The organism is Microcystis wesenbergii NRERC-220 (genome assembly GCF_032027425.1).
GTDB classification, from domain to species: Bacteria; Cyanobacteriota; Cyanobacteriia; order Cyanobacteriales; family Microcystaceae; genus Microcystis; species Microcystis wesenbergii_A.
The window spans coordinates 4,396,881-4,454,551 of record NZ_JAVSJA010000001.1 but is presented as its reverse complement, the minus strand read 5'-3'; the positions used below and the strand labels follow the sequence as shown (position 1 = coordinate 4,454,551).

Below are 57,671 nucleotides of genomic sequence, written 5' to 3'. Positions count from 1 at the left end.
AGGGTTAAGACATTTACAAACAGCTTTTACTAACTTCTTTGCTGGTCTTACTAAGTATCCTAGCTTTAAGAAAAAACATCAAGGAGGAAGTGCCGAATTTACCAAATCAGCCTTTAAATTTAAAGACAAACAAATCTATTTAGCTAAATGCACAGAACCTTTAGCTATTCGATGGTCAAGACAAATACCAGACGGATGTGAACCAAGCACAGTAACAGTCAGATTACATCCTTCTGGACGTTGGCAGCTCTCAATAAGATTTGATGACCCAACGATTAAGCCTTTACCAGTAACAGATAAAGCCATCGGAATTGACTTAGGAATTAGTAGCTTTGTGATTACCAGCGATGGAGACAAGGTATCTAATCCCAAGCATTTTAAAAAGCATTATCGGAGACTGCGAAGAGCATCGGAAAAGCCTTTCTAGGAAGAAACAATACTCAAAGAATCGGGAAAAGGCAAGAATCAAAGTAGCCAAAATTCACGCTCAAATCACCGATAGTAGAAAAGACCATTTACACAAGCTAACCACTCAATTAGTTCGTGAAAACCAAACGATTGTGGTTGAGAATTTAGCCGTCAAGAATATGGTCAAAAACCCGAAATTATCTCAGGCAATATCTGACGTTAGTTGCCCCCCCCTTGCCCCCCCGCCCCCCCCGATGTCGGGGGGGCAGGGGGGGTGGGGGGTTGGGGGGGTGGGGGGTTGGGGGGGCGACAATTAGCCTATAAATGCCGTTAAGTGTCCGAGAATGGGAGTGTCCTGAATGTGGAACTTGCCATGACAGGGATGTTAACGCCAGTAAAAACATTTTGGCCGCAGGGCTTGCGGTATCAGTCTGGGTCGCGAGTGTCAGACCCGAACAGAGTAAGTCTGTGAAGGCAACTGCTAAGAAGCAGAAACCTAGATCGTGAGGTCTAGGAATCACCGTCCCTAAAAGGGCGGTGAGGATGTCAATCCCACCCCCTAAATCCCCCTTAAGGGGGAATTCTATCGTCTCCCCTGAAAGGGGAGATAAGAGAGGGGTGGGGACTGAGGGGGGTGGGGGCTGGTTTGCTCAACCGAACGGTATTGGGTAGGGGAGGTGTGAACGATTATAATTTAATTTTATGTTGTTGTGCTGTTTAGTTATTCAAGGAGTTTTTGTATGGAATCCACAAAAGAGCGAGGGCAATTAGTCATCATTGGTGGAGCAGAAGACAAAGAAGGAGATTGTAAAATCTTGCGAGAGTTTGTTCGCTGTGCTGGCGGGACTAAAGCTAAAATTGCCGTGTTAACGGCGGCAACAAGCGAGCCTCGTTCGGCTGGAGAAAACTATACCCGAGTGTTTGAGCGACTCGGTGTCGAGGATGTGCGTGTCCTCGATACCATTCACAGGGAAGATGCCGACGATCCAGAAAACCTGAAAATCATTGAGGAAGCCACAGGAGCGTTTTTTACCGGGGGAGATCAAGCCCTAATCATTGAACATATCAAGGGAACTCAGCTAGATACCTTACTTCACCAACGCAATCGGGAGGGAATGGTGGTAGGTGGGACAAGTGCCGGTGCTGCCATAATGCCCGATCTTATGATTATTGAAGGAGACTCCGAAACCAACCCACGCATGGACGCGATAGAGATGGGTCCGGGAATGGGATTTCTGCACTCAGTTGTAATCGATCAGCATTTTGCCCAGCGCGGACGGCTAGGTCGCCTGATTTCCGCTCTCTTACAGCAGCCAGCTAACTTAGGCTTTGGCATTGACGAAGATACAGCAGTAATTGTGGACGGTGACGAATTTAAAGTGGTGGGGCGTGGGGCTGTAACAGTTGTCGATGAATCAGAAGCAACTTATGATAATTTAGACGAACTGCTCAAAGATGAAGCGATGGCAGTGTGTGGAGTCAGGTTGCACATCTTACCTCAAGGATTCCGCTTTAACTTGAAAACTCGCAAGCCCGTTTTCTCTCGATCAATAGAGTTAAAGGATAGCAATCCTAAAAAGGAGGCAGAAGTTGAAAGGGAGTAGGTCGGAGGGAACAATCAGTGGTGGCTTGTACCCGCCACTGATTGGAGAATTTATTTAAATCAGAAAAATATTGACTCTGAGGTCTAAGAATGAATCACGATCGGGATGATGAAACCAATCTTGAGCGGCGACAAGAACTGCTACATGATCAAGAGGCTTTTCGACTTGATCAAGAGGAGAAACGCCTGCGAACTGCCAGACGAAGTAATACCTTAAATTGGATAATTAATAGCATTTTCGGGCTGGCAGGAATAGTGCAAATACTACTGGTAATGAGGTTCTTGCTGCGTTTGTTTGGTGCGAACCCACAAAATCAATTTGCTCAGTTGATTAATCATCTATCTGCACCTTTCATTGCGCCATTTTCCACCTTATTCATTAGTCCTGCTTCATCTGGTGGAGCAAACATATTTGATGTTAATATTGTGATTGCGATCGTAGCCTATGCTCTCTTGAGCTATACTTTGCACGGTTATAACTGGCATTTTTTACTCAAAGACAATAATATAGTTTAAGAGTCATAAGTAGTCGTGCAAAATTAATTTCCTAGTGAAGATAGGCACTCTTGCAAGAGGCACTCTTGCCTCGTCTCAACAAGCAATTTAAATGCGCGGGCAGCTTACAAAGAAAAAAAGCTAGAACCCAGACTAAATGAGGCGAAAGAAGCTCGTTTTTGTTTGGTGTTTTGAGAGACTTTTCGTTAAGTCCCCGACCAGGTGTAAACGCTTTAATGTTTGAGGAGCCTTAAATGGGATAACTCATGAAGTTATTCTGGTAACATATGACACTTATATTACGGCAACTCAAGTCTGTGAACTTCTTAAAAAATACCTAGTTTAGGAATAACTATTTCCATCATCTAGTATTAGATAATGCTTGTTATCAAAAAGGGGATTTTGTTGATAAATTTGCTCTTTCTTGGTCAATATATTTACTCTATTTGCTGCTTTATTTGCCTAATATAAATCTAATTAAAAGGTTGTGAAAATTTGTCAAAAATAAATGTTTGTATGGTAAATATTATGAAAAATTTTCTGACTTTTCTTCAACTATTTATGGATGTCTGAATGATGCCCATCTGAAACATAAAAAAGAACTGTATTCCTTGCTTACTCTACGATTTCAGAAGTTTAATAAATCTCAGATTATGAACGTCTAAAGTATAAGTAGTCGTGCAAAATTAATTTCCTAGTCGAGACAGGAGACGGTCGTCAGGAGACGGTCGTCAGGAGACGGGGACTCCGGGACAGCTATCAGGGATCAGATTTGAATTTTTAGTTCACTGTTTACTGGTCACAGCAAAAAGCTTTTGGCTGACGGGTGACGGCTTGGATGTGTAATTAATTTTGCTTAGGTACTTATGTCAATTCTACCGATCCGATCGCTCCCCGCACCCCAGAAAAGCGCACCCCTTCGCGCATCTCTGGGAGATCGCCCTCAATCCCCAATCGAGTAATCAATAGGTAGATAAAGCATAATAAATATAAATAGAAACAACCTTGACAAAATGGGCGGGGGGGGGTAGAGTTCGGGGGAATTTAGCTAAACAATGTCTTCTATGCCACTCAAAAGTTCCTTTTGCTATTCCGTCGCCCTCGCCACGGTAGCCACCGCCACCCTCGCACCAGTTGCCAGCGCCGCAACTTTTAACTTTTCCTACACCTCCAGCTTAGGAACCATCACTGCGACGGTGGACGGAACCCTGCAACCGGATAACAACACGGTATTCGTCAGTTCTATCAGTAATACCACCTTTAACGGCTCTCCCGCCCCCGCTCTTCCGTTCGTAGGTTCTTTTGCCGGTGTCATCTCTAGTGGTTCTGTAACGGGTCAGGCGGTGCTATCCTTAGACGGATCGGGACTAGATTTTGCCGCTTGTGACAACACGGCTTGTAGTAGTAGTGGATTCGGCTTTTCACCCCCTAACGTTGTTGGTAATCCGTTCGACCTGTTCGCTTCCATCGGTGGCTACGGTTCTGTTCCTCTTCCAGGCGGCGAACCCTTCGTTCTCGCCAATTATTCCCTGACCCCGGCTGGCACTCCCACTGTTCCCGAACCGGCGACGGTTCTCGGTTTACTCTCCGTTGCCGGGGTCGGTTTATTGTGCAAAGGACGGAAACTAGAAAAGTAATTTTGACCGACTGATCCCCCCTGCCCTCCTTATCAAGGTGGGGTTGACTCATAGTAGGGGACTTGCGCTTTGATAATGTACCTTTTGGGCGAACGCAGTTCGCCCCTACATTGTCGACAAAATCCGTTACTGTAGGGGCGCAAAGCTTGCGCCCTCCGATCGATTGGGATATTATTCTCACGCAAGTCCCTAGGGTTGATTCATAGTAGGGTTGATTCATGAATCAACCCTACTTATCAAGGGGGGTGTCTGACAACTTTTAACACCTACCTACTTAACCAAAGGGATTAACGATCATCAATTGATTCTCGATTCGCTGACCATGTTGTAAATCTTCACTGTAGAGAATTTGACAGCCCGCTTCCAGAGCGCTGGCCAGTATTAAACTATCAAAAAAAACTTTATCGGGCATTAGCCTCGTCCCGATCGAATCTAAATCCCCGTGTATTTAAAGAAATCGCCTCGAACATCGTTTTTTCAGTTTTCTGGCTCGGATCGGGGACTATTTCCGAGTCATCCACAACAATCACGCGTATCATCTTACCTTCCCATCGAGAAGAATATCGGGGGGGAACGCTCACCTGACCCTTATGAATAACCGTCCTAAATTCGATCGCTTCCATACATGGCTCCAATTAAACCCTATCTCTACTTTAGCTCTAGAGTCAAGCTATCATAGCTCGGACGTATTTTAGAAACTAGAATAAGGTTAAAAATCGCTTGCAGGGTTTACGGTGATGGACGAAAAAGAAACAGGACTAAATGAACGGGAACTAGAGGAAATTCTGGAAATGGCGCGGGATGCGGCGGAAAAAGCCCGATCGATGGGCGAGGTAATTACAGAAAATTCAAAAAAATGGCGAGAAAGAGCGAAACAATCGCCGCAAGTGAGATCGGGTGGCTGAAGTAACCGAACCGATATTTATGGGGAATAGTCGGGGGTTCGATCGATACGATAAACTAAACGATATCCACTCCAGAAAACCGCGATGGTTCAAGCGACCGAATATCTCTATATCGTTCGAGACGACGAGATTTTACACGGGGAACCAATTATCAAAGGAACCCGTACACCCGTCCGCGCTATCGTCGAAACTTGGCGTCTGGGGGTCGCTCCCGAAGAAATACCCCTAGGAATGCCCCATCTGACGTTAAGTCAGATTTTCAGTGCGTTGACCTATTACAGCGACCATCTAGAGGAAATTAACGCTTATATCGAGCGTAACCACATTCCCGACGACTTAATCGATCCGCTGCTAAAAAATTCGTGAATAATCTCTTTATCCGTCTCTATCTAGATGAAGATGTTAACGTTTTAATCGCCGAGTTGTTGAGAGCGAGGGGGTTTGACGCGATTACTGCGAGGGATGCGGGACAACTTAACGCCACAGATAAAGCACAACTCGCTCACGCGGTGAGTCAGGGGAGAACCTTAGTCACTCACAACCGAACCGATTTTGAAGAACTGGTTCGCGATTACTTCGATGCCAATCGAACCCATTACGGGGTGATTTTCGCTGTCCGTCGCCCTCCGCGAGAGATGGCGAACCGTTTACTGGTTATTCTTGATCGAGTGACTGCGGACGAAATGCGAAACCAAGTTCGATATATTTAATCGCCAAGAAAAATCGCCGTGACCCATTTTTAGGTTCTAGAATGGTCGGAAGTTGGATTCGGTGTAAAGGAACCCTTGTCACATCGAAACATTTCCTTAAGATATAAGACCGAAGGTCCAGTCTGGATACAAAATTGATATACCTAGAATCGCTACTCTGGCTCACCCTCTAGGCCATTCCCTTCCAGACTGCTAGGCTATTAGACAAGATGAATAACAATCAAACTCCACGGAAACAAGGACTATACGATCCCCGATTTGAACATGATGCTTGTGGTGTCGGTTTTATCGTTCATAAAACGGGTAAAAAGTCCCACGATATTGTTGAACAAGCCTTAACAATTTTACTAAACCTCGATCACCGTGGCGCGTGCGGTGCGGAAAAAAATACCGGAGATGGGGCGGGTATTTTGTGCCAAATCCCCGACCTATTTTTCCGGAAAGTGACCAGTAATCTAGGTTTTACCTTACCAGCAGCGGGACAATACGGGGTAGGAATGCTCTACACGGCCCCTGATGCCGAAATTCGCGGGAAAAGTCGCCAGGAATTCGAGAAAATCGCCGCCGAAGAGGGGTTAAAAGTTCTCGGTTGGCGTGATGTTCCCACGGATAACTCTAGTTTAGGCAATTCGGCCAGATCTACCGAACCTTTTATCGAACAGGTTTTCATCGAACGCGATGCCAATTTAAGCGATGATATGGCCTTTGAACGCAAATTATACGTTATTCGCAAACGTTCCCACCTCAGTCGTCAATCCTTTAATCGTTACTGGTATCCTTGCAGTATTTCTAGTCGTACCATTGTCTATAAAGGGCAATTAATGCCGGTACAGGTGGGTGACTATTTCCCCGATTTACACGACCCCGACTTTCAAAGTGCTTTAGGATTAGTCCATTCCCGTTTTAGTACCAATACCTTCCCCAGTTGGGAACGCGCCCACCCTTACCGTTATATTGCCCACAATGGCGAAATTAATACCCTGCGAGGTAATATTAACTGGATGCACGCCCGTCAGTCGATGTTTGCCTCACCCTTATTCGGGGAAGACATCAAAAGAATCCAGCCGGTTATTAATATCGAGGGTAGTGACTCCTTAATTTTTGATAATGCCCTAGAATTAATGGTTTTATCGGGGCGTTCTCTTCCTCACGCTGTCATGATGATGATTCCTGAACCCTGGGCAGCCCACGAATCGATGAGTGATGAGAAAAAAGCTTTTTATGAATACCATTCCTGTTTGATGGAACCCTGGGATGGTCCGGCCTCGATCGCTTTTACCGATGGTACGATGATGGGAGCAGTGTTAGACCGCAATGGTTTACGTCCTTCCCGTTACTACGTCACCAAAGATGACCTAGTAATTATGGCATCGGAAGCGGGAGTTTTACCCATTGAACCGGAACGCGTCGCTTTTAAAGGTCGTCTGCAACCCGGCCGGATGTTTCTTGTGGATATGAAAGAAGGTCGTATCGTGGCCGATGAGGAGATAAAAGAAGGTATTGCCAAAGCCAAACCCTATCGTCAGTGGTTAAACGAAAATTTAGTCAATTTAGACGATTTACCGGCCGTTGAAACTGCCCCACCTGAAACTGCTGTTTCCCTAATTCAACAGCAAACCGCTTTCGGTTACACTTTTGAGGAATTACGTCTTTTATTAGCCCCCATGGGCCGGGATGGAGTGGAAGCAGTGGGTTCCATGGGTTCCGATACACCCCTAGCCGTCTTGTCCGATCGCCCAAAACTGCTTTATGATTACTTTCAGCAGTTATTCGCCCAAGTCACTAACCCCCCGATTGACTCAATTCGCGAAGAAATTATCACCTCTCCCATCACCACTATCGGTGCTGAGAGAAATCTCTTGGATCCGCAGCCCGAAAGCTGTCACCTGATTAAACTTAACTCTCCCATCCTCACTAATGCCCAATTAGCGCGTTTACAAGGCAATAGCGAATTTAAAACCGTGACTATTCCCATTCTCTTCGATCCCACTTCGGGAGTCGAGGGGATGCGTAGCACAATTGAGGCAATTTGTCAAGAGGTGGACGAGGCAATTTTAGCGGGCGCGAGCATTATTATTTTAAGCGATCGAGGTATCGATAAAAATCACGCCCCGATTCCCTCACTGCTGGCGGTTGCCGGGTTACACCACCACCTCATCCGGCAGGGAACCCGCACCAGAGTCGGCCTTGTCCTGGAATCCGGCGAACCCCGGGAAGTGCATCACTACGCCCTTTTACTCGGTTATGGTTGCGGTGCGATTAATCCCTATCTAGCCTTTGCCACCCTCGGCAGTATGATCGAGGAAGGTTTATTGGTAGGAGTTGACCACCAGACCGCCTGTAAAAACTACATAAAAGCCGCCACCAAGGGCGTAATTAAAGTGGCCTCTAAAATTGGCATTTCTACCCTGCAAAGCTACCGTGGGGCGCAAATATTCGAGGCTATTGGCTTAAATCGATCGGTAGTCGATCGCTATTTTACTTGGACAGCTTCCCGCATTGAAGGGGCCGATTTAGAAATTATTGCCAAAGAATCCTTACTCAGACACGGCCACGCTTTCCCCGACCGGGATGTTAATGTGCATACCCTCGATATTGGCGGTGAATATCAATGGCGTAAAGACGGGGAAGCCCATCTTTTTAGCCCAGAAACCATTCATACCCTGCAACAAGCGGTAAAATTGGGCAAATACGACCTCTTTAAGAAGTATTCCCAACTGGTCAACCAACAAAATCAAAAATTCTTCACTCTGCGGGGACTATTAACCTTTAAAAACCGGGAAAGTATCCCCATCGAAGAAGTGGAACCGATTGAAGCGATTATGAAACGCTTTAAAACCGGGGCCATGAGTTACGGTTCCATTTCCAAAGAGGCCCACGAATCCCTCGCTATTGCCATGAATCGTATCGGTGGCAAGTCGAACACCGGAGAAGGGGGCGAAGATTCCGAGCGCTACACTTGGACAAATGAACGGGGAGACTCGAAAAATAGTGCCATTAAACAGGTAGCTTCCGGCCGTTTTGGTGTCACCAGTCTTTACCTTTCCCAAGCGCGAGAATTGCAGATAAAAATGGCCCAGGGGGCAAAACCTGGCGAAGGCGGTCAATTACCTGGTAAAAAAGTCTATCCTTGGATTGCCAAAGTCCGTCACTCCACCCCCGGAGTTGGTTTAATCTCTCCCCCACCCCATCACGATATCTACTCGATTGAAGACCTAGCGGAGTTGATTCATGACCTAAAAAATGCCAATCGTGCGGCCAGAGTGAGCGTAAAACTGGTTTCTGAGGTGGGAGTTGGCACAATCGCCGCCGGAGTCGCTAAAGCTCACGCTGACGTGGTTTTAATCTCTGGTTTCGATGGTGGGACCGGTGCTTCACCCCAAACCTCGATTAAACACGCGGGTTTACCCTGGGAGTTGGGACTAGCAGAAACCCATCAAACATTGGTGTTAAATAATCTTCGCAGTCGCATCGCGGTGGAAACCGATGGCCAGATGAAAACCGGCCGCGATGTGGTGGTGGCAACCCTATTGGGGGCTGAAGAATTCGGTTTTTCGACCGCGCCACTGGTGACGTTAGGATGTATTATGATGCGGGTTTGTCATCTTAATACCTGTCCGGCGGGGGTAGCGACCCAGGATCCGTTATTACGGAAGAATTTCATCGGGGATCCCGAATATACGGTGAATTTCATGAAATTTATCGCCCAGGAAGTGCGGGAAATTATGGCCGAATTGGGATTCCGCACCTTAAATGAAATGGTGGGGCGAACTGATGTATTAGAGCCAAAACAGGCTGTAGAACATTGGAAAGCGAAAGGAATTGACCTAACTCCGATTCTCTATCAACCGGAGGTAGATGCAGAGGTAGGGCGTTATTGTCAGATTCCCCAGGACCACGGTTTAGATAAGTGCTTGGATATAACCGTTTTACTGGATTTATGCAAAGATGCCATTGAAAAAGGCGAAAAAGTCAAGGCGACACTACCGATTAAAAATATTAACCGCGTGGTGGGGACGATTTTAGGCAACGAAATCACTAAACGTCACTGGGAGGGTTTACCCGAAGATACCGTACATCTCCATTTTCAGGGCAGCGCGGGGCAGAGTTTCGGTGCTTTTGTTCCCAAAGGGGTGACACTGGAGTTAGAAGGGGATGCCAATGATTATGTGGGTAAGGGTTTAAGCGGTGGCAAAATCATCGTTTATCCGCCCAAAGGTTCCACTTTTGTGGCCGAGGATAATATTATCATCGGTAATGTGGCTTTATACGGTGCAACCAGTGGTGAGGTGTATATTTCTGGGGTTGCTGGGGAACGTTTTGGGGTGCGTAACTCTGGGGTGACTACGGTGGTTGAGTCCGTTGGCGACCACGCTTGCGAGTATATGACGGGGGGTAAAGTCGTTGTTTTAGGGCCCACTGGTCGCAATTTCGCCGCCGGAATGAGTGGTGGTGTCGCCTACGTCCTCGATGAGTCGGGGGATTTCGCCACTCGTTGCAATACCCAAATGGTGGCTTTAGAGGCGCTAGAAGGGGAAGAAATCGACGATTTACGCGAGTTAATTCAACGCCATGCTGATTACACCCAAAGTCAAAAAGCGTCCCTAGTTTTAGCAAATTGGTCGGAAATGTTGCCCAAGTTTGTTAAAGTAATGCCCAAGGATTATAAGCGGATGTTGCAGTGTATTAAAGAGGCGTTAGATTCTGGTTTAACCGGCGATTCTGCCCTCGATGCCGCTTTTGAAGCCAACGCCCGCGATGTGGCAAGGATTGGCGGTAGTTAGGGTTTTATGGGGGGCTGAATAAGCCCCCTACTTTACTGAAATACAGGGAAATACTTTAAAAATAATAGTTAAATAAAACCTTTTTAATCTACTACTGCTAACTTAAGATACCTTAAAATTTTTCTTGTTATTTGAATGAACAATTGGGAAAATATTATGATAAAATTTTAACTTAACCATGTCCCATTAAATCGAAATTTTTATCATGAAAAATAAACAAAGAAATAAAAGCATTTTATTTTATCTCTTTCCCTTTTTGCTGGTAAATGAATTGAATTCAATGTCACTAGCTGCTGGTTCTTATGACATTAGAGTAATTAGTTCTAATACTCTATACGAATGTAAAGGATTACTTCTAGAGATTAAACTAGATGTAGGTAATGTGTTCTCTGCACGAAGCGAAGTGACTATAATAAGTAGTCGTGCAAAATTAATTTCCTAGTGAAGATAGGCAAGAGGCAAGAGGCAAGAGGCTTCGGCCGTGAGCTCAGGCTTCGACGGTGAGCTCAGGCTTCGACGGTGAGCTCAGGCTTCGACGGTGAGCTCAGCCGAACCGCCGAACCGCCGAACCGCCGAACGGCAAGAGGTGTTTAGATATGTGTAATTAATTTTGCTTAGGTACTTATGTATGGAGTCATTGAATAAAGCAGAATGGGTTTTAAAGGCGGCTGCTCAATGTAGTTTAGATCCGCCTCCCACCTGTATTGATGGAAAATTAGAGCTATCTTTAAAAGAGTCTGTGGAATATAAATATATTGATGATATTAATATTCGCTCGACAAAACCTCATTTATATGAAGCCCAAAAATCTGTTTTAGCAATAATTATACTGATTTACAAAATCTTTTATTTTCAACAATTGGAGATAAGAAGCCAATTTAATTGGGAGAGTTTTATGATAATTTGTATGATTTTATTAGTCCATATTTCTCCGATATACCTTTTGATTTTATAGATGTATTCAAAGGACTATACACTGCCTACCAATTCACCTTAAAACTCTCAGACAAAAGTAACAACGAGAAAACGGATTTCTCTTCAATAAAACGGGTTTCTTCAAGAAACCCGTTTTCTGATGCCTTGGTTAAGGTTTGACTGCACCGAATTTAATTTGATTTTCTCTGATTCATGAATAAACCTGATGAAAAAAAAAAAAAAAAATAAGCATATTTTATATTCTATTGACGGTAGAAAAAAACGCTCTCAAGATGGTAGAAACGATTAATTGATGGTTTGACAGTCTTCAAGCCTAACCTCGACTGGCTGCGGTTGCGGAAAACAGGCTGACTCGACTGAATAAATAATATTAAAGCAGCTTGTGGGCAATGCCCACCCTACACCACTCACCAGGAACCCTTGTATTATGTCTCGCCAAACCAATCTCAACCAGTCCGTAGTTTTCCTCGATGCTGGTGTCACCGATTATCAAAGTCTCCAAGCTGGAGTAATCCCCGGAATCGCCACCGTTATTCTCTCTGCCAAGGAAGACGGAATCGAGCAAATCACCGCTTTTTTACAACAAAATCCCCAGATTACCACCATTCACCTCGTTTCCCATGGTGCGCCTGGATGCTTATATTTAGGGAATTGTCAACTTAATTTAACAAATATTTACGATTACCGCCAACAGTTACAGAATTGGGCAAAGATTAATCGTATTCTACTGTACGGTTGTCAGGTAGCAGCGGGAGATGCAGGGGAAGAGTTTATTGAGAAGTTACATCAGTTGACGGGTGCGACGGTGATGGCTTCAGCGACACCTACGGGAAGTAGTCGAGGGGGAGGAGATTGGGAGTTAGAGGTAATAGTTTCTCCCGCTGAAAGTGAGCAAGATTTGAATATTTCCTTGGCGTTTAATGGAGAGACTTTAGCTACTTATCAGGGAGTATTTACTCTTTCTTTAGTGGGTAATTATGATACTCCTGGCAATGCTTATGGGGTTTATGTAGTGGGAAACTATGCTTATGTAGCTGATTTTAGTTTAGGGCTGCAAATCATCGACATCAGCACCCCTACTAACCCCACTCTCATTGGCAATTATGATACTTCTGGCTTCGCTATGGATGTGCAAATAGTCGGCAATTACGCTTATGTAGCTGATTATGCGTCAGGACTGCAAATCATCGACATCAGTAACCCCACTAACCCCACTCTGACAGGCAATTATTCTGATTGGCCTCTTGGTTCGGCTTATGGGCTGGAGGTAGTGGGAAACTACGCTTATGTAGCTAGTGATTATCAAGGACTGACAATCATCGACATCAGCAATCCAAGCAACCCCACTCTCATCGGCAATTATGATACTTCTAGTCGAGCTTTGGAAGTCCAAGTAATCGGTAATTACGCTTATGTAGCTGATTATGAGTCAGGACTGCAAATTATCGATGTCAGTAACCCGGAAAACCCCACTCTGAAAGGTAATTATGATACTCCTGGCATTGCTAGTGATGTGGAAGTAGTAGGCAACTACGCTTATGTAGCTGATGGTTGGGATGGAGGACTGCAAATCATCGACATCAGCAACCCCACTAACCCAACTCTCAAAGGCAATTATGATACTAACGGCGTTGCTGGTGATGTGGAAGTAGTGGGGAACTACGCTTATTTAACTGATGATATGGCAGGACTGAAAATCATTGACATTAGCAACCCGACTAACCCCACTCTCATCGACTATTACAATGATTTTTCTACCGTTGCTTATGGTGTGGAAGTAGTGGGGAATTACGCATATCTAGCTGATTATTTTGACGGTTTAAAGATTATTGATGTCAGTAACTTCAATAACCCATCGCCTTTACCAAGTGTCACCTTAGCAGTTTCCACCACCAGTGTTACTGAAGATGGAACAACTAATTTAGTTTACACTTTCACCCGCACAGGAGACACAACCAATCCCTTAACCGTCAACTATACAGTCGGGGGGACAGCTACCTTTAACACAGATTACAGTCAAACTGGTGCAGCCAGTTTCCCAAGTTTCCCAAGTGAAACACGGACAGTGACTTTTGCTGCTAATTCTGCGACTGCTACTGTAACAGTTGACCCCACGGCTGATACAACTGTTGAAGATGACGAAACCGTCAGCTTAACCCTCACTTCTGGGACTGACTATACAGTTGGAACAACTACTCCAGTGACGGGGACGATTCTCAATGATGATACCCGTGTTACTCTTCAGGTTTCTCCTAGTCTTGTTACCGAAGATGGGACAACCAACTTAGCTTACTTCTTCTACCGCGAGGGTGTAACAACCAATGCTTTGACAGTTAACTATACAGTTGGGGGGACAGCTACCCTTAATACAGACTACAGCCAAACCGGTGCAGCGAGTTTTAATGGGACAACAGGGACAGTGACTTTCGCCGCTAATGCTAATAATGCTACCGTAACAATTGACCCGACAGTAGATAATATAGCTGACCCGGATGAAACTGTAACTTTAACCCTCGCTTCGGGGACTGGTTATACAGTGGGGACAACCACCACAGTGACGGGAACAATTAATGACGATATCAACCCCCCTATCCCCACTTTCATCAGCAAATATGATACTCCTGGATGGGCTTTTGGTGTGGAAGTAGTGGGAAATTACGCATATTTGGCTGATTATGATTCAGGACTGCAAATCATCGACATCAGTAACCCCACTAACCCCATTTTCAAAGGCAATTATGATACTGACGGCGCTTGGGATGTGGAAGTAGTGGGGAATTACGCATATCTAGCTGATGGGAGTTCAGGACTACAAATTATCAACATCAGTAACCCCACCAACCCCACTTTCATCGGTAATTATGACAATTTTAGTGCAGTCGGTGATGTGCAAGTAGTGGGGAATTACGCATATTTGGCTAATGGGAATTCATTACTGCAAATCATCGATATCAGCAATCCCACCAACCCCATATTAAAAGGCAGTTATGATGATAGTTCTGGTTTTGCTGATGGTGTACAGGTAGTGGGGAATTATGCTTATATAGCTGATTATTTTTCAGGACTGCAAATCATCGACATTAGCAATCCCACCAACCCCATATTAAAAGGCAATTATTATAGTTCCGGTAATGCTAGGGATGTGGAAGTAGTGGGAAATTACGCATATTTGGCTGATTATGATTCAGGATTGCAAATCATCGACATCAGCAATCCCACCAACCCCATATTAAAAGGCAATTATTATAGTTCCGGCGAGGCTACTGATGTGCAAGTAGTAGGGAATTACGCATATCTAGCTGCTGGAGGAGGTGGACTGCAAATCATCGACATCAGCAACCCTACTAATCCCACTATCAAAGGTAATTATCAAAACAACTATGACTATGCTTTTGATGTGAAAGTAGTCGGTAGTTATGCTTATGTAGCTGCGCGTGAAGGCGGATTGCAGATTATTGATGTGAGTGAGTTTACCAATCCACAAACTGTTACTCTTGCTGTCTCTCCCAGTAGTGTGACAGAAGATGGGACAACTAACTTAGTCTATACCTTCACTCGTACTGGTTCTACTACCAGCGCCTTAACCGCTAACTATACAGTTGGGGGAACAGCTACTAATGGAACCGATTACACTTCTATTCCCACCAGTGTCACCTTTGCTGCTGGTTCAGCGACTGCTACTGTAACAGTTGACCCCACTGCTGATACTACAGTAGAAAGTGATGAAACTGTTGCTTTAACTCTTGCTTCTGGGACTGGTTATACAGTTGGGACAACTACCGCAGTGACGGGGACGATTACCAATGATGATTTCCCTAGTATTACTCTTGCTGTCTCTCCCAGTAGTGTGACAGAAGATGGGACAACTAACTTAGTCTATACCTTTACTCGTACCGGTTCTACTACCAGCGCCTTAACCGCTAACTATACAGTTGGGGGAACAGCTACTAATGGAACCGATTACACTTCTATTCCCACCAGTGTCACCTTTGCTGCTGGTTCAGCGACTGCTACTGTAATAGTTGACCCCACTGCTGATACTACAGTAGAAAGTGATGAAACTGTTGCTTTAACTCTTGCTTCTGGGACTGGTTATACAGTTGGGACAACTACCGCAGTGACGGGGACGATTACCAATGATGATTTCCCTAGTATTACTCTTGCGGTTTCTCCCAGTAGTGTCAATGAAGACGGGACAACTAACTTAGTCTATACCTTCACTCGTACTGGTTCTACTACCAGCGCCTTAACCGCTAACTATACAGTTGGGGGAACAGCTACTTTTAGCACAGATTACACTCAAACCGGTGCAGCTAGTTATACCAGTACAACTGGGACAGTGAATTTTCTGGCTGGTTCAGCGACTGCTACTGTAATAGTTGACCCCACTGCTGATACTACAGTAGAAAGTGATGAAACTGTTGCTTTAACTCTTGCTTCTGGGACTGGTTATACAGTTGGGACAACTACCGCAGTGACGGGGACGATTACCAATGATGATTTCCCTAGTATTACTCTTGCTGTCTCTCCCAGTAGTGTGACAGAAGATGGGACAACTAACTTAGTCTATACCTTCACTCGTACTGGTTCTACTACCAGCGCCTTAACCGCTAACTATACAGTTGGGGGAACAGCTACTTTTAGCACAGATTACACTCAAACCGGTGCAGCTAGTTATACCAGTACAACTGGGACAGTGAATTTTCTGGCTGGTTCAGCGACTGCTACTGTAATAGTTGACCCCACTGCTGATACTACAGTAGAAAGTGATGAAACTGTTGCTTTAACTCTTGCTTCTGGGACTGGTTATACAGTTGGGACAACTACCGCAGTGACGGGGACGATTACCAATGATGATTTCCCTAGTATTACTCTTGCTGTCTCTCCCAGTAGTGTGACAGAAGATGGGACAACTAACTTAGTCTATACCTTTACTCGTACCGGTTCTACTACCAGCGCCTTAACCGCTAACTATACAGTTGGGGGAACAGCTACTAATGGAACCGATTACACTTCTATTCCCACCAGTGTCACCTTTGCTGCTGGTTCAGCGACTGCTACTGTAATAGTTGACCCCACTGCTGATACTACAGTAGAAAGTGATGAAACTGTTGCTTTAACTCTTGCTTCTGGGACTGGTTATACAGTTGGGACAACTACCGCAGTGACGGGGACGATTACCAATGATGATTTCCCTAGTATTACTCTTGCGGTTTCTCCCAGTAGTGTCAATGAAGACGGGACAACTAACTTAGTCTATACCTTCACTCGTACTGGTTCTACTACCAGCGCCTTAACCGCTAACTATACAGTTGGGGGAACAGCTACTTTTAGCACAGATTACACTCAAACCGGTGCAGCTAGTTATACCAGTACAACTGGGACAGTGAATTTTCTGGCTGGTTCAGCGACTGCTACTGTAATAGTTGACCCCACTGCTGATACTACAGTAGAAAGTGATGAAACTGTTGCTTTAACTCTTGCTTCTGGGACTGGTTATACAGTTGGGACAACTACCGCAGTGACGGGGACGATTACCAATGATGATTTCCCTAGTATTACTCTTGCTGTCTCTCCCAGTAGTGTGACAGAAGATGGGACAACTAACTTAGTCTATACCTTCACTCGTACTGGTTCTACTACCAGCGCCTTAACCGCTAACTATACAGTTGGGGGAACAGCTACTAATGGAACCGATTACACTTCTATTCCCACCAGTGTCACCTTTGCTGCTGGTTCAGCGACTGCTACTGTAACAGTTGACCCCACTGCTGATACTACAGTAGAAAGTGATGAAACTGTTGCTTTAACTCTTACTTCTGGGACTGGTTATACAGTTGGGACAACTACCGCAGTGACGGGGACGATTACCAATGATGATTTCCCCAGTATTACTCTTGCTGTCTCTCCCGCAAGCGTAACTGAAGATGGGACAACTAACTTAGTCTATACCTTTACTCGTACCGGTTCTACTACCAGCGCCTTAACCGCTAACTATACAGTTGGGGGAACAGCTACTAATGGAACCGATTACACTTCTATTCCCACCAGTGTCACCTTTGCTGCTGGTTCATCCACTGCTACTGTAACAGTTGACCCCACTGCTGATACTACAGTAGAAAGTGATGAAACTGTTATTTTAACTCTTGCTTCTGGGACTGGTTATACAGTTGGGACAACTACCGCAGTGACGGGGACAATTACCAATGATGATTTCCCCCAACTCTCCATCAATGACATCACCGTGGTGGAAGGTAAAGATAGTAATGCAATCCTCACCGTTACGGTTGATAACCCCAATCCACAACAAATTACTGTCAACTATACCACTACAGCCATTGATGCTACCGCCAATGTAGATTACACTAGCCAGACAGGAACCCTCACCATTGCACCTAATACTGCCACCGCTACTATTAGCATTCCCATCCTCAATGATAACCTCAACGAAGCCGATGAAGCCTTTACAGTAACCCTATCAAATCCCGTTAATGCTACCATCAATCCCGAGGAAGCAATTGGACAAGTAATTATTACTGACACCCTACAAAGCGCAATTACTCGCACCTTACCCAACAATGTCGAAAACCTCAGACTAATTGGCAGTAATAATATTAACGGTACAGGTAACGCTGGTGACAATAAAATCACCGGAAATAGCGGTAACAATATCCTCGCTGGTGCTAATGGTAACGATATTTACTGTTTCAATGCTTCAACCCCATTAGGAAGCGATATCATCCAAGAAACTACCACCGGCGGTATCGATACCCTCGACTTTACTGGGACAAATACCGCAGTAAGAGTTAACTTAGGGATTACTACAAACCAAACCGTCGTCACCAATAATCTAAGATTGACTTTTTCGGCAAATAACACCATCGAAAATATTATTGGCGATAGCGGTAATGACCGACTAACCGGGAATAGCCTTAATAATACTCTAACTGGTGGTGGCGGCAACGATCAATTAACCGGTCAAGACGGAAACGATAGTTTAATTGGTGGTTCCGGCGATGATTTACTCACTGGTGGTAATGGTAGCGATAACTTTATCTTCAACAGTAGTAATTTAGGAATCGATGCCATCAGCGATTTCACCCCAGGCAGTGATAAAATAGTATTAAGTAAAGCCATCTTTTCCGCTTTGCAAAGTAGCATTGGCAATGGCTTCAGTCAAGCGGCTGAATTTGCCAGCGTCGCTGACGATGATTTAGTCGCCACTAGCAGTGCTTTTATCGTTTACAGTAACAGCAGTGGCAGTATCTACTACAATCAAAATGGTAGTGCTGCTGGCTTAGGAAGTGGCTCTGAATTTGCCAATTTGTTGACTGTTCCTACCCTGATAGCGGCTGATTTCACACTGATAAATTAACCTAGCCACACAGAGAAAACGGGTTTCTCGGACCGTTTTCTGGAAACTGCCACAACGGGAACAGTGGAAATGGAAGTTAATCAGGGGATTGTATGAAAAGGAGTTCGAGAGGGAATAGATAATTAAACTGTTTGAAATCATCGACAAGATGATGACTTTATCCCCTGAATTGCAGTCAAGTTTAGAGAGTAAAATCAAACAATTTGAGGAGGAAAGAACCATGCCTTTAATAAGTAATATAGAGTTACGAGGAAGGAAAATTGGAGCGAGAAAATGCTCGTAACTATGTTAAGATGGTGTTAAAAATGCGATGGGGTGACATTCCAATAGAAATTGAGCAAGCGGTCGATACAATTTCCGTATTATCGATTTTAGACAAGTTACTGAAATCGGCACTAACCGTTAATTCTTTTGAGGAGTTGCGGCAATTTTTGGAACAATAGTCTCAATAGTTTTCTGGATTAAGTGAACTAAACAGAGGAAAAATGCACGAATCATTGATGATATTCAATTCCCCCGGCTACGATCGAATTATCTTAATCTACAAGGCAAGTTGCCAAAAAGGAGACAATTGTGCGACGGGGAAGACATAAAATTTTTATCGGGATGGCCCCGGGGGTCGGGAAAACCTATAAGATGCTGGAGGAGGGCCATAGCCTCAGAAAGCAGGGAACCGACGTGGTGATTGGACTGCTCGAAACCCACGGACGGAAAGAGACCGCCGAAAAAGCCGAGGGATTGGAAATCGTACCGAGAAAAATCCTAGAGAAAGAGGGATTTACTCTCTCGGAAATGGATACAGAAGCGATTATCGCCCGCTCACCCCGGCTGTGTCTCATCGATGAATTAGCCCACACGAACGCACCCGGTTCGGAGCGAGAGAAACGCTTTCAGGACGTGGAGATAATTTTATCCCGGGGAATCGATGTTTACTCGACCGTGAATATCCAGCATATCGAGAGTTTAAACGATCTGGTTGCCCGAATCACCGGGGTGGTGGTGCGAGAGCGAATACCCGATCGAATTTTGGAGGAAGCTGATGAAGTGGTCGTGGTAGATGTTACCGCCGAAACCCTAGAGGAAAGATTATTAGCAGGAAAAATCTACGCTCCCGAAAAGATCGAACAATCTTTAAATAATTTCTTTCAACGGCGCAATTTAATCGCCCTACGGGAACTCGCCCTGCGCGAAGTGGCCGATACGGTGGAAGAAGAAGCGAGTAATTCCACCAAATTTATCGGTCAATCCTGTCCCGTTCACGAACGGGTATTAGTCTGTATTTCCACCTATCCAAACTCTTTACGATTATTACGTCGGGGAGCGCGGATAGCGGGGTATATGAACGCGGAATTTTTTGTGATTTTCGTCGATAACCCCGATCGCTTTCTCACCAAAGAGGAGGCTTTACATATCGAAACCTGCGAACGTTTATGTCGGGAATTCGAGGGGAAATTCTTACGAGTTAAAAGCTATCAGGTGGCGGCAGCGATCGCCGAAGTGGCCGAGCGCGAACGAATCACCCAGATCGTGATCGGGGAGAGCCTTCAATCGCGCTGGAAGCATTTAATCAAAGGTTCTTTCACCCAAAAACTTATGCGCCTGATCTGGCAGAAAAATATCGATCTTCACATCATCGCCACCGAGCCAAAAGTACCGATTAAAAACGCGCGAGCCAAGGGGGTGAAAAGGTAACTACCTGACTTGAAAGAGGGTGTGGGGTGTGGGGTGTGGGGTGTAGGGTGTAGGGTGTGGGGTGTGGGGTGTGGGGTGTGGGGTGTAGGGTGTGGGGTGTAGGGTGTGGGGTGTAGGGTGTGGGGTGTAGGGTGTGGGGAAGGAAACCTCGGGACTTTCTGCCACTTCCCCAGTTCCCCTCTCAAATCAGCAACGCCCTCTGGGATGATATTCTAGGAGTTAATCTTTAATGTAAATCCGTTGTCACTTAAGGGAGTTAACTCATGCAAGTAAATAATCTCGGCTTTATCGCTAGTATCCTATTCGTCCTAGTCCCCACCGTTTTCCTCTTGATTCTGTTTATCCAAACCAGAGAGGAAACCGAGGGTTAAATTAGGCCTGGAGAGACCAGTTATTTGGTCTCTCCTTAATTTTTGGGCGGCTTTAGGTGGTGTTTGCTGAATAAATCTAAAAACCTTGTTGGATAGGGTTTTTAGACTTGTTTTCCCTCAAAAAGTGCCGACCTTTGGAGTGATTGGGGGGAAAATTCAGGTACTTTTTCCCTGAAAATTAGGTAATTGACCACGGCGGTTCGACGGATTCGACAAGCTCACCGTCCACAAGCTCACCGTCCTACGACTGAGCTTCGCCGAACGTCCTGAAAATGGGTAAAACCCCACACCCCACACCCCACACCCCACACCCTGCCCCCAGGAAAAGCTTTTTCAGCAAACCCTAGGTGGTGTACTCGGCGTTAATTTTGACGTAATCGTAACTAAGATCGCAACCCCAGGCCGTACCTGTTCCCGAACCGTTACCGATACAGATAGACATTAAAACGGTATCTTCTCGTAAATAAGCCCCGCTTGCTGCCGCTTTCAGGTAATTACTGGCACTAGCTCGATCGAACGCCAGAGGTTGACCATTTTCCATCATCACGAAGTCGCCTAACTTGATTTGCAGGTCTTCTTGATGGAAGACTATCCCGGCCCGGCCCGCGGCCGCCGCAATTCGTCCCCAGTTGGGATCTCGACCGAAAACCGCCGATTTTACCAAGGAAGAACCGGCAATGGTGCGAGCAATCTGACGAGCGGACTGATCATCAGCCGCCCCCGAAACCCGCACTTCTATTAAACAGGTGGCTCCTTCCCCATCCCGGGCGATCGCTTTAGCCAAGTATTGACAAACTTCCGTTAACATGGCCTCTAACTTTTGGGCATCCCGGCCCATTTCTGTGATGGCTGTGGTGCGCGATTGACCGTTAGCCAAGGCGATCAGACTGTCATTGGTACTGGTGTCCCCATCCACCGTGATCTGATTAAAACTTTTATTGGCCGCCCGACTTAACATATTTTGCCAGAGAACCGTCGATACTGCGGCATCACAGGTGATAAAGGAGAGCATCGTCGCCATATTCGGGTGAATCATCCCCGATCCCTTGGCAATTCCCCCAATTGTGACCGGACGACCATCGATGGTGGTTTGCAAGGCGATCGATTTGGGGACTAGATCCGTGGTCATAATCGCCCGGGCCGTGCTTTCGCCACCATTTTCCGACAATAAACCCGCTAAGGTCGGTAAAGCGGCGGTTAACGCATCCATGCGAATCCGTTGCCCGATCACTCCCGTAGAAGCCAGCAAAATTGCATCGGCGGGAATCCCTAAAACTTGGCTCAAGGCGGCGGCACTATCGAGAGCGTCTTGCCATCCAGCTTCCCCCGTGGCGGCGTTTGCTTGGCCAGCATTACACAAAATCGCCCTGGCGCTGGCTTTAGTTTGTAGGCGTTGACGGCAATAATCGACGCAAGCGGCCCGCACTTGACTGGTGGTAAAGACTCCGGCGGCGATCGCTTCTGTTTCCGAGACAATGAGGGCTAAATCGGGCAAACCGGACGGTTTTAGGCCCGCGGCCATCCCTGCGGATTTAAATCCTTTTGGGGCCGTGATCCCCCCCTCTATTTCCTGCCAATCGGCCATTTTCTCCCGTCTCCTACTCAAATTCGACACTCGATTATAGCAAGTAAAAAGCCAAAAATTAGCAAAGGGTTTGACCGTTGCGGGTTGGGAAGTGGGGAAAAAAGGCCGACGGCTGATAATTCCTGGCTGCAAATTAGCCTAAAATACGATTAATTGGCCAGAATTTTGGAGAGATAGTTTATGGAACGCGGTTTATTGTGGACACCTTTATTAATTCTGTTTATTTGGTTGGCCTGGAGTGGTTGGAATGAATACCAAAAAGTGGAAATCTATCGACAATGGGCGGAAAACTTCGAGCGAGCTAAGTATGATATATATTCTGTCTTAGGTCAAAAAGATAAAATTATCACTTGGGGAAAACCAACTCGTAAGGGAGTGATTAATTTACAAACTTTTTCCCTAGAGGAGGTAAAAGAAATCCGTTTGTTAGTTAATAATCAAGTGGTGGATTTAGATGCTCTTCCCCCGCAGGGTTCCCCTTTCCTAGAATTTATCTTTAAGGAGCGATCTCCTGAAAAAATTCCCTTTACTGAAGTTGAATTGGCTAGTCGGTGGGCGAAATTTTTACAACAACAAATCTTAATTTAATGGCGATAATTTCTAGCGCAATCTCCCCGATCGCAGGATACCGACAACTAACCATAAACCGATAAAACTAGCTGTAGCAAATAATACGGTACTAATAATAGTTAATTGCCGAGATTGGGTGCTGGCTGTGACAATGGCGGCCCCGATAATTAAGGAACCAATAATCACACTAAAAGCTAGTCGATTGGCGGAATTATCTAAACTGCGACGGAGATTATCTAAGTCGCGAATTTTCAGATTAATATTTAAAGTTTCCGAGGTTAAACCATCTAGTAAAACTTCGATTTGACGGGGAGATTTCAGGGAAAAAGATTTCAAGTCTAAAACTGTTCTTAGGGCAGTTTGTAGGGGAGTGCTACCGATTAACTGTTGTTCAAGAATATTAGTTAATAGCGGTTTGACTTCTTCCAGGATATTGATATCAGGATTAAATTTTCGGGCAGTTCCTTCTAAATTAGCGAGACTTTTGGCGAATAAACCTAAATTACCCGGAAGTTTAATTCTGTTACGACGGGCAACTTGCAAAAGTTCATAAACTACCTCACTAAAGTTAATTTGATTTAAATTGAGGTTATAATATTTTCGCAGCATCCGCTCATAATCCACCTCTAATTGTACTAAAGTAATCGGGACTACTGACTCGGATAGTTTAATAGTTAGTTGACTGCATCTTTTCGCATCTAAGTCAACAATTGCTAATAACAATTCTGTTAAAATTTGTTGAGTTTGCGGGTCTAATCTGCCCACCATACCACAGTCAATTAAAGCTACTCTACCATCGTCAAGATAGAAAATATTACCCGGGTGAGGATCGGCATGAAAGAAGCCATCAATATAAATTTGTTGAAAAAATGACCGAAACAAAATCCTAGTTATTTCGCTTTTTCTTTGGGAAATTGCTTGCTCAGTTGGCGGTCTAGAAACATCGGCTTCTAAAATTTGTTTTCCTTCTAACCATTCTAACACTAATAGCTTGGAATTAGTTAAGTCCCAATAAATTTTAGGAATAACTAACTGTTTTGGTTCTGACCAACGACTCTGGGTTAAATTATAGCGTAATTTGTCAGTATAATGACCTTCTTGGGTAAAATCTAATTCCGCATTGACTGCTTTAATAAACTCCTCTGCTAAGTTAACAACGTCGTAACTTTGACCAAATTCTGTTAGGGCAACTAAATCAGCAATTCCCTTAATTAAGGCACTATCTTGGGCGACAATTTTTTCGATCCCCGGACGCAAGACTTTAATCGCTACTTCCTCCCCAGATAATAAAGTTGCCCGATGAATTTGCCCGATCGAGCCTGCGGCGATCGGTTGGGGATTAATATATTTAAATACCTGTTTGATCGGTTTTGCTAACTGTTCGGTGATGACTATTTCTATATCCGTCCAAGCAACGGGAGGAACTTGCGCTTGTAGGGCAGTTAAAGCCTCGATATAATTAGCAGGTAGCAGATCGGGACGGGTACTAAGTAACTGTCCCAATTTGACATAAAAAGGACCCAATTCCACAAGGATTTTTTTGAGAACTTCTGGGGTAGGAATCTGGGGATTTTCTGTTTTTCCTAGGGTTAAAACCCCGCGCATATAGTCCCAACCGTTGCCGAGAACTATCTCAAGGATTTCTTTTTGTCTTTGACTGGTTTGGGGGAGTGAGAACACGGTATTATCAGTTATCAGTTATCAGTTATCAGTTATCAGTTATCAGTTATCAGTTATCAGTTATCAGTTATCAGTTATCAGTTATTAGTTATTAGTTATCAGTTATCAGTGGGGAAGTTAGGTACTTATCGATGGCTGCATCCCACATTTGCAGAAATACCGATAATCAGCAATTATCAGTGACTCTTAAATTATTACAGATATATCAGCAGCTGCGTGTAAGCATCCCACAAAAAAACTAATGCGCTCCGGGGTTCGGGGGAGGCGCTTCGTCCCCCGACGGGGGGTTTGGGGGGTAGAACCCCCCAAAAGCTTGGATTGAGCGATAAAACCGAAAGTAACGCCCGATTTTAGTAGAGAGTTTCCCTTAAAAAATCCCAACTTAGTAGATTTACAAAAATGAGATGTACCCCTTTCAGTTATCAGTTATCAGTTATCAGTTATCAGTGGGGAAGTTATCAGTGATCAGATTTGAGTTTTAAGTTAGCAGTATTAAATAGAAGTTTCCTACTGTCTTTTCACTGATTACTGATTACTGTTTACTGATCACTGATTACTGAAAAAGCTGGTAACTAATATCGATCCTATAACAATTTCTCTAATTTGGGATCGGTTTGTAAGTGCTTGAGAACTTGTTTAATATCTTGGGTACGATCTTTGTGGACAACGAGAGTTGCTTTACCGTCGCGAACAATTACCAGATCTTTTAAACCAATAGTAACGATCGCTTCTTCCTCATCACTAGCATAGATAATAGAGCCTTCCGTATCCAAACCGACATGATTGGCCAGTTCAATATTTTTGCCCTTTGCTTCTAGTAATCTTTCCAGAGAATTCCAATCTCCCAGATCATCCCAACCAAAATTAGCGGGTAAAACGTAAGCGAGTTGGGTTTTTTCCATCAAAGCATAATCGATACTTTTTTTCTCTAAATCCTCATAGGCAGCGATGCCCCGATCGATCAGAGGTTGTAAAATATTATTAGCGTGGGTTTTTAGCTCCTCTAAAACCACTTGTCCCTGAAAGATAAACATTCCGCTATTCCAGCTAAAAAGTCCCGTTTCTAGGAATTTTTCGGCCGTGGTGCGATCTGGTTTTTCCGTAAAACGACTCACTTTATAGACGGGTAAACCATTAAATTCGCCCTGATTTTCTCCCTGTTCGATATAACCGTAACCGGTGGAGGGATAATCGGGTTTAATCCCTAAAGTAACGATCGCTTTTTGGCTGACGGCCACTTCTACGGCCGCTTTTAAAGTGTTAATATAAGCCTCTTGATTACCAATATAATGATCGGCAGGAAAAAAACCGATCGCCACTTCCTTACCATAACGTTTTATCACTTCTAAGGTGGCCCAAGTCACAGCCGGGGCCGTATCCTTGCCCACCGGTTCCACTAATAGGTTACTCTCCGGTAAATCGGGCAGTTGTTCGCGGACACCATCAGCGATCGCACTAGCGGTAATTACCCAGAGATTTTCCCAACCTGCCCCTAAAGATAATAGACGATCGGCCGTTGCTTGTAAAAGACTGCGACCACTACCATCAAGACAGAGAAACTGTTTCGGACGCGCTAGACGACTGAGAGGCCAAAAACGTTCCCCTTTACCACCGGCGAGAATGACTGGAACAAGCGACTGATTCATAAAAAATTGACACTTATCGGTTAAGTTGAACCGATTGTATCAGACGGCAGCGAGGGGTGAGCATTTTCCTGACTCAAAGCTAAAAAGCGGGCAAATAACCCGCTTTCTAGCAAAAATAACCGAAATATTGCGATTAGAAATTCATTTCGGCCGCTTGTACTTGTTCCACTTGTTTTTTCTTAATAACTAAGAGGATTTGGCATAACATAATGCCACCGAGGAATAAAACTAATCCTTTGATCCGGCCGGGATTTTGTAGGACAACTTCCGTCTCTTTTTGACCAAAACCGCCGACATTGGGGTTACTGGTTAAAAATTGTCCCACTTCGATCGCTTGACCTTCCGAGACGATTAACTCAGGACCTGCGGGAATATTTTCCACCACGGGGCCAGCTTCGGAAGTGATGGTGACTTCATAACCACCGGCTTCGGTTTTGCTGATCTGGCTAATTGTACCTGCGGTAGAAGCTTTGAAAGCGTTATTATTGCTGGGTTCACCGGTGGGGTACACTTGACCGCGACCACGATTGGCCCCTAAATGCACAGCATATTTACCGAAGTGAATACCTTTATTTTGGCTAGGATCGGGGGCCAGGACGGGGAAAACGATTTCTTTGTATTGATCACCGGGTAAGGGGCCGACGATAACCACGTTATCTTGACCTTCTTTGTAGGATTGGAAATAGACTCCACCGAGTTTTTCCTGCATTTCTTCGGGAATGCGATCGGGGGGCGCGATTTTAAAACCATCCGGTAGCATTAAGACTGCACCGACGTTTAAACCCCCCTTCGATCCGTCTCCTAACACCTGTTGACTGGCGGGATCGTAGGGGATTTTTACTACTGCTTCAAAGACGGTATCGGGTAATACCGAGTGAGGGATTTCAATTTCGGCGGGTTTTTGGGCTAAATGGCAGTTCGCGCAGACAATCCGACCGGTTGCTTCTCTGGGGGTTTCCGGGGCGGTTTGTTGCGCCCAAAAAGGATATGCTTGGGCAGATTGGGGGTTAATGACATCGCTGGTTAGGAGTAGGGAAACGGTAGCGATCGCCACGAGGACGGCTTTCACTAGGGCCTGTCTGTGGACTTGCGGGAAGCTTAAAAAGTTGAATGTTCTCATCTCTATCGGTTGAATAATTCCAAATCTCGTCACATTGAATAATCTAGGACCACCAGGGTTCTTCACCGGTGCGGAAGTCGGTTTCCGTCCAAGTGGAGAAGACGACTTTATCATTATCGGTGACGTTGGCATGGGCGAGGGCTAAGGATAGAGGCGCTGGACCGCGAACTACTTTTCCTTCGGCATTGTACTGGGAACCGTGGCAAGGACACATGAATTTTTCTTCGCTGGCATTCCAAGGCACCACACAACCTAAGTGGGTACAGACGGCGTTAATTCCGTAGTTGGCCAGGGTTTTGTCCTCTTGGACGACTAAATAGGTGGGGTCGCCTTTTAAACCTTGGGCTAAGGTGCGATCGCCAGCGTTATGGCTGGTCAGAAATTGACTGACAATCACATCATTGCCTAGGGCATCTTTAGCGGTGACACCGCCACCCGTACCACCGGCCGAGGGGGGAATAAAATACTTAACAATCGGATACAAAGCCCCCGCTGCTACTCCGGTAATTGTACCAAAGGTCAACAGGTTCATAAATTGACGACGCCCCAAATCGGGAACATCTGTACCGGAAACTTGACTCATTGCTCCTTATCTCCAAATGTAAATTTTTGTAAACTAATTCTCATCTAAGGGCGATTTTGTGCATCTCGATCAAGACGAAAACCCAGAGCTTAAAGAAGGTTTACAAGGGCTGTATTAGATTATTACAGATATTGAGTCACGGACAATTGCCACAGCAAAGCTGCGCCAAATGCGATCGCTGTTTGCTCGCTTTTGCCGAGATGAGAAACCGCGAACATCGAAAGAATCTTAAAAAATTTGATCCAATGGAAAGTTAAGTCCCCATATACCTTTAACTTAAGTTAATAGCCAAGAATACAATGATTTCAAGTCATGCCTACTGGCTGGTACAGGGAAAAGTCTTGCATAAATAGATTACTTAACTCAATTTGTCAAGGCTGGGATTACTTTCAATGCTTGGTATAAAAACTTTTATCCTACTCTCAGAACTGAGATGAGATAAAAGCTACTCAGATTAATATCTCCAAATTTGTTAATTATCTCTATCATCTTTAACCTATGAAATTAGCTGATATTCTCAAAGACTCAAGTTATAAGTTGTCCCAGTTTACGCCGACGGAAATTGAGCAATTAGAGCAGACAATTACGCTGAAAAAGACGAAAAATGGGGAAGCTCCCTATACAATTTGCTTAGTACGGAAAAAAGAGATTAAACTTACCCCAGAAGAAGCGATTAGACAATTATATTTAAGGGTTTTAAGCGATCGCTTAAATTATCCTCTCAGTCGCATTCAGGTGGAGTATGGGGTGAATTTTGGCAGGGAGGTAAAACGAGCAGATATTGCGGTGATGGACAAAGATCGCCTGAACACAGTTTATATTTTGGTAGAGGTAAAGAGTCCGAAGTGGAAGGATGGAAAAGCACAACTACGTTCCTATTGTAACGGCACAGGTTCGCCGATGGCTGTCTGGACGAATGGCGATCAGATTTCCTATTATCAACGCAAAGATCCCAATTATTTTGAAGATATTTCAGATATCCCTAACTCTAATCAAACCCTAGCAGATATTCTCCAGATTAAGTTCACTTTAGATGATTTAATCGCCAATGATAAGTTGGTGAAGAGGAATAAATCTCTGAAAACGCTAATCGAAGAAATGGAAGATGAGGTATTAGCAAATGCGGGGGTAGATGTCTTTGAGGAATTATTTAAGCTGATTTTTGCCAAGCTCTACGATGAATGGTATTCTGGGCAAGGAAACCGCCGCAGGACGCGCCTTCTAGAGTTTCGCAATACGGGACAGACGGAAGCCGCCCTCAAGAATAAGATTCAGGATTTGTTTGATAGGGCTAAGAAAAAGTGGCCAGGTATATTTAGTGAGGATGTCAAGATTGGCCTTGCTCCCTCTCATCTATCGGTGTGTGTGTCATCGTTGGAGGATGCGAAGCTATTTAACTCTAATTTAGATGTAATTGATGAAGCATTTGAGTATTTAATCAATCAAAGCAGTAAAGGGGAAAAAGGACAGTTTTTCACCCCTCGTTATGTGATTGATCTGTGTGTGAAGATGCTTAACCCCCAAGAAGATGAATATATGATTGATACCGCAGCTGGTTCATCGGGTTTTCCAGTACATACGATCTTTCATGTTTGGCGGCAGATTCTAGAGGATGAGGGATTAGAAGCAAGTCATTTATTTTCATTGGAAGAAAAGCCACCCCGTTGTAAGGAATATGTCGAAGAAAAGGTGTTTGCTATTGATTTTGATGAAAAAGCGGTAAGGGTAGCACGAACCCTCAATCTGATTGCTGGAGATGGACAAACAAACGTACTACATTTAAACACCCTAGATTATGAATTATGGGATGAGGTTACTAAAGAAGATGATTGGCAAAATGTTTATTTTGCCGGATTTAATCGTCTCAAAAAACTTAGACCCAAAGGCAGTAAGGATTATCGAGAGTTTCAATTCGATATTTTGATGGCAAATCCACCTTTTGCGGGTGATATCAGAGAACGGCGCATAATTGCTCGTTATGAGCTAACCAAAGATAAAGCTGAAAAAACAAAGGGAGTCGGACGCGATATTTTATTTATTGAGCGCAATCTAGACTTTTTGAAACCGGGGGGAAGAATGGCGATAGTTTTACCCCAAGGACGCTTTAATAATTCTTCTGATAAGAATATTCGGGATTTTATTGCCGAAAGATGTCGAATTTTGGCAGTGGTGGGATTACATGGTAATACTTTTAAACCCCATACGGGAACAAAAACCTCGGTGTTATTGGTGCAAAAATGGAATGATGATCCCAAAATAGGCGCACTTTGTCCTCGTCAGGATGATTATAATATCTTTTTTGCGACGATGCAGAAGTCAGGCAAGGATAATTCTGGAGAAAAAGTTTATGTTAAAGTGTCTGATGATTCGGGGGATTTTCTCTTAGATAAACATAATCATTGGATTGTGGATCATGATCTTTTTAATCATGATGGATTAACGGAAGATGGTATCGCTGAGGCTTTTATTGAGTTTGCTAAAAAGGAGAATTTAAGTTTTTTTGAGATCCCCCCGGCTAACGCCACCCCCCTTAATAAGGGGGACAGGGGGGGAGCTTTTGATGCGGTTAAATATCAGCAGTTAATGGATAGGTTGGAAGCAACAGAAATTTCATTTATTCAGGTACTTGAGCATAATATTAATTTTCGATTTGATAGTGAGTTTTTTAAAAGAAAATACTTTCAGATTGAGGACAAAATTAATGAATTACCCCAATCTATGAGACTGAGTGAAACACAACCTATAATTATTCATCCAACAGAAATTAAGCGAGAGTATGTAGAAGATGATTTATCAGGAGTCTTGTTTTTTAGAACTCAAAACTTACGTCCGTTAAGAGTCGATTTATCGAATCAGGTATATATATCTCTAGAAGATGCGGAAAAATTATCTAAGAATGAAATAAAAAAAAATGATATTCTGATCACAAGAACTGGTGCAAATTTTGGAGATACTTTAATTTTTAATGAGGAAATACAAGCGATTGCATCATCTCACGTTTTGATCTTAAGAAACAAAATAATTAACCAGTCATTTCTAGCAGTTTTTCTAAATACTATTTATGGAAAAGAGCAAATTAACAAGGGGATGTATGGAGGCGTACAGCCTGAAGTAGCACCTTACTACTTAAAAAATATTCTTTTTCCCGTTCTGTCTGATTACTTTCAGAAAATAATAGAACGGTTAGTCAATCAATCATCTATAGAAGTGAAAAAAAGTAAAATAATCTACCAACAAGCTGAAGATTTACTATTAACAGAACTTGGTTTAAAAGATTGGAAACCCACCGAAGAAAGCATCGCCGTTAAGAGTTTTTCTGAGTCTTTTTTGTCTTCTGGACGCTTGGATGCTGAGTATTATCAACCGAAATATGATCAAGCTTTAGCACAAATCAATAGTCTTAATCCTTCAAATATTATTCAACTTGAGGATATATTAGTTACCATTACAAATGGTCATACTCCTTTAAGACATGATTTGAGTCTTGGAGATGTAAAGTTTTTAACTGCCGAACATATTGATGATTTTCAAATAAATTATGAAACGCAGAAACGCATTTTACTCTTCCATCATCACAACGAACTAAAACGAACACAGATAAAAAATGGAGATATTCTGATAACAATTAAAGGTAAAGTTGGAAATGCCGCAGTTGTTGAGAACTTAAATAAATTGGTTAATATCAATCAAGATGTAGCATTGCTACGCCTCAAATCTGGATTCAATCCTTACTATTTAATAGGCTTTCTCAATTCTCAGTTAGGAAAGCTACTCATTGAAAAAGCATCTACTGGACAAATTAATCCATTTTTAAGTCTTGGAGCTTTAAAAAAGCTAAGTATTCCAGTTTTTTCTGAAAATATAATGGAAAATATTGGAAATTTAATTCAATTAAAAGTTGAGAGTTTTAATCAAACTAATTGGCAATCGAAACAACTCTTAGAAATTGCTAAAATAGGAGTAGAAAAAGCGATAGAAACCGATGAAGAAACGGCAACCGCTTGGATAAACCAACAACTAGAATCCTTAGACATTTCCCCCCTTTTTAAGGGGGGTAGGGGGGATCAATGACCCTAAACAACAGCGACTTTCATCTACCTTATAATACTGCCCTAGTAGCCAGAGCGAAAGAACTGCGAAAGAACATGACCTTAGCAGAGAAAAGGCTGTGGTATTCCTATCTAAAAAATTTCAAATTCAAAGTCCTAAGACAACGCCCCATTGATCATTTCATTGTTGATTTTTATTGCCCTAGCCTCAAACTTGTGATTGAAATTGATGGAGATACTCACTTTACGGATGAGGGAAAAGCCTATGATAAAGAGAGAACTGCGCGATTAGAAAGCTATGGATTAAAGGTTATTAGATTCACGAATTCGCAGGTATTAAGAAATTTTGAGGCGGTTTGTGAGCAGCTAAATCTTTCGATCCCCCCTTAATCCCCCCTTAAAAAGGGGGGAAAATTTAACGCCTAGAAATTGCTAAAATAGGAGTAGAAAAAGCAATAGAAACCGATGAAGAAACGGCAACCGCTTGGATAAACCAACAACTAGAAAGCTTGGGAGTCAAACTAATCTGATCAACACAAAAATATGAAAATTCCTCAAGAAAAACTCTCACAACTTTGCCAACATTGGCATATTCATAAACTTTCCTTATTTGGTTCAGTTTTACGAGATGATTTCACCGCAGATAGTGATATTGATATGCTCGTTGAGTTTGAACTTGGTTTTACCCCTAGTTTTCTCAAACTTCATCAAATTCAAGAAGAACTATCTCAATTATTTGATGGACGTACTATTGATCTCGTTACCATCAAATCTCTTAATCATCATATTCGTGAGCGTGTTTTAGCAACAGCAGAGGTGTGTTATGTCGCAGAAAGATAATCAAGTGTATGTTGAACACATGATTGACACAGCAAATAAAGCACTTAGCTTTGTAGAAGGTGTCAGTCGAGAAGATTTTGATAATAACGAACTTTTACGGTTATCCCTCACCCATTTATTGCAAATTATCGGAGAAGCAGCGCGTCGTGTATCACCAGACTTTCGGGAGAATTATCCAACAATTCCTTGGCAAGCAGTCGTCGGAATGCGGAGTAAAGTAGTACACGATTACTTAAATGTTGATGAAGATATTGTTTGGAATACCGTTAAAAATGATTTACCATTTTTAGTTAAAGAACTAGAAAAGATTCTGATCAGGTAAAACTTTGGGAAAATTAGCAGCATTTAGATATTGAACTAACCCACTGAAGGAGAGAAACATGAAAGCACTCAAGGTTATGGCAACCATTGATGAACAAGGACAACTAACCCTAGATCATCCTTTAATCATAGACAAAAACAGCCGTGTAGAAGTTATTATTCTCATCCCAGAGGAGGAAACCCAAGATACATCTCAAGCAGAAATTTTAGCAGACTTTCGGCAATCTTGGCATGAAGCCATGACAGGACAAACCATTCCCGTTTCTCAACTTTGGGAAGGGTTAGAAGATGACTAATCAACCGATAATTCAAGTTTTAGCCTCGGCAACATTCAAGCGAAATCTCCGCACACTTGCTAAGAAATATCGCAGTATTCGAGATGATATTCAACCTATGATTGAACAACTTGAGCAAGGAGAATTACCTGGCGATAAAATACCTAGTATTGGTTATACTGTCTTCAAGTTGAGAGTCCGAAATAGTGATATTCAAAAAGGCAAAAGTGGGGGATACCGTTTAATTTATTACGTCAAAACTGCAACGGCAATCATTCTGTTAACTATTTACACGAAATCTGAACAAGTTGATATGGCGGTAAAGGATATTCAAAGCATTATTACAGACTATGAACAACAGTAAACAGATTATAATTGTAACAGCTATTAATTGGACTAACCACCCATGAATATTAAACAAAAACTATCTTTAGTAACACAAAATCTCTCCGATGAACAATTAAGACCATTGTTAGAGTTAGCAGTAAAATTACAAAATAACAACCCAAATACACTTAACTTTACTGAACAAATTACCTCTCAAGCTTATCAAGAATGGGTTAGTTCTGATCATGACATCTACGACGAGATTTTTGCCGATGAAATTACAAAAGGGTGATGTAGTATTGTGTCAAGTACCCATACCATCCAGTCAATTTCAACAGTTTAAGCTTCCTGCTGCTGTTATCGTATCAGCTAATGATATTAATCAAATTTTAGATGATGTAATGGTTGTTCCTTTTACCTCTAATCGTAATCGATCCTTTTCGATAAACCAACAACTAGAAAGCTTGGGAGTAAACCTAATCTGATGAACACAAAAATAAATCTACCAATGGAACAAATTAAAGGATTTTGTCAAAAGTGGCAAGTCACCGAATTGGCATTATTTGGTTCAGTTTTACGCGAAGATTTCCGTTCAGATAGCGATATTGATATTTTAATTACCTTTTCCCCAACTGCTAAACGAGGTTTAACTGAAACCCTACAAATGCGCGATGAACTGCAAGCAATTTTTGATCGAAAAGTAGATTTAATTGTGAAAGCAGCACTCAAACGGAGTGATAACTGGCTAAGATGTAAAAACATTTTAGAATCAGCACAGATTATATATGCTTCGTGATCAAGAATCTCTAATCGACATTGTAAATTCTATTAGACGTATTTTGCGCTATACCGATGGTATCGGTAAATCAGAATTGGAAACCAATGATGAAAAATTGTCTGCCATCCTCTACCAAATTACCATTATTGGTGAAGCGACTAAACGTCTTTCTGTAATCTTCCGTCAACAACATCCAGAAATTCCTTGGCGAGAAATGGCTGGAATGCGAGATGTCATTGTTCATAAATACGATCAGCTTGATTTGGATGTGGTATGGGACATAGTTGAAAATAAATTAACAGAACTTTTAAAAGCGATCGCACCCTTACTCTAAGAGTGCTTTAAAAGCAAAAATCCAAACAACTGCTAGAAATTGCTAAAATAGGAGTAGAAAAAGCGATAGAAACCGAGGAAGAAACGGCAACCGCTTGGATAAACCAACAACTAGAAAGCTTGGGAGTCAAACTAATCTGAGCAACACAAAAATAGAACTACCCTGGATTTTTACCAGAGGTTTATTTTTAACGGGGGAGGATGTCAACCCTCACTGCTAGACTCAACAGTATGGCCGACTTCGCTGATCCATTGGGTAATTTCTGCGGGGGATGCGGTGGTTTCTACCGTGACGATTTTATTGGCTACATCCACCGATATTTGGGCTGCCGGTTGCTGATTGTTAATCGCTTTAGTAATGGTATTAGCGCAACCTTCACAGGCAATACTAGGCACTTTTAGGGTAATTGTCATTGTTGTAACTCCAGTAACTTCATAGCTAAAAACTAGCATAAATTGTCAGGGGTAGCTGATTTTTTAAGAGTTTATTTACCATTTCAGCACTGCCGCTTCGATCCCCTGTTCCCGACGCAGTTTACTATCTTTTTCTAGCCATTGAATGACCTGTTTATGGGTTAGTTCTTCTAGGGTTACTCCCGTATCTTCGGCGATTATTTTTAGTAAGCGTAGGGAAGAAATCGTTAAACGAGTCAGGAATTTTTCGGGAGAAGTTAAGAGGGCAGCGTCCACATCTGCGGATTCTTCTGGGGTTAAAAATTGTCTGTTTTCGATCATAGTTTTATTTGGTTTCCATCCAATTGTCACCGGCTTTAATTTCTACCAAGAGAGGGATCGTCAAGGAGACAGCTTCTTCCATAGTCGTCTTGATTTTTGACTCTAGGGATGGCCATTCCTCCCTCGGTACTTCCAAGACTAATTCATCATGGACTTGCAGCAGTAATCTCGCTCGATAATTTTGCAGTACCTCGGCTAATTTTACCATCGCTACTTTAATAATATCAGCACTGGAACCCTGAATGGGCGCATTAGCGGCCGATCTTAATAATTGTGCTTCCTCGTTGTTGAGTTTGAGGCTATCTAAATCGATGTCATGTAAGGACAGTCCCCGCAGTCTTTTTAAGAGGGGATTATCGAAGTTAAAATAACGTCTTCTGCCCAAAATTGTTTCCACATATCCCTGAGCGATCGCTTGTTTTTTACTATTCTCTAAATACTCAAATACTTGGGCATAACGTTGATGATATTTTTCAATAAATTTTCTGCCCTGTTCTACGGTTAATTTCGATTCACGGGCGAATTTTTGCGCTCCCATGCCATAAATAACTCCGAAGTTAATTGTTTTTCCTAAACTGCGTTCTTCGGGGGTAATTTCCCCTTTATCAAAGAGCAATTGAGCGGTGACTTTATGAACATCTTGATTACTACGATAGGCTTCTAATAAAACTGGTTCTTGGCTGAGATGAGCGAGAATTCTTAACTCGATTTGTGAGTAGTCCGCTGACACTAATAAGTAACCATCTTCGGGAATAAAAGCTTGACGAATTCGTCTGGAAAATTCACTGCGAATGGGTATATTTTGCAGGTTAGGATTGGAGGATGATAAGCGTCCGGTGCTGGTGATGGTTTGATTAAAATCTGTATGTACTCTTGCGGTTTTTGGTTCGGCTAATTTCGGTAAAGCATCCACATAGGTGGATTTTAATTTGGATAAGGTGCGATGTTCAAGGATATAATCAACTAAGGGATGATCTCCTTGTAGTTTCTCTAAAACACTTTGATCGGTAGAGTAACCTGTTTTAGTTTTTCTGGATTTTTTGCGATTGAGTGCCAATCGATCAAAAAGGATTTCACTTAACTGTTTAGGAGAGCTAAGATTAAAAGTTTCTCCGATAGATTCGTAGGCATTTTTTTCTATGTCTGCTAGGTCTCTTTCTAGTTGCTGGGAAAAGTTTTTTAGATAATTGATATTAATTTTTATACCATAATTTTCCATCTGCCACAGCACCATCACTAAGGGAGATTCTACCTCTGAGAATAATTGATACAAAGGGGGAATTTTAGTTAATTCTGCCTGTAATTTTTCTCGAAGTAAATAGGTAGCGTAGGCATCTAATCCGCAGTAGTTGGCAGTGGTGGTAATATCTAAATCAGCGATAGTTTTTCCCGTAGGAATACCGAGACTTTTATAACTAAGGGAAGTGATACCGTCTAAATAGCGATCGCATAAATCTTCGAGATTATGAGTTAGTTCGGGATGGAGGACATAACTAGCCACCATAGTATCAAAAACTAGACCTTTAACGGTAATTCCTTGATGATAAAAAACATCAATATCAAATTTCGCATTCTGGAAGACTTTCGGATAATTATCACTGGCTAAAATTGGGCGTAATTTTTCGAGGACTATCTCTAGATTTAAATTATCACCGCTCTGGTGGCCGATGGGAATATAGGCCATAGAATTTAATTCTTTTCCCCAACAGCAACCGATCCCGACTAATTTGGCTACACGAGGATTTAAATCCGTGGTTTCGGTGTCCCAAGCGACAGGAAAATGTGGATTAGTGAAAGTTGTTAATTTGGCCAGTAAAGCATCTAACTTAGGAAGAGTATCAATAATTTCCGGAGCAATTAGAACTGGTAGAGAAATAGGGGGTAAATCAAACAGAGACAATTGATTAGAATCAGCATCGCTAGTTAATTCTAGGGTAGGAGTGCCACCTAGATGCTGTTGAATTTGATCGAGTTTCTGGAGAATTTTCTTTAACTCTAATCTTTCCAATAAAGGTTTAACTAAACGCCGATCAAAACCTCGGAGACGAAATTTATCCTCTTCGAGACTAACGGGGGCATCAAGGGCAATTTTGGCTAAATAGCGAGAACTTTCGGCGGCGGGTTTTCCCTCTAATAATTTAGTTTTTACCATTCCCTTAATCGATTCCAGATTGGTATATATATCCTCTAAGTTATCGTATTTTTTTAATAAATCTATCGCTGTTTTTTCGCCAATTCCGCGCACCCCGGGTATATTATCAGACTTGTCACCGCAAAGAGCTTTAAAATCTACTACCTGTTTTGGTGTCACCCCTAACTTTTCCGTGACAGCTTGGGAATTAAATTCTGTATAACCCTGGCCAGAGGTACTTTTGACCGCATTAATATCCAGATAGAGAACCGTGGTTTTTTTCTCCTCATCTACCAATTGGAATAAATCTCGATCGCCTGTTAAAATCTTAACAGTATAACCATGATCACCGGCTTGTTTTGCCAAAGTTCCTAAAACATCATCTGCTTCGTAACCGGGGGAAGTCACAATAGGAATATTCATCACTGTCAAGAGACTTTGCAGATTAGTTAAATCGGGGCGAAATTCTTCGGGAGTTTCTTGCCGATTAGCCTTATAATTGACATCAGCTTCATGGCGAAAAGAAGGAGCTGCTAAATCAAAAGCCACTGCTAAATAAGTGGGTTTTTGAGTTTCTAGTAACTGCAGCAGAGAATTTAAAAACCCAAAACAAACACTGGTGGGAATGCCGGTAGAAGTACGCAGAGGACCAGAACGAGACTTAGCAAAGGCATAATAGGCACGAAAAGCCAAAGAATGCCCATCAATCAGGATAAATAACTTATTTTGCTCGCCACTGTTCATAATCTAGTCTCAAATTTGCGTGTTATTTCCATTTTAAGGATTACCGAGCCATTATTCAGCCATTAGCCTGGCATCGGCGATCGCTGATCACTGATCGCTGATAACACCCCGTCAAAAAAAATATTTGCCAAAAAACCAGCGTAAGGGTATTTTGAGAATAATTTTATATGTTTACTTTGCGATTGCATGAGAATCCTAGTTACAGGCGGTGCGGGTTTTATTGGTTCCCATCTAATCGATCGCTTGATGGAACAGGGTCAAGAAGTGATCTGTCTGGATAACTTCTACACGGGGACGCGCAGAAATATCGTTAAATGGCTAGGAAATCCTTATTTTGAGCTAATTCGTCACGATATCACCGAGCCGATCCGTTTAGAAGTCGATCAGATCTATCACCTGGCCTGTCCTGCTTCCCCGATCCACTATCAATATAATCCCGTCAAAACGATTAAAACGAATGTTTTAGGGACTATGTATATGTTGGGGTTAGCTAAAAGGGTAAAAGCGCGATTTTTGCTCGCTTCTACCTCGGAAGTCTACGGCGATCCCGATGTGCATCCGCAAACGGAAGAATATCGAGGTAATGTTAACTGCATTGGACCGCGTTCCTGTTATGACGAAGGTAAACGGGTGGCGGAAACCCTGGCTTTTGAGTATTATCGGGAGCATAAAGTCGATATCCGGGTGGCCCGGATTTTCAACACCTACGGCCCGCGAATGTTGGAAAACGATGGTCGAGTGGTGAGTAATTTCGTCGTGCAAGCTTTGCGCGGTGAACCCTTAACGGTTTATGGTCAAGGTTCCCAAACCCGCAGTTTTTGCTATGTTTCTGACCTGGTGGAAGGGTTAATGCGTTTGATGAATGGGGACTTTATCGGGCCGGTTAATTTAGGCAATCCCGACGAATACACAATTTTGGAATTAGCGCAAGTGATCCAAGGCATGATTAATCCCGAGGCCGAATTGGTCTATAAACCACTGCCGGAAGATGATCCCAAGCAACGACAACCGGATATCACTCGTGCTAAAACCTATCTAGATTGGAGTCCAACTATTCCTCTAAGCCAGGGTTTGAAAATGACGATCGAGGATTTCCGTTCTCGTCTCAGCTAATCCCTAATCAATGAACTTAACTTAATTGTCACTCACTGGAGTAATTATCATGCGTGTTTGTGTTATCGGAACGGGTTATGTGGGTTTAGTCACTGGGGTTTGTCTAGCACATATCGGCCATCATGTCATCTGTATTGACAACAATGAAGAAAAAGTCAAATTGATGAAATCGGGACAATCTCCCATCTATGAACCAGGGTTATCGGAATTAATGCAGTCTTCCGCAGCCTCCGGCAATCTGGAATTCTCCACGGACCTAGAAGCGGGAGTTAAACACGGTGAAATCCTCTTTATCGCTGTTGGTACACCAGCACTACCCACGGGAGAAAGTGACACTCGTTATGTGGAAGCGGTGGCCCGGGGTATTGGGGCCCATCTCAACGGTGGTTATAAAGTAATCGTCAATAAATCGACCGTTCCCATCGGTTCTGGGGATTGGGTACGGATGATCGTCCTCGATGGCGTGGCCGAGAGACAAAAAAATCTCGTGGCCGCTGGGGGCGGTATTAGTACATTAGAACGTATCGAAGCGGAATTCGATGTGGTCAGCAATCCCGAATTTTTACGGGAAGGTTCGGCGGTTTATGATACTTTTAACCCCGATCGCATTGTTTTAGGCAGTAATAACCCGAAAGCCATTGAAATGATGAAGGAATTGTACGCGCCTTTGGTTGAACGCCAATTCTCTGAAGATCCCTCCTTACCTCCCGTTCCCGTGGTGGTTACGGATCTCAGTTCGGCGGAAATGATTAAATACGCCGCTAATGCCTTCCTAGCCACCAAAATTAGCTTTATTAACGAAGTAGCTAATATCTGCGATCGCGTCGGTGCGGATGTCACCCAAGTGGCTAAAGGTATCGGTTTAGATTCCCGTATCGGCAGCAAATTCCTCTCGGCCGGGATCGGTTGGGGGGGGTCCTGTTTCCCCAAAGATGTGTCGGCTTTGGTACATACCGCAGAAGACTACGGTTACGAAACGGAATTACTCAACGCCGCTATCAATGTTAACAAACGTCAACGGACAATCGCGATCGAAAAACTGCAACAGGAATTAAAAATCCTCAAGGGTAAAACCGTCGGTTTGTTGGGATTAACTTTTAAACCCGATACCGATGATATGCGCGATGCTCCGGCTTTAACTATGATCGAACAGTTAAATCGTTTAGGTGCTAAGGTAAAAGCCTATGATCCGATCGTTTCCCAAAGTGGTTTAAGTCACGGTTTAAGCGGTGTGATTATCGAATCGGATCCAGAAAGATTGGCCGATGGTTGTGACGCTTTGGTGGTGGTGACGGAATGGCAAGAATTCCTCCGTCTCGACTACGGCAAAATGGTTAAAACCATGCGCGAACCGGTGTTAATTGATGGTCGCAATTTCCTCGATCCTGCGGTGGTGACAGCAGCCGGTTTCCGTTACCTCGGGATTGGCCGTTAATCCCAGCAATCCGCCTTTTCACCAGGACTGACGCGGGTGGGGAAGGAGCAAGAAGCAGCAACCCTTACCCCTGCTCCTGGAGGCGAAAATTGCCCGATTATGCCAGCTGAAAAACGAAAGGCGTTGTCAAATTGAAAGATGCTCCCAATCAGCACCGGAACTGAAATTACTTTGATAGGAAAGATTACATGGCCTCTTGACAATTAGTGTTTAATGAACGAATATTGCCGATAGTTGGGCTTAAGTGGGGAACAAGACTTGCCCTGAGCCAACTTGCCCTGAGCCAACTTGCCCTGAGCCAACTTGCCCTGAGCCAACTTGCCCTGAGCCAACTTGCCCTGAGCCAGGCCGAAGGGGTCGAAGGGCTTGCCCTGAGCCAGGCCGAAGGGGTCGAAGGGCTTGCCCTGAGCCAGGCCGAAGGGGTCGCTCGATTTAGCAGTGGAATTAGCCCTACAATCGGCGTAGGGCTAATTCATGAATTAGCCCTACAATCGGCGTTGTCAAATTGAAAGATGCTCCCAATCAGCACCGGAGCATTGCATCTTTCCTATTCTGATCTGACAACGCCAAACGAAAACTTCCTAGTTGACCATGGGGTTATTGGCTATAGTTAAATGATATGAACGGGGCTACTAGAATCCGGGGGCGATGGGTAGAATTGAATTGAGAAACTAGAAATCAGTTTTAGCAATACCTATGGTTAGCTCTGTTCAATACCGCTACACTAACGAACAAGTTAGGGACTGGTTACGGGGATTACTGACAATTGCCTGGTGTGATGGGGATTATAGCACCAGCGAACAGGAATCGATCGCCCGTTTCGCTCACGAATTAGAATTAGATGACGACCACGTTCTCTATCAATCGATTAGTCCCGAAGAATTGGCCGCAAGTTTCGGTCATGACCCCAAAATATCAGAAAACTTCCTCCGCACGGCGGTGATGGTAGCGATCGCTGATGGCATTTATTCCCCCGCAGAAGCGCAATTACTGCGTAGTTATCGGGATGCTTTCGGGTTAGAAATCGAGGCCCTGTCAGCTTTAGAACATACTGTCTGTGAAATTCCCGAAATTACCACGGAAGCGAATAAATCCGAGTTTATCAGTGCCGAACATCCCCACCCAGATCTGCTGCATCCCCTCAAAGATTGGTTAGATGGGGTAGAAATGCACGATCCGCGCCTGGCCCGGTTTATCTGCAAAATGGTGCCGCCTCAATGTCCTTTTGAACGCGATATCGTGCTTTTTGGTCATAAATTAGTTCATATTCCGCCCCTGTGCAAGTTAAATCCTCTCTACGAACAATTAGTCGGTTTACGTTTCCGCGCCTTATCATACTTGGCTGATGATTGTCAAGAGGATATTTCCGAGTATATTTAGCCAATTTAACTAAAATTGCGGTTAACATGGTATAAATATCCTGCTGACAGAAAATATCTCAACCTAATGGCTTTTCCTAGCCAGGGCTGGCTGAATAAATCTAAAAACCTTGTTGGATAAGGCTTTTAGACTTTTTTCCCCTCAAAAAGTGCTGACCATTGGAGTGATCGGGGGTAAAATTCTGGGACTTTTTCCCTGAAAATTAGGTAACTGACTACCTCAAAATCGGTAAAACCCTACACCCCACACCCGTTCGGCTGAGCTCACGGCCGAAGCCCACACCCCACACCCTGCCCCCACCAACAAACTTTTTCAGCAGACCCTAGCTAATTCTTCCGTTAAAATTAGGTTAAGTCGCCGTTGACAGAGAAAATATGAGTAAAAACTCCCGACGAGTCGATTTTCCTGATTTACCCGGGCTAAAAAACCTGCGCTCCTATCAATGGCAGTGGCTGGGCAAAGATATCCTCGCCGGTGTCACCGTGGCAGCCTACGCTATTCCCCAGTGTATGGCCTACGGCGACCTGGCCGGGGTCGATCCCGTGGTGGGATTGTGGACTCTCGTGCCGGCGGCCCTAGTTTATGCCCTTTTCGGCTCCTCATCGCAACTATCCCTCGGACCGGAATCGACCACGGCAGTGATGACAGCGGCAGCGATCGCACCGATGGTAAGCCGTCAAGGGGAAAATTACGGCAGTTTAGCGGCTTTTTTAGCCCTAATGGTCGGTTTAATCTGTTTTATAGCTTATATCGCCCGCTTGGGATTTCTAGCTAATTTACTCTCCAAACCGATCCTGATCGGTTATATGGCGGGAGTGGCGGTGATCATGATTGCGGGACAACTGGGTAAAATTAGTGGTTTGTCAATCCGTGAAAATACGGTTTTTAAAGAAATTTTCGCTTTTTTGCGGGGAATAAACCAATGGCACTGGCCAACCCTTAGCCTCGCTCTATTGCTGCTACTATTTCTATTTGTCATCCAAAAATATTTTCCCAAAGCACCGGGTCCCTTGCTGGCGGTTTTACTGGGAACCCTCGCCGTCGCCACCCTCCATCTTGATGGAGAGGGGGTGGCAGTAGTGGGGAAAATTAGCAAGACTTTGCCTAATTTTGGCTTACCAACCCTAGATTTTTCCCAATTACTACCCCTAGTAACCGCGGCCGTCGGCATTGCCCTGGTCGGCTATTCCGATAACGTCTTAACCGCTAGAGCCTTCGCCGCACGTCATAACCAAGAAATCGATGCCAATCAAGAAATTTTAGCCCTGGGACTGGGGAATCTGGCGGCGGGTTTTTGTCAGGGATTTCCCATCAGCAGCAGCGCCAGTCGCACCGCGGTGGGCGATTCGGTGGGTAGTAAAAGTCAGCTTTACTCCCTGGTGGTGGCAGTGGTGGTGGTGGCGGTCATTTTCCTGCTCGGTCCGCTACTGGTACTCTTTCCCAAGGCCGCCCTGGGTGCGCTGGTGATTTATGCGGCCTGTAAACTGGTGGATATTGCCGGCGCTAAACGACTCAAACGCTTTCGCAATAGTGAGTTTAATCTCGCTGTCCTGACCATGGTGGGGGTGCTAACCACGGGGATTTTAAGCGGGGTTGCCATCGCCATCGGTCTCTCGGTTATCGATTTATTGGCCCGCATTACCCGACCCGATGATGCCGTCTTGGGTACGGTTCCGGGGGTGATGGGTTTACACGCGCTCCAGGATTGGCCGGAAGCGCAAACAATACCAGGGTTAGTTATCTATCGTTACGATGCCCCCTTATTTTTTGCTAATGCGGCCGACTTTAAACGTCGCGCCCTCAGCGCCATTGCCCGGGAGACAAAACCGGTAGAATGGTTTGTCTTGAATACAGAGGCACTCGGGGAGTTGGATAGTACAGCCGTGGAGATTCTCGAGGAATTAGCGGCAGAATTATCAAGACAGGGTATAGTTTTCGCTCTCGCTAGGGTTAAACACGATCTGTACTTACAATTGCAACGTTCTCGCTTGTTAGATAAAATTGGCCAGGAGAGAATTTACTATACTTTACCGGCAGCGATCAAAGCTTTTAAAAATCGTTAACTGACAGCCAAGCTGAACAACCCCCATTTCTCACCAGTTGAATTGAGAACCTCCTAGCAATTCTCGCCCATAAAAACTAGCTCTCTTGCATCAATCAAAAAATTTTCGGCCAATGTGGGGAAAAGAGTGCCAAAATCCCTGTTTTCTGACGACGAGATGAAACCCTACCAAAAAATTCCTATTCGTGAATGTGGGCAACCCCTAGTACCTATACCCGCAGATAAGTTTGTTATCCCTTCTCCCCATGCTTACGAGAAATTAGGGGCTAATTATCGGGGTAAATCTCCCTATTTTTTGCGACAAGGGGTGTTAAATGCTCTGATTGACGCTCAAAACCTTCTGCAAGTCTATCAACCCGGTTGGCAAATTTTGATTTTTGATGCCTATCGACCGATCGAAGTGCAACAATTTATGGTCGATTATACTTTTCAGACCCTCCTAGACACAAGAGGATTAGCCAAAGAGAAACTATCGGAGGCAGAAAGTAAAGCGATTTTAACAGAAGTTTACACTATTTGGGCAATTCCCAGCGATAATGCCGCCACCCCGCCTCCCCATAGTACCGGAGCGGCGATCGATATTACCCTAGTGGATGAGAAGGGACAAACCATCGACATGGGGGGAGAAATCGATGAGATCAGTGAGCGATCGCATCCCGATCATTATATCGCCGCAAAAAGCCCGCAAGAACAGGGTTATCATCAAAAACGAGTTTTATTAGCTAAAGTGATGGAGGAGGCGGGATTTAGCCGACATAAGGGGGAATGGTGGCATTTTTCCCTAGGGGATCAGATGTGGGCCTGGTCCATCGAGCGAGCCTACGCTATCTATGGCAGAGTGGAGGATTAAGTAGGGTTTGCGGCAAAAAGTTTCTCGTGGGGGCAGGGTGTAGGGTGTAGGGTGTAGGGTTTTACAGATTTTGAGGGGGTCAATTACCTAATTTTTAGGGAAAAAGTCCCTGAATTTTCCCCCCAATCACTCCCGTCGCTGGTACTTTTTGATTGACAAAAGGTCTAAAAGTCTTACCCAACAAGGTTTTTAGATTTATTCAGCCAGCCCTAGATAAATACTGATATACTAACAAAAGAAGACTCAAAGTTTAGACCGGCTTCCGCTTGACGATCGCTAAAATTTGATTAACAAAAGCTTGGTGATCAATCACCGGTTTAGAAATATAACCATCGGCCCGACTCTGCTTGAGAAAATTCTCTCGATCGCCTTCCATAGCGTGAGCAGTGATGAGAATAACGGGTAAATCGGCGGTTTCGGGGTTAGATTTGAGTATTTGGCTGATTTTAATGCCATCCACCGCTTTCCCTTCATAGACACTATGGGAGAGGGAGACATCCATTAAGATCACGTCCGCTTCCTTATCCCGAGCAATACGAAGCACTTCTTCCACATCTTCGGTCCCTTTGACCTCTAGACCACCTCGTTTGGTCAAAATTTTGGCAAAAACGCGAAAATTAATCGGGTCGTCTTCTACAATCAAAACAGTCGTCATAGGGAAGCTCAGGGATAAACAAGGTTAAAAAGGGCAAAATGCCTTATGATTCACAGCTAGACAGATTGAAAACGAGAGACTCATGGCCAAACAACTGGATTTCTTAGCTAGTGGTCAAATTATACCCACGGCCTTACACCAAGAGATGGAACGCTCCTATCTAGAATATGCCATGAGTGTGATCGTGGGGCGAGCCTTGCCGGATGTACGGGATGGCTTAAAACCAGTCCATCGTCGCATATTATACGCTATGCACGAACTGGGTTTAACTCCCGATCGCCCTTTTCGCAAATGTGCGCGGGTGGTGGGGGATGTCTTGGGTAAATATCATCCCCACGGCGATCAGTCAGTGTACGAAGCACTGGTTCGTATGGTACAGGATTTTTCCAGTCGTTACCCACTTTTATCGGGCCATGGTAACTTTGGTTCGATCGATAACGACCCCCCGGCGGCCATGCGTTACACAGAAACCCGTTTGGCCGGTATCGGTGATCAGGCGGTTTTAGGGGGAATTAGCGAAGCGATCGTTAATTTTAGCAGTAATTTTGATAATTCTCAACAGGAACCCGTTGTTTTACCCGCTCAGTTACCGATACTGATTCTTAATGGTTGTTCAGGTATTGCGGTGGGGATGGCGACTAATATTCCTCCCCATAATTTAGGGGAAGTGGTGGAAGGTTTAATCGCTTTGATTGATAATCCCGATTTAAGCGAGGAAAAGTTAGTAGAAATTATCCCCGGTCCCGATTTTCCCACGGGAGGCGAGATTTTAGATGATACCGGCATTCGCGAGGCTTATCGCACTGGTAGGGGGATTATTCCCGTGCGCGGAGTGGCGAAAACTGAAACAATTATCATTGAGGGCAAGCGCCGAAGGGAAAGGACGGCAATTGTGGTTACTGAGTTGCCTTTTCAGGTGAATAAGGCGGCATGGATTGAAAAAATCGCCGAATTAGTTAATTTAGGGAAATTGGAGGGAATTGCCGATATCCGCGATGAAAGCAATCGCGAAGGCATTCGGGTGGTGATTGAATTAAAGCGGGAAAGTCAACCGCAGCAGGTTTTGGCGGCTTTATACCAACAAACGGCCCTACAGACTAATTTCGGGGCGATTATCCTCGCTTTGGTCGATAATCAACCCCGGCAGTTATCTTTAAAACAAGTTTTACAGGAATTCTTGCGCTTTCGAGAAACAACTCTCACCCGTCAGTATGGCGATGAGTTGCAACAGGCCAGCGATCGCTTACACCTAGTGGAGGGTTTATTATTAGCTTTGCAGAATATCGATCGAGTGGTGGATATTCTCAAAAATGCCCCCGATGGGACGACGGCTAAGTATCGTTTTCAGGCAGAATTGGGCATTAGTGACCCTCAAGCTGATTCTATCTTGGCTATGCCCCTACGTCGTTTAACCGGTTTGGAAAGACAAAAATTAGAGACGGAAGCGACGGAATTACAAACAAAAATTCAACAGCTGGAAACTCTCCTCCATAACCGTCAGGAGTTTCTCAAGTCTCTGAAAAAAGAATTGCGCTCTTTAAAGAAAAAATTCGCCGATAGCAGACGGACAAAAATTCGCCCTGGCAAGTCGGGGGACAGGAGACAGGAGACAGCAGGGAAGAAATTGGATTCTGCTGTTAAAAAACAGGAGACAGTCCCGATGAAAAAATTTTCACCCCCACAGATGAAAGAGGTTTCCTTCCCCACACCCCACACCCCACACCCCACACCCCACACCCCACACCCTACACCCCACACCCCACACCCCACACCCTCTTTGAAGGCAGAAGTTAAAAAACAGGAGAATAAAGTTAAGAAAAAGTCTGAGAGTGAGAATGCACCGAGTTTAAGCCTATTTACGCCCCAAGAACCCCCAGAAAATGCGATTTTATTGCTTGATGCCGAAGATAAAATTAGTTGGACGACAGCGGAAGAGCGAGTGCCGGAGCGGGGTTTAATTATCTATCAACAGGCGATCGAAAAACGGGAAAATTTCCTAGTTATCCTCGATAATGCCAAAGCTTACCCGATTGCTATCCGGGAAGTTCCCCCAAAAGACAATCAACCGGTATTAATCTCCAGTCTGCTGACCAAAACCGCTCAAAAAGAGTCAGAAGCCGTGTTAAATCAATTTTTCTTGACAGAACCTCAAAAAAATCAAGAATTGCTTTTACTGAGTCAACAGGGGCGAATAAAGCGACTTCCCATCAATGAATTAGAGGGGGTTGGTAGTCGGGGTTTGTCCCTGATGAAATTGAAAGAAGACGATCGCCTATATGCTGCTATTTTTACTCAGGAGGGCTTGGACTTAGCGATCGCCACCAGTAGCGGTCGGATGTTGCGTTATCCCGTGCGCGAGGAATTATTGCCAATGATGGGTAAATCCGCTCAGGGTGTAGGAATTTTGCGATTGCGCTACGGAGAACATCTAGCCGGCTGTGTTTCTCTCCCCCATCGGGAAAATCTGCTGCTGATTTCGGGATTAGGTTACGCGAAAAGACTGGCGATCGAGAATTTACGTCTATCACAATTAGGCGATCTTGGTTCACCTGCTTTACAATTTGTTAACAAACAGGATAGTTTAGCGGCCATGGTAGCGGCGCGGGCGGGGAGTATAGTGTTATTAAGTACCGATCAGAAGCGAAAACTACCCTTAGAGGTAGAAACTGTGACGGTTACGGGTAAAGACGGCACAGGTTCACAATTGGTGAAACTCAACCCCGCAGAAAAAATTATCAAAGCACAATTGTTACATCGTCTCTAAACAATGGCGAAAAAACTGAAAAATGTTGCCCGTAAACACTGGCATGGGCAAAGATGGTTAAAACTAACTCTGATTCTGGTTTTTGGGTTTATTATCCTTAATTTAGTGATTAATTTAGCCGTCCGCTGGCCAATTAATCAACAAAAACCCGTTGATGCCATCTTACTGTTGGGGGGCAGCATTCGTCGAGAAATTTATGTAGCCAATCTAGCCCAGCAATACCCCAATATACCGATTTTGATTTCCCAGGGCTCGCAAGACCCCTGTATTTTCTTACTATTTGAACGGGCAAAAGCACCAAAAACTAATGTCTGGTTAGAAAACTGTGCCGATTCTACCTTCGACAATTTTTTCTTTGCTGTGCCAATTTTAAAACAATGGCGAGTACATAAAGTCAAAGTTGTCACCTCTACTACTCATTTACCCCGGGCTAAATGGTTAGCAGAAATTCACTTGCAATCCCACGGTATAGCAGTAGAACTCGATGCAGTCCGAGAAATTGGTGTCCCCGGTAATCACGAATCAAAGCTAAAAACTGGGTTAGATGTGACTAGAAGTATAATTTGGGCTTTTGTGGGACAATTAATCTCTCCCCCCTGTGGGCAAGTTATTCCCTTAAATTCCGTTGATTTAGAAACTTGGCAGCATGAAGGTTTTCAATGTGAATATCAAGGCAAGATCTGGTAAACAATCTTGGCAGTGATTTTCTTTCTTGCTATCCCCCTACCACTCCCTCGATCCTTCCTTGTCCTCTTTGGGTTTTTTATCACAATATTAAGAAGGGTTCTACTCATAATGGAAAGTCGAAAAACCACTGTCAGGATTGTGGTGGTCAGTTGGTCATTAATCCCAGTCAGATTCTTTCACAGACCAGTACCGGGATTTTATTGATTGTTGCCAGAGGGAAAATCAGGGACGTTTACGGGTAAAATAAACCCGTTATTCCTCCTCCTCAACGGTTGTAGGGAATTTCATACTGGCCCAAGTTAACTGTTTTTGCTGGTCTTTTTCCGGTTCACTAAAACTCTCTTTGAGTTGTTCTTTCACCTGAGCAATATTGCCACTTTGAGCGGCATTCTTTAGATCATAGATATAACGGGCATTTTCGATCGCTTCCTCTTTACTACGAGAACTAGACTCAAAGCATTTTTCTAGGTCTTTGTAAATACCCTTGCGAGAGATTTTGAGAAAATATTGACGTTCTGTATCTATAAGTTTAGCCAATAATTCTAGGTGCATGGAATCCTCGGCACAGATATCCGCGAGGATATCCCATTCTTCACTCCCCAAAAGATTATTATCCGCCCCCGGTCGCGGGTCTTGAAAATTTTCTCCAGTCACTTGTTTATAAATCTTCGGTAATTGGTCATCAAATTCGTGCTTTTCTTCCCTCCAAATCCGGCGAATTTCGCTGAGTTCCTCCGTGGTAATTAGGGTAATATCTTTCATATCCTCTGGCGCATTAGTACGCACGCTCTGCTGTGCCTCTAATACCCTTCTCAGCCAATATTCCCGCCATTGTTTAGTATAAGGGCCGGGTATCGGTTCGATCGATATTTCTCCATTTAAGTTTCTTTCAAATAATTGTACTTTCCCAAAGATACGACGAAAATCCCGTTTTGGTCGGTCATCTTCTATATCCAATTCGTTGCGAAGGTCTAAAAGTGGTTGTAACCATTCTTTTTCCTCGTCATTCTGTATCATTGCCTCCATCGATTTATCTTTATTCACCATCGTACACACCCAACAACCAAAGCGCGAATCTCCACAGCTAGGAGTGGAAGTATCTACCACTAGGGGACATTCATTATCCGCAGTTGCTCCTCGATACATTGCTAATAATTCTTTGTTGTCTCCTCCCCAGGGATTTTCCCACTGCATTAAGTACATCCATACTTCATCAGTACGCCAATCTTCTATGGGGCTATAAATAATTGCATTGGGAAGGCTACCACTATAGCGTAATGGTTTACTAATATTCTCCTTAAGATTAAGTTGTTCTTGAAAACTATTAATTTCATATTTATTCATTGTTGAAGCACGTTTATTACTCTCAGCCTTTCTTGTACCAAGCATAAGAATAACTTCACCATTTTCTCGAATTTGCTGACGAATAAAATGATTTGTTGGTGTTATCTTCAGTCTTTCAGTACACCAACGAAATCCATGACGAGGTGCAGGATAGCCTTTACCAATTAAACAAGTCCAAAAAGTATCTTTTATTTCTGGGCGTAATAAATAAGGTTCTACAGGCATCTGCTGGATTTTAGCTTCATTTTTCATTCTGGCTAAAGATTGCTTAACCCAAGTAGATACAAGAGGATTTTCAACTTGAGTATCTGTAGTCATTACATAAATTTTTTTATTACGCTGCTCGATGGAAAGCTTGCTGATTGCATTCCAAATTAATTGAACAACAGCACTACTATCTTTTCCGCCTGAGTAACCTATAACAAATGGAATACTGTTAGAAAGATACAAATTTTGAATTTCTTTCGTAATTATTTCAATGTCTATAACAAAGTCGTCAACAGTTCTAGAAGGAAAAATACTTATCTGTGTTTGCTCACCAAAAATAACATTATTTCTCATAAATTTAACCTTTAAATATATTATCTCTATGCCATTTTACGGATTCAAGATTAGGCAGATATTCGTTATTATCAGGCAGTAAAAGATTCTCACCATGAAAATCTTTTATAGACTTTGCGTTCGGTGAAACTTCTTCAAAATCTTTTGTGATAATAATTTTGTATTGATCATCAATTGTGAATAATCCTTGATCAAATGCCCAATGATGATTTTTACAAAGAGATAAACCGTTGTTTATCTGGTTATTATAGAATTTAGCAAAAGGTTTGATATGTGCGCCATCGACAATACTTTGTGTCAAGGAGTGGTTTACTTTAAGACCGCAAAAAGAGCATTGATAATTATATATATAAACGACTGCTTTACGAAAAAAAGCACTTCTTATTAAAGATTTTCGTAGATAGAATTTTTTCTCCTGTTCTACATTATCGAATATCGATAATTCTTCCGTACTTACATCCTGCAAGTTAGTGTTAATAGTCAATATTTCACTAATTTCTTTTTGAGATGATGAAAACCATACTGATATTAAAGTGTCTATTAATTCCTGACGATAATTTTGATCTTGCAGCAAATCATATAATTCCTCATCTAATAAGGCATATTCTACAGCTAATTTGAGTTTTTTCGTTGACTTTGGCTGTAGCCCATTAAAATCTGGCTTTAATCTTAGATACCAGAATCCTTCGCTTTGTAAGTGAAAAAATGGATAATACAAACCACCCTCATATTGAGATGATAAAACATTCCAGTATTTATTAAATGTATTAATTAATTCATCAGAAACAAAAATTTTATTTTCCGTGATTAATCCCTGTGAAATTAGATCGATAACTGATAAAAGTAAAATTGGTTTATATTGAGCATTACCTCTTTTTTTACTAACATTAACATTCAAAGAGGCGAATCTTTCACAATAATATTTTAAATTGCGTAGGGGAAGACTATCGACCATAGGGGGGGGGATATGCGGCTAAAAAAAGGAAACCATTACCAGCATACAGAAAAACATCCCACCGAGAGAGAAAAATATATAAAGCCTACAGAGATAGTGATAATAACATCGATCGAGCGCGGCTGACGAGCGATCGCAAGAAAAACACAGAACTTATGTACTAAGCAAAATGAGAGAGTAGTTAACCTAATGATCAAGTAATAGCAAATTGGGAATATTGCCTTAATTCTTGGCTAAGAAACCCTAAAACAATGGGTTCTGGAGGGATACCAGCTTTGAGAAGGTCTGAAGCGACTCCTTCCTCAGTACCATCTCGTTGAATCCAAAATTTCCCATCAATGATATCAACATGAATTAAACAACCATGAACCCGACGGGTAGCGCGATAAGGCCGAACATATACTGGTTCTCTACCTAAAACCATCACTAAATAGCGATCTTGTTGCCGATCGAATACCGTTTCTAAGATCACGTCACTATCTGAATAAGGAATCTGGGTATAATCATTAAAAATTTGTTCAATTAACTGCCGATCACTTACCAGTGTATCCATTCCAGAATCACCTCCTGTTCGGGATCAAAAACGATTAGAGATAGTTGATATTTTTGCAATAATAGCTGACCAAGAGGTTCCTCAAAGACATCAAAAAACACAATACTATGAATCCTAAATATTAAAAAATAGGTAGCATAATTTAACCTCAAACAAACTACCCTATTTTTTATTCTAACAACAAAAAAGCACCCCCTCGCGGGAGTGCCTTTTCCTTCAGACTAGGAATTAACCATTGATAGCAGGAGCAGTCAGAGCTACAGGAGCCTGTTCACCACTAGCCAAGTCTAAGGGGAAGTTGTGAGCGTTGCGCTCGTGCATTACTTCCATACCGATACCAGCGCGGTTTAACACATCGGCCCAAGTACCAATTACACGACCTTGAGAATCGAGAATCGACTGGTTGAAGTTGAAACCATTGAGGTTGAACGCCATGGTGCTAACACCCATTGCGGTAAACCAGATACCGATTACCGGCCAAGCACCTAAGAAGAAGTGCAAGGAACGGCTATTATTGAAAGAAGCGTATTGGAAGATTAAACGTCCGAAGTAACCGTGAGCGGCAACGATATTGTAGGTTTCTTCTTCTTGACCGAATTTGTAACCGTAGTTTTGAGATTCGATTTCAGTGGTTTCACGCACTAAGGAAGAAGTTACTAGGGAACCGTGCATCGCGGAGAACAGAGAACCGCCGAACACACCAGCAACACCTAACATATGGAAGGGGTGCATGAGAATGTTATGTTCTGCTTGGAACACGAACATAAAGTTAAAGGTTCCAGAGATTCCTAAAGGCATACCATCAGAGAAAGAACCTTGTCCGATGGGGTAGATTAAGAATACAGCAGTAGCGGCGGATACAGGTGCAGAGTAAGCTACACAAATCCAAGGACGCATTCCTAAACGGAAAGACAGTTCCCACTGACGACCGAGGTAGCAGAAGACACCTAGTAAGAAGTGGAAAATGACTAACTGGTAGGGACCACCGTTGTATAACCACTCATCTAAGGAAGCAGCTTCCCAGATGGGGTAGAAGTGGAGTCCAATCGCGTTGGAAGAGGGAACAACAGCACCAGAGATGATGTTGTTTCCGTAGAGTAGAGAACCAGCTACAGGCTCGCGAATACCGTCGATATCTACGGGAGGAGCGGCGATAAAGGCGATGATGAAGCAGGTGGTGGCGGTGAGCAGGGTGGGGATCATGATCACACCGAACCAGCCGACATAAAGACGGTTGTTGGTGCTGGTGATCCACTGGCAGAACTGCTCCCACAGGGAAGCGCTCTCGCGCTGTTGTAGAGTGGTGGTCATTGGTTTATGATTCCTATTAAGTTATCGAGGTACGATTGATTGATGATGTCTCTATCTTAGAGAGTTTGTAACGGTTTGTAAAGGGGGTTGACGATATTGTTACTTATACCATTGATAAGCTGAGATTATGAAATGGGTCGGGTGCGGTCGGGTCTTTTCTGGTCTAAGATTGAAGATATGACTCGACCACCTCACGATCAATTTGCCAAACAATACCTAGAGGGATTGCTGTCTCCCCTGGGAAAGGTGGAAGTTCGCAAAGAAGTGGCGGATGAAACCCGTCAGGTGGATATTTTCTTCTCTCCTCACCCTAATACACGGGGAAATGCTCAATCTTTGGGTCTTTTAGGGCAAATGGTGACAACAAGCACTTTGCTTGAGCCTTTTCGCAATGCTCCCAGTCGAACGGAAATTCGCAACTGTATCTTAAAACTGTTTTCGATTTTCATGGATTTCAGCTACTTTTAGGGGTAGGCACTCTCATCGAATTTTATTTTAAGTTAATTATTTGCATAACAATTCCCGAAGAGCCATAAAAAATCTAGGTAGTTGGGATTTTGATTAAATCTTTCTCGCAATTGATAATAATAGTTTGCTCCTTTTTCTTTGAGTAAGTTGCCATTTTCTTCGAGAAATTATTTAACAAGGTTGGGATTGATCTGCTGAGTTTTTAGGTCATTGTAGAAGTTAATTATATGAATATTGGCATCAGCAAGTAAGGCCTTTTTTGGTTGTAAATTAAAAGCTACCACCCCCGAACCACAAAAGGGTTCTATCCAGCGATCAAAGTTTTGCTGATCCGCTAAACTTTTGATTGATGATACCAGTTTAGTTTTGATACCTTGACATTTAATCGGGGGAACAATGACGGTTGTTTTCATTAACAACTAATAAAGAATTAAATGAATACACTGGGGGAAACATTGAAAGTCTCTCCTAAAATTTTCCCTTGAGCTTTACTAATCGATCGCTTGCCATTAACAATTTCTGAAACCACACCCTTAGAACCAATTTTACCAACTAAATCAGCTTGTTTCATGTTGTTAGCTGACCTTAAGTGTAATAATACTTCCTGCGGTGAAGCTGGTTCGGGTTGAGGTTGTTTGGCATCAAAATCCTTAATAATTGTCGCCATTAATTTAACCATCGCGGTTTCTTCTGGTAGTCGATCCTGTTTACTAATTAGATTAAGCAGAAGATGACGAGCTTGCTCATATTCTTCCTCATTTTCAATAATCTTGGGTTGAAATTTAGTCAACAGTTGATTATAAATATTTTGGTCAAGTGCTAGGGTCATTGTTTTTAGGGGTTAGACTGAACTTTTTTGGTGTGTTACTACTTAACTTAAACCAGCGATTTTAACCAACTGTACCAAGCATCTAAACCTTCTCCAGTGGTAGCGGAAACTTGAAAAACTTTCAGATTGGGATTAACTTGATAGGCGTAATCTAAACAGCGATCGAGGTTAAAATTAACGTAGGGCAGTAGGTCTATTTTTGTCAAGATCATGACTTGAGAAGCGTGGAACATATAGGGATATTTAATCGGTTTATCTTCCCCTTCGGTGACGGAAAGAATGACAACCTTGGCATTTTCTCCCAAATCAAATAAAGCAGGACAAACTAGATTACCGACATTTTCGATCATCACTAAAGAATTCATCGGTGGATCGAGTTCGATTAATCCTCTCTCTACCATTGATGCTTCTAAATGACAACCTGTTCCGGTATTAATTTGGATAACCTGACAACCGGTTTCACTAATTTTTTGGGCATCATTAGCTGTTGCTTGATCTCCCTCAATCACACTGATAGGAATAGCGGTTTTTAAATCGGCAATTGTGCGAGTTAACAGGGTAGTTTTTCCCGAACCGGGGGAAGAAACCAGATTAAGGGCAACAGTTTTTCTACCCTTCAACCAACCGCGATTTTGTGCCGCTAACAGATTATTTTTTGCCAGCAGATTTTGCTCAACTTGGAGAGTGGTATGATGAATTTGAGCGTGAATTTCTGCGGGATGATGGGGATGCTCATGATCGTGATCGTGATGGCTATGACTAATAACAGTACCATCGGCTAAAATATGTTCATGGGTTCCCGTTTGCGGATTAGTTACCGTCACTTCCGAGTTATCAGAACAACCACAGGTTACACACATAAGGATTCTGTCTCCAAGGATTTGAGATTTAATTCTTGACCCTGTAAAATGATTATATTACGACTACCACATCGATCGCAGATGCCATAGGGATATTCTAGTTCTAGCTCATTTCCGCAATCTTGGCACTGTCCTAAACCAGAAATTTCCAGAATCTCTAACATTGCCCCCTCTATATTAGTACCTTGACAACAGGTATCAAAACAAAAAGCGATCGATTCTGGCATAATTGCCGTTAGTTGACCAATCTCTAACACCACTCGCTTAACTTTCATTCCTCGGGAATGTTCTAAGGCAAGTTCGATAATATTTTGGGTGATTCCTAGTTCGTGCATTTTCAGTTATCAGTTATCAGTTATCAGTTATCAGTTATCAGTTATCAGTTATCAAGGAAATTTCAACTAAAACCCCAAAACCCCAACTATTTGAGGGTTCAAAACAGCAAAAATAAGGATTAAATTGCCTAAAATCTGTAAATAGACCATTTAATTGATTATTATTCATTTTTAATTCTCCTGACTACTGACTACTGGCTACTGACTCCTAACCCTAACAACAATTTTTGATTTTTACCAGAGGTAAAATTAACATATTCTCGGTAATTGTTCACCGACTAACATATCGAGAATCCTTTTAGTGCCGAAAGCGGTTTTTAAGTAAACTAAATTGGGGGGAGAAGCGACGACTTCCCCGATACAAGCGGCATTTTTACCGTCAGGATGGGAACGCATCACTGCTAAAACGCGATTTTCCGCCTCTGGAGGCACGACAAGGACTAATTTGCCCTCATTTGCCAGATAAAGCGGTTCTAAACCCAATAATTCGCACATTCCTCGCACTTCTTCCCGGATGGGGATCGCCGTTTCCTGCACCTGTATTCCCACCCCTGAACTTTGAGCGAATTCGTTTAAAACTGTGGCTAATCCGCCTCTAGTGGCATCCCGCATCGCTTTAACTTCCGGGCAAACTGCCAGAATTGCAGAAATTAAAGAATTCAGGGCTTGACAATCGCTTTCGATTGTGCATTGCAAGTCTAATTCGCCCCTGGCAATCAGAATGGCGGCACCGTGATCCCCCAGAAAACCGTTAATCAAAATGCGATCGCCAACTTGTAAATTATTGGCACCGGAATTGATTCCGGCCGCAATTACTCCGACTCCAGAGGTATTAATAAATATTTGATCCCCTTGTCCCCTGGGAACGACTTTTGT

Annotated in this window: 52 protein-coding genes and 5 pseudogenes (2 of these 57 cut by a window edge); 33 read left to right on the top strand and 24 right to left on the bottom strand. The window is 43.3% G+C overall.

Features of this window, described 5'->3' with window-relative positions; translation table 11 throughout:
- The 5 genes and pseudogenes from RAM70_RS21595 to RAM70_RS21575 form a co-directional block, all read left to right on the top strand.
- Positions 1 to 915 (top strand): annotated as a pseudogene (locus tag RAM70_RS21595) (RNA-guided endonuclease InsQ/TnpB family protein); its annotated part reaches 185 nt to the left of the window's first position; the annotation flags it as partial.
- Positions 916 to 1,148: 233 nt separating this feature from the next.
- Positions 1,149 to 2,012, top strand: coding sequence for a cyanophycinase (locus RAM70_RS21590; protein WP_045360776.1), 864 nt, complete (start codon positions 1,149 to 1,151; stop codon positions 2,010 to 2,012).
- Between the two features lie 89 nt (positions 2,013 to 2,101).
- Positions 2,102 to 2,527 carry a YggT family protein gene (locus RAM70_RS21585; RefSeq protein WP_312675576.1) on the top strand — a complete coding sequence of 142 codons (426 nt, stop codon included), beginning with the start codon at positions 2,102 to 2,104 and terminating at the stop codon, positions 2,525 to 2,527.
- A 102-nt stretch (positions 2,528 to 2,629) separates the two neighbouring features.
- A pseudogene (locus tag RAM70_RS21580) lies at positions 2,630 to 3,171 on the top strand (transposase); the annotation flags it as partial.
- A 399-nt stretch (positions 3,172 to 3,570) separates the two neighbouring features.
- Positions 3,571 to 4,143, top strand: coding sequence for a PEP-CTERM sorting domain-containing protein (locus RAM70_RS21575; protein WP_312675961.1), 573 nt, complete (start codon positions 3,571 to 3,573; stop codon positions 4,141 to 4,143).
- A 274-nt stretch (positions 4,144 to 4,417) separates the two neighbouring features.
- Here RAM70_RS21575 and RAM70_RS21570 read toward each other — a convergent pair whose 3' ends face one another.
- Positions 4,418 to 4,555 carry a hypothetical protein gene (locus RAM70_RS21570; RefSeq protein ID WP_312675575.1) on the bottom strand — a complete coding sequence of 46 codons (138 nt, stop codon included), beginning with the start codon at positions 4,553 to 4,555 and terminating at the stop codon, positions 4,418 to 4,420.
- Positions 4,545 to 4,766, bottom strand: a complete 222-nt coding sequence (locus RAM70_RS21565) for a hypothetical protein (protein ID WP_312675574.1) — start codon at positions 4,764 to 4,766, stop codon at positions 4,545 to 4,547. The genes RAM70_RS21570 and RAM70_RS21565 overlap by 11 nt, the downstream gene beginning before the upstream one ends.
- Positions 4,767 to 4,880: 114 nt before the next feature.
- Between RAM70_RS21565 and RAM70_RS21560 the strand changes: the two genes are divergently transcribed.
- The 9 genes and pseudogenes from RAM70_RS21560 (at position 4,881) to psbM (ending at position 20,916) form a co-directional block, all read left to right on the top strand.
- A complete protein-coding gene (locus RAM70_RS21560) occupies positions 4,881 to 5,048 on the top strand; it encodes a hypothetical protein (protein ID WP_312675573.1) in 168 nt (55 codons plus the stop codon).
- 84 nt (positions 5,049 to 5,132) lie between these two features.
- Positions 5,133 to 5,414, top strand: a complete 282-nt coding sequence (locus RAM70_RS21555; RefSeq protein WP_104396872.1) for a DUF433 domain-containing protein — start codon at positions 5,133 to 5,135, stop codon at positions 5,412 to 5,414.
- On the top strand, positions 5,411 to 5,758 hold the full coding sequence (locus RAM70_RS21550; protein WP_002766840.1) for a DUF5615 family PIN-like protein: 348 nt from the start codon (positions 5,411 to 5,413) through the stop codon (positions 5,756 to 5,758). The genes RAM70_RS21555 and RAM70_RS21550 overlap by 4 nt, the downstream gene beginning before the upstream one ends.
- Before the next feature lie 209 nt (positions 5,759 to 5,967).
- Entirely contained in the window at positions 5,968 to 10,542 is a 4,575-nt protein-coding gene (gene gltB, locus RAM70_RS21545; protein ID WP_312675568.1) for a glutamate synthase large subunit, read from the top strand.
- A 637-nt stretch (positions 10,543 to 11,179) separates the two neighbouring features.
- Positions 11,180 to 11,497, top strand: a complete 318-nt coding sequence (locus RAM70_RS21540; protein WP_312675567.1) for a hypothetical protein — start codon at positions 11,180 to 11,182, stop codon at positions 11,495 to 11,497.
- A 408-nt stretch (positions 11,498 to 11,905) separates the two neighbouring features.
- On the top strand, positions 11,906 to 18,853 hold the full coding sequence (locus tag RAM70_RS21535) for a Calx-beta domain-containing protein (RefSeq protein ID WP_312675565.1): 6,948 nt from the start codon (positions 11,906 to 11,908) through the stop codon (positions 18,851 to 18,853).
- 43 nt (positions 18,854 to 18,896) lie between these two features.
- Positions 18,897 to 19,296: pseudogene (locus tag RAM70_RS21530) on the top strand (hypothetical protein); the annotation flags it as partial.
- Between the two features lie 130 nt (positions 19,297 to 19,426).
- Positions 19,427 to 20,545, top strand: a complete 1,119-nt coding sequence (locus RAM70_RS21525; RefSeq protein WP_312675563.1) for a universal stress protein — start codon at positions 19,427 to 19,429, stop codon at positions 20,543 to 20,545.
- A gap of 263 nt (positions 20,546 to 20,808) precedes the next feature.
- Positions 20,809 to 20,916: a photosystem II reaction center protein PsbM gene (gene psbM / locus RAM70_RS21520; protein ID WP_002745897.1), complete on the top strand. Its 108-nt coding sequence runs from the start codon at positions 20,809 to 20,811 to the stop codon at positions 20,914 to 20,916.
- A gap of 101 nt (positions 20,917 to 21,017) precedes the next feature.
- On the opposite strand, the pseudogene RAM70_RS21515 reads toward psbM, so the two are convergent.
- A pseudogene (locus tag RAM70_RS21515) lies at positions 21,018 to 21,227 on the bottom strand (hypothetical protein).
- A gap of 32 nt (positions 21,228 to 21,259) precedes the next feature.
- The gene (gene argJ, locus RAM70_RS21510) at positions 21,260 to 22,501 is read right to left on the bottom strand and encodes a bifunctional ornithine acetyltransferase/N-acetylglutamate synthase (protein ID WP_104396604.1); all 1,242 of its coding nucleotides are present in this window, start codon (positions 22,499 to 22,501) and stop codon (positions 21,260 to 21,262) included.
- Between the two features lie 180 nt (positions 22,502 to 22,681).
- Here argJ and RAM70_RS21505 point away from each other — a divergent pair, with 180 nt between their 5' ends.
- A complete protein-coding gene (locus RAM70_RS21505; RefSeq protein WP_002781465.1) occupies positions 22,682 to 23,089 on the top strand; it encodes a hypothetical protein in 408 nt (135 codons plus the stop codon).
- Positions 23,090 to 23,101: 12 nt separating this feature from the next.
- Here RAM70_RS21505 and RAM70_RS21500 read toward each other — a convergent pair whose 3' ends face one another.
- The 5 genes from RAM70_RS21500 to petC form a co-directional block, all read right to left on the bottom strand.
- Positions 23,102 to 24,751, bottom strand: coding sequence for an ABC1 kinase family protein (locus RAM70_RS21500; RefSeq protein WP_312675562.1), 1,650 nt, complete (start codon positions 24,749 to 24,751; stop codon positions 23,102 to 23,104).
- A 186-nt stretch (positions 24,752 to 24,937) separates the two neighbouring features.
- Entirely contained in the window at positions 24,938 to 25,132 is a 195-nt protein-coding gene (locus tag RAM70_RS21495; RefSeq protein ID WP_045360803.1) for a hypothetical protein, read from the bottom strand.
- Between the two features lie 203 nt (positions 25,133 to 25,335).
- Complete coding sequence (locus RAM70_RS21490; protein WP_312675558.1) at positions 25,336 to 26,397, bottom strand: mannose-1-phosphate guanylyltransferase; 1,062 nt, start codon at positions 26,395 to 26,397, stop codon at positions 25,336 to 25,338.
- Between the two features lie 133 nt (positions 26,398 to 26,530).
- Positions 26,531 to 27,517, bottom strand: a complete 987-nt coding sequence (petA, locus tag RAM70_RS21485) for a cytochrome f (RefSeq protein ID WP_312675557.1) — start codon at positions 27,515 to 27,517, stop codon at positions 26,531 to 26,533.
- A 43-nt stretch (positions 27,518 to 27,560) separates the two neighbouring features.
- Positions 27,561 to 28,100 (bottom strand): cytochrome b6-f complex iron-sulfur subunit, encoded by a 540-nt coding sequence (petC, locus tag RAM70_RS21480; RefSeq protein ID WP_002781457.1) that lies wholly within the window; start codon positions 28,098 to 28,100, stop codon positions 27,561 to 27,563.
- Positions 28,101 to 28,598: 498 nt separating this feature from the next.
- On the opposite strand from petC, the gene RAM70_RS21475 reads away from it, so the two are divergent.
- The 10 genes from RAM70_RS21475 (at position 28,599) to RAM70_RS21430 (ending at position 35,024) form a co-directional block, all read left to right on the top strand.
- Positions 28,599 to 32,171 carry an N-6 DNA methylase gene (locus tag RAM70_RS21475; RefSeq protein ID WP_312675556.1) on the top strand — a complete coding sequence of 1,191 codons (3,573 nt, stop codon included), beginning with the start codon at positions 28,599 to 28,601 and terminating at the stop codon, positions 32,169 to 32,171.
- Positions 32,168 to 32,539, top strand: coding sequence for an endonuclease domain-containing protein (locus tag RAM70_RS21470; protein WP_002774110.1), 372 nt, complete (start codon positions 32,168 to 32,170; stop codon positions 32,537 to 32,539). The genes RAM70_RS21475 and RAM70_RS21470 overlap by 4 nt, the downstream gene beginning before the upstream one ends.
- A gap of 153 nt (positions 32,540 to 32,692) precedes the next feature.
- Positions 32,693 to 32,989 (top strand): nucleotidyltransferase family protein, encoded by a 297-nt coding sequence (locus RAM70_RS21465; RefSeq protein WP_287999578.1) that lies wholly within the window; start codon positions 32,693 to 32,695, stop codon positions 32,987 to 32,989.
- 19 nt (positions 32,990 to 33,008) lie between these two features.
- Positions 33,009 to 33,311: a HepT-like ribonuclease domain-containing protein gene (locus tag RAM70_RS21460; RefSeq protein WP_155119102.1), complete on the top strand. Its 303-nt coding sequence runs from the start codon at positions 33,009 to 33,011 to the stop codon at positions 33,309 to 33,311.
- A 58-nt stretch (positions 33,312 to 33,369) separates the two neighbouring features.
- Complete coding sequence (locus RAM70_RS21455) at positions 33,370 to 33,606, top strand: type II toxin-antitoxin system RelN family antitoxin (protein ID WP_108937065.1); 237 nt, start codon at positions 33,370 to 33,372, stop codon at positions 33,604 to 33,606.
- Positions 33,599 to 33,949 carry a type II toxin-antitoxin system RelE family toxin gene (locus RAM70_RS21450; RefSeq protein ID WP_287999576.1) on the top strand — a complete coding sequence of 117 codons (351 nt, stop codon included), beginning with the start codon at positions 33,599 to 33,601 and terminating at the stop codon, positions 33,947 to 33,949. Before RAM70_RS21455 ends, RAM70_RS21450 begins: the two co-directional genes overlap by 8 nt.
- Positions 33,950 to 33,991: 42 nt before the next feature.
- On the top strand, positions 33,992 to 34,204 hold the full coding sequence (locus RAM70_RS21445; RefSeq protein WP_287999574.1) for a hypothetical protein: 213 nt from the start codon (positions 33,992 to 33,994) through the stop codon (positions 34,202 to 34,204).
- Positions 34,158 to 34,397 (top strand): type II toxin-antitoxin system PemK/MazF family toxin, encoded by a 240-nt coding sequence (locus RAM70_RS21440; RefSeq protein WP_312675548.1) that lies wholly within the window; start codon positions 34,158 to 34,160, stop codon positions 34,395 to 34,397. The genes RAM70_RS21445 and RAM70_RS21440 overlap by 47 nt, the downstream gene beginning before the upstream one ends.
- Before the next feature lie 23 nt (positions 34,398 to 34,420).
- Positions 34,421 to 34,708 carry a nucleotidyltransferase family protein gene (locus RAM70_RS21435; protein WP_002789522.1) on the top strand — a complete coding sequence of 96 codons (288 nt, stop codon included), beginning with the start codon at positions 34,421 to 34,423 and terminating at the stop codon, positions 34,706 to 34,708.
- Positions 34,698 to 35,024, top strand: coding sequence for a HepT-like ribonuclease domain-containing protein (locus tag RAM70_RS21430; RefSeq protein ID WP_110545688.1), 327 nt, complete (start codon positions 34,698 to 34,700; stop codon positions 35,022 to 35,024). Before RAM70_RS21435 ends, RAM70_RS21430 begins: the two co-directional genes overlap by 11 nt.
- A 203-nt stretch (positions 35,025 to 35,227) precedes the next feature.
- On the opposite strand, the gene RAM70_RS21425 is transcribed toward RAM70_RS21430, so the two are convergent.
- Genes RAM70_RS21425 through polA form a run of 3 tightly spaced genes read right to left on the bottom strand, consistent with a single transcriptional unit; the run spans position 35,228 to position 38,633 of the window.
- On the bottom strand, positions 35,228 to 35,476 hold the full coding sequence (locus RAM70_RS21425) for a heavy-metal-associated domain-containing protein (RefSeq protein ID WP_159293686.1): 249 nt from the start codon (positions 35,474 to 35,476) through the stop codon (positions 35,228 to 35,230).
- A gap of 36 nt (positions 35,477 to 35,512) precedes the next feature.
- Positions 35,513 to 35,758: an NDH complex assembly factor CRR9 gene (locus RAM70_RS21420; protein ID WP_002736270.1), complete on the bottom strand. Its 246-nt coding sequence runs from the start codon at positions 35,756 to 35,758 to the stop codon at positions 35,513 to 35,515.
- 4 nt (positions 35,759 to 35,762) lie between these two features.
- Entirely contained in the window at positions 35,763 to 38,633 is a 2,871-nt protein-coding gene (gene polA, locus RAM70_RS21415) for a DNA polymerase I (RefSeq protein ID WP_312675542.1), read from the bottom strand.
- Positions 38,634 to 38,819: 186 nt separating this feature from the next.
- Here polA and RAM70_RS21410 point away from each other — a divergent pair, with 186 nt between their 5' ends.
- From RAM70_RS21410 to RAM70_RS21390, 5 genes are all read left to right on the top strand, one after another.
- The gene (locus RAM70_RS21410; protein ID WP_045360814.1) at positions 38,820 to 39,746 is read left to right on the top strand and encodes a UDP-glucuronic acid decarboxylase family protein; all 927 of its coding nucleotides are present in this window, start codon (positions 38,820 to 38,822) and stop codon (positions 39,744 to 39,746) included.
- A gap of 49 nt (positions 39,747 to 39,795) precedes the next feature.
- Positions 39,796 to 41,181 carry a UDP-glucose dehydrogenase family protein gene (locus tag RAM70_RS21405; protein WP_002746179.1) on the top strand — a complete coding sequence of 462 codons (1,386 nt, stop codon included), beginning with the start codon at positions 39,796 to 39,798 and terminating at the stop codon, positions 41,179 to 41,181.
- 696 nt (positions 41,182 to 41,877) lie between these two features.
- Positions 41,878 to 42,561: a Mo-dependent nitrogenase C-terminal domain-containing protein gene (locus RAM70_RS21400; protein WP_312675539.1), complete on the top strand. Its 684-nt coding sequence runs from the start codon at positions 41,878 to 41,880 to the stop codon at positions 42,559 to 42,561.
- A 374-nt stretch (positions 42,562 to 42,935) separates the two neighbouring features.
- Complete coding sequence (locus RAM70_RS21395; protein WP_312675537.1) at positions 42,936 to 44,624, top strand: SulP family inorganic anion transporter; 1,689 nt, start codon at positions 42,936 to 42,938, stop codon at positions 44,622 to 44,624.
- Positions 44,625 to 44,780: 156 nt separating this feature from the next.
- Positions 44,781 to 45,473 (top strand): M15 family metallopeptidase, encoded by a 693-nt coding sequence (locus tag RAM70_RS21390; RefSeq protein WP_312675960.1) that lies wholly within the window; start codon positions 44,781 to 44,783, stop codon positions 45,471 to 45,473.
- Positions 45,474 to 45,723: 250 nt separating this feature from the next.
- Here RAM70_RS21390 and RAM70_RS21385 read toward each other — a convergent pair whose 3' ends face one another.
- Positions 45,724 to 46,128, bottom strand: a complete 405-nt coding sequence (locus tag RAM70_RS21385) for a response regulator (RefSeq protein WP_312675535.1) — start codon at positions 46,126 to 46,128, stop codon at positions 45,724 to 45,726.
- A gap of 82 nt (positions 46,129 to 46,210) precedes the next feature.
- Between RAM70_RS21385 and RAM70_RS21380 the strand changes: the two genes are divergently transcribed.
- The gene (locus RAM70_RS21380) at positions 46,211 to 48,892 is read left to right on the top strand and encodes a DNA gyrase/topoisomerase IV subunit A (RefSeq protein WP_312675534.1); all 2,682 of its coding nucleotides are present in this window, start codon (positions 46,211 to 46,213) and stop codon (positions 48,890 to 48,892) included.
- Between the two features lie 3 nt (positions 48,893 to 48,895).
- Positions 48,896 to 49,579, top strand: coding sequence for a YdcF family protein (locus RAM70_RS21375; RefSeq protein ID WP_312675533.1), 684 nt, complete (start codon positions 48,896 to 48,898; stop codon positions 49,577 to 49,579).
- A gap of 252 nt (positions 49,580 to 49,831) precedes the next feature.
- On the opposite strand, the gene dndC is transcribed toward RAM70_RS21375, so the two are convergent.
- From dndC to psbA, 5 genes are all read right to left on the bottom strand, one after another.
- A complete protein-coding gene (dndC, locus tag RAM70_RS21370) occupies positions 49,832 to 51,484 on the bottom strand; it encodes a DNA phosphorothioation system sulfurtransferase DndC (protein ID WP_312675532.1) in 1,653 nt (550 codons plus the stop codon).
- Between the two features lie 4 nt (positions 51,485 to 51,488).
- Positions 51,489 to 52,439 carry an HNH endonuclease gene (locus tag RAM70_RS21365; protein WP_110545861.1) on the bottom strand — a complete coding sequence of 317 codons (951 nt, stop codon included), beginning with the start codon at positions 52,437 to 52,439 and terminating at the stop codon, positions 51,489 to 51,491.
- 193 nt (positions 52,440 to 52,632) lie between these two features.
- Positions 52,633 to 52,992 (bottom strand): XisI protein, encoded by a 360-nt coding sequence (locus RAM70_RS21360; protein ID WP_045360831.1) that lies wholly within the window; start codon positions 52,990 to 52,992, stop codon positions 52,633 to 52,635.
- Complete coding sequence (locus RAM70_RS21355) at positions 52,977 to 53,144, bottom strand: element excision factor XisH family protein (RefSeq protein ID WP_312675528.1); 168 nt, start codon at positions 53,142 to 53,144, stop codon at positions 52,977 to 52,979. Before RAM70_RS21355 ends, RAM70_RS21360 begins: the two co-directional genes overlap by 16 nt.
- Positions 53,145 to 53,220: 76 nt before the next feature.
- Positions 53,221 to 54,303 carry a photosystem II q(b) protein gene (gene psbA, locus RAM70_RS21350; RefSeq protein ID WP_002731626.1) on the bottom strand — a complete coding sequence of 361 codons (1,083 nt, stop codon included), beginning with the start codon at positions 54,301 to 54,303 and terminating at the stop codon, positions 53,221 to 53,223.
- Positions 54,304 to 54,480: 177 nt separating this feature from the next.
- Here psbA and RAM70_RS21345 point away from each other — a divergent pair.
- Positions 54,481 to 54,756 (top strand): annotated as a pseudogene (locus tag RAM70_RS21345) (hypothetical protein); the annotation flags it as partial.
- A 182-nt stretch (positions 54,757 to 54,938) separates the two neighbouring features.
- Here the strand turns inward: RAM70_RS21345 and RAM70_RS21340 are convergent.
- From RAM70_RS21340 to hypE, 6 genes are all read right to left on the bottom strand, one after another.
- Positions 54,939 to 55,184, bottom strand: coding sequence for a DNA adenine methylase (locus RAM70_RS21340; protein ID WP_052426732.1), 246 nt, complete (start codon positions 55,182 to 55,184; stop codon positions 54,939 to 54,941).
- 17 nt (positions 55,185 to 55,201) lie between these two features.
- Positions 55,202 to 55,600 (bottom strand): helix-turn-helix domain-containing protein, encoded by a 399-nt coding sequence (locus RAM70_RS21335; RefSeq protein WP_190381247.1) that lies wholly within the window; start codon positions 55,598 to 55,600, stop codon positions 55,202 to 55,204.
- A 47-nt stretch (positions 55,601 to 55,647) separates the two neighbouring features.
- Positions 55,648 to 56,460 carry a hydrogenase nickel incorporation protein HypB gene (gene hypB, locus RAM70_RS21330; RefSeq protein WP_190381248.1) on the bottom strand — a complete coding sequence of 271 codons (813 nt, stop codon included), beginning with the start codon at positions 56,458 to 56,460 and terminating at the stop codon, positions 55,648 to 55,650.
- Entirely contained in the window at positions 56,451 to 56,795 is a 345-nt protein-coding gene (hypA, locus tag RAM70_RS21325; RefSeq protein WP_045360863.1) for a hydrogenase maturation nickel metallochaperone HypA, read from the bottom strand. Before hypA ends, hypB begins: the two co-directional genes overlap by 10 nt.
- A 37-nt stretch (positions 56,796 to 56,832) precedes the next feature.
- Entirely contained in the window at positions 56,833 to 56,964 is a 132-nt protein-coding gene (locus RAM70_RS21320; protein WP_002760537.1) for a hypothetical protein, read from the bottom strand.
- An 80-nt stretch (positions 56,965 to 57,044) separates the two neighbouring features.
- Positions 57,045 to 57,671 carry the 3' portion of a hydrogenase expression/formation protein HypE gene (hypE, locus tag RAM70_RS21315; protein WP_045360870.1) on the bottom strand. The gene runs 444 nt beyond the window's last position, so the window shows 627 of its 1,071 coding nt (coding positions 445–1,071); the start codon falls outside the window, past its right edge; it ends in the stop codon at positions 57,045 to 57,047.

Bases quoted from the DNA above. Each gene is read 5' to 3' on its own strand.
- RAM70_RS21590 (WP_045360776.1), top strand. From the start codon at position 1,149: ATGGAATCCACAAAAGAGCGAGGGCAATTAGTCATCATTGGTGGAGCA.
- RAM70_RS21585 (WP_312675576.1), top strand. From the start codon at position 2,102: ATGAATCACGATCGGGATGATGAAACCAATCTTGAGCGGCGACAAGAA.
- RAM70_RS21575 (WP_312675961.1), top strand. From the start codon at position 3,571: ATGCCACTCAAAAGTTCCTTTTGCTATTCCGTCGCCCTCGCCACGGTA.
- RAM70_RS21570 (WP_312675575.1), bottom strand. From the start codon at position 4,555: ATGCCCGATAAAGTTTTTTTTGATAGTTTAATACTGGCCAGCGCTCTG.
- RAM70_RS21565 (WP_312675574.1), bottom strand. From the start codon at position 4,766: ATGGAAGCGATCGAATTTAGGACGGTTATTCATAAGGGTCAGGTGAGC.
- RAM70_RS21560 (WP_312675573.1), top strand. From the start codon at position 4,881: ATGGACGAAAAAGAAACAGGACTAAATGAACGGGAACTAGAGGAAATT.
- RAM70_RS21555 (WP_104396872.1), top strand. From the start codon at position 5,133: ATGGTTCAAGCGACCGAATATCTCTATATCGTTCGAGACGACGAGATT.
- gltB (WP_312675568.1), top strand. From the start codon at position 5,968: ATGAATAACAATCAAACTCCACGGAAACAAGGACTATACGATCCCCGA.
- RAM70_RS21535 (WP_312675565.1), top strand. From the start codon at position 11,906: ATGTCTCGCCAAACCAATCTCAACCAGTCCGTAGTTTTCCTCGATGCT.
- psbM (WP_002745897.1), top strand. From the start codon at position 20,809: ATGCAAGTAAATAATCTCGGCTTTATCGCTAGTATCCTATTCGTCCTA.
- argJ (WP_104396604.1), bottom strand. From the start codon at position 22,501: ATGGCCGATTGGCAGGAAATAGAGGGGGGGATCACGGCCCCAAAAGGA.
- RAM70_RS21505 (WP_002781465.1), top strand. From the start codon at position 22,682: ATGGAACGCGGTTTATTGTGGACACCTTTATTAATTCTGTTTATTTGG.
- RAM70_RS21490 (WP_312675558.1), bottom strand. From the start codon at position 26,397: ATGAATCAGTCGCTTGTTCCAGTCATTCTCGCCGGTGGTAAAGGGGAA.
- petA (WP_312675557.1), bottom strand. From the start codon at position 27,517: ATGAGAACATTCAACTTTTTAAGCTTCCCGCAAGTCCACAGACAGGCC.
- petC (WP_002781457.1), bottom strand. From the start codon at position 28,100: ATGAGTCAAGTTTCCGGTACAGATGTTCCCGATTTGGGGCGTCGTCAA.
- RAM70_RS21475 (WP_312675556.1), top strand. From the start codon at position 28,599: ATGAAATTAGCTGATATTCTCAAAGACTCAAGTTATAAGTTGTCCCAG.
- RAM70_RS21470 (WP_002774110.1), top strand. From the start codon at position 32,168: ATGACCCTAAACAACAGCGACTTTCATCTACCTTATAATACTGCCCTA.
- RAM70_RS21465 (WP_287999578.1), top strand. From the start codon at position 32,693: ATGAAAATTCCTCAAGAAAAACTCTCACAACTTTGCCAACATTGGCAT.
- RAM70_RS21460 (WP_155119102.1), top strand. From the start codon at position 33,009: ATGATTGACACAGCAAATAAAGCACTTAGCTTTGTAGAAGGTGTCAGT.
- RAM70_RS21455 (WP_108937065.1), top strand. From the start codon at position 33,370: ATGAAAGCACTCAAGGTTATGGCAACCATTGATGAACAAGGACAACTA.
- RAM70_RS21450 (WP_287999576.1), top strand. From the start codon at position 33,599: ATGACTAATCAACCGATAATTCAAGTTTTAGCCTCGGCAACATTCAAG.
- RAM70_RS21445 (WP_287999574.1), top strand. From the start codon at position 33,992: ATGAATATTAAACAAAAACTATCTTTAGTAACACAAAATCTCTCCGAT.
- RAM70_RS21440 (WP_312675548.1), top strand. From the start codon at position 34,158: ATGACATCTACGACGAGATTTTTGCCGATGAAATTACAAAAGGGTGAT.
- RAM70_RS21435 (WP_002789522.1), top strand. From the start codon at position 34,421: ATGGAACAAATTAAAGGATTTTGTCAAAAGTGGCAAGTCACCGAATTG.
- RAM70_RS21430 (WP_110545688.1), top strand. From the start codon at position 34,698: ATGCTTCGTGATCAAGAATCTCTAATCGACATTGTAAATTCTATTAGA.
- RAM70_RS21425 (WP_159293686.1), bottom strand. From the start codon at position 35,476: ATGCTAGTTTTTAGCTATGAAGTTACTGGAGTTACAACAATGACAATT.
- RAM70_RS21420 (WP_002736270.1), bottom strand. From the start codon at position 35,758: ATGATCGAAAACAGACAATTTTTAACCCCAGAAGAATCCGCAGATGTG.
- polA (WP_312675542.1), bottom strand. From the start codon at position 38,633: ATGAACAGTGGCGAGCAAAATAAGTTATTTATCCTGATTGATGGGCAT.
- RAM70_RS21410 (WP_045360814.1), top strand. From the start codon at position 38,820: ATGAGAATCCTAGTTACAGGCGGTGCGGGTTTTATTGGTTCCCATCTA.
- RAM70_RS21405 (WP_002746179.1), top strand. From the start codon at position 39,796: ATGCGTGTTTGTGTTATCGGAACGGGTTATGTGGGTTTAGTCACTGGG.
- RAM70_RS21400 (WP_312675539.1), top strand. From the start codon at position 41,878: ATGGTTAGCTCTGTTCAATACCGCTACACTAACGAACAAGTTAGGGAC.
- RAM70_RS21395 (WP_312675537.1), top strand. From the start codon at position 42,936: ATGAGTAAAAACTCCCGACGAGTCGATTTTCCTGATTTACCCGGGCTA.
- RAM70_RS21390 (WP_312675960.1), top strand. From the start codon at position 44,781: ATGAAACCCTACCAAAAAATTCCTATTCGTGAATGTGGGCAACCCCTA.
- RAM70_RS21385 (WP_312675535.1), bottom strand. From the start codon at position 46,128: ATGACGACTGTTTTGATTGTAGAAGACGACCCGATTAATTTTCGCGTT.
- RAM70_RS21380 (WP_312675534.1), top strand. From the start codon at position 46,211: ATGGCCAAACAACTGGATTTCTTAGCTAGTGGTCAAATTATACCCACG.
- RAM70_RS21375 (WP_312675533.1), top strand. From the start codon at position 48,896: ATGGCGAAAAAACTGAAAAATGTTGCCCGTAAACACTGGCATGGGCAA.
- dndC (WP_312675532.1), bottom strand. From the start codon at position 51,484: ATGAGAAATAATGTTATTTTTGGTGAGCAAACACAGATAAGTATTTTT.
- RAM70_RS21365 (WP_110545861.1), bottom strand. From the start codon at position 52,439: ATGGTCGATAGTCTTCCCCTACGCAATTTAAAATATTATTGTGAAAGA.
- RAM70_RS21360 (WP_045360831.1), bottom strand. From the start codon at position 52,992: ATGGATACACTGGTAAGTGATCGGCAGTTAATTGAACAAATTTTTAAT.
- psbA (WP_002731626.1), bottom strand. From the start codon at position 54,303: ATGACCACCACTCTACAACAGCGCGAGAGCGCTTCCCTGTGGGAGCAG.
- RAM70_RS21340 (WP_052426732.1), bottom strand. From the start codon at position 55,184: ATGAAAACAACCGTCATTGTTCCCCCGATTAAATGTCAAGGTATCAAA.
- RAM70_RS21335 (WP_190381247.1), bottom strand. From the start codon at position 55,600: ATGACCCTAGCACTTGACCAAAATATTTATAATCAACTGTTGACTAAA.
- hypB (WP_190381248.1), bottom strand. From the start codon at position 56,460: ATGTGTGTAACCTGTGGTTGTTCTGATAACTCGGAAGTGACGGTAACT.
- hypA (WP_045360863.1), bottom strand. From the start codon at position 56,795: ATGCACGAACTAGGAATCACCCAAAATATTATCGAACTTGCCTTAGAA.
- RAM70_RS21320 (WP_002760537.1), bottom strand. From the start codon at position 56,964: ATGAATAATAATCAATTAAATGGTCTATTTACAGATTTTAGGCAATTT.